Below are 46,195 nucleotides of genomic sequence, written 5' to 3'. Positions count from 1 at the left end.
GGGACGTGTTCGAACACGTCGAACAGGCTGACGGCGTCGAACCGTGCATCCCATTCGCCCCCGACCGTCTCGATCCAGTCAGCGATGATCTCGACCTGGTTGTCCCGGCGTGCTGCGTCGGCAGGTGGGCCAGGATTCTCGACCCCGAAGCGTCGCCACGCCTTGGGCAAGCCCGCGAGGAAGCGACCGGTATGGCAACCGACGTCGAGGACATTGGGTGATTCCACCGACACCAGACGCTTGACCAGCATGTTTCTCGCCAGTGCCCACGCGGCATTGTCCTCGTAGACGTAGGCCATTTCTTCCGGCATGGCATCGGCATACAACGCCGCGATGCCGGCCGCATCCGGAATGGGATGGCGTTGCCCCAGCGCGCAGTGCGGACACCGGTACAGGTGGGCCTGGGCGGAAGCCCGTTCGTCCTGACTTCCGGGTATCGGACCGAGGTCGACCAAGCCATCGCCACCGCAACTGCGACAGCGGACTTCATCCTCCATGCGCTTCCCGCACATCGAAAGCATCAAGCTCACGCAACGCGCCCCAGCGGTGCGGCGTGGCCACGAGGTAGCGGTTGGACGCCGGTGGCAAGCCGGATGCGAAGACGTCCCTGGGCACCACGTGCAATCGGCACACGGCATCGTCGCGCCAGACAAACTCGACGCCGGGAATGGCCAATCCCAGCCCGAGCAGGTACTCCCCCGCCGCGAGCGGAAATCGCTCGAAATCACAATCGATCACGTAGCGACCTTCCGACACCGAGAATGCCAGCTGTTGGTCGGGTGAGGTCGAGGTAAGCAGGAGCGGAACGCCGTCTGCCGTCGTGACCTGCAACACGGCGGAAAAACTCCGATAGAGGCGTGGCGTCGAGAATTCGATTCTGAATTTGAGCGCCTCGAACGTCGCGGCTGCCTGCAGTGGACGATCGCACATGTCCAACAGTTGCAGGGAGGTCACCCGGGCCTCGCTGCCGGCCTCCTCGCCATCATCGGATTGGTAAAGATAGCCAGGGCGCAATGACTCCCCTCTGTTCTCCCTGGGGCTGGACGCGCCGATATAGGCGCCGATGACCTCTTCGGATGCCCCGATCTGCGCCACCTGCCCGTCCCGCATCCACACCGCCCGCTGGCACAGCTTCTGCACTGCCGCCATGTTGTGGCTGACGAACAGCACGGTGCGTCCCTGGCTGGCCACTTCACCCATCTTGCCGAGGCAGCGCTTCTGGAAGTCGGCGTCGCCGACCGCCAGCACCTCGTCGATGATCAGCACGTCCGGTTCCAGGTGGGCGGCGACGGCGAAGGCCAGGCGGACGTACATGCCGGAGGAATAGCGCTTGACCGGGGTGTCGATGAATTTCTCGACGCCGGAAAAGGCCACGATCTCGTCGAACTTGCGCTGCACTTCGGCCTTGCGCATGCCCAGAATTGCGCCGTTGAGGAACACGTTCTCGCGCCCGGTCAACTCCGGGTGGAAGCCGGTGCCGACTTCCAGCAGGCTGGACAGGCGTCCCTTGACGCGGGCACGGCCCTCGGTCGGCGGGGTGATCCGCGACAGCACCTTGAGCAAAGTGGACTTGCCGGCGCCGTTGCCGCCGATGATGCCCAGCGCCTGGCCTTCCTCGGCTTCGAAATTGACGTCGCGCAGCGCCCAGAATTCCTCGCGCCCGGCGCTGCGCCGCAAGCCCCTGCCACGCAGCAGGTCGCCAACCCGGCTGGACAGGGTGTGCTCGATGCTTTCCCCCAGCAGGAAGCGCTTGCTCAGGCCTTCGACCTTGACGGCGGTACTCATCAGATGTTGTCCGCGAACTCGCGCTCGGTGCGGCGGAAGTACCAGAAGCCGCTGACCAGCAGCAGCACGACCATCGTGCAGGACAGCGCCATCGGGCCGAGCGCGGGGGCCGCCTTGCCCAGCAGCGCCCAGCGGAAGCCTTCGACCACGCCGGCGATGGGGTTCAGGTTGTACAGCCACAGCCATTTCGCCGGCACGATCTGGCTGGAATAGGCGATCGGCGAGGCGTACATCCAGATCTGGGTGAGGAACGGCACCAGCAGGCCGATGTCGCGGTACTTCACGTTGAGCGCCGTCAGCCACAGGCCGATGCCAAGCGCGGTGGCCAGCGCCAGCAGCACGAACAGCGGCAGCAGCAGCAGGCCGAGGCTGGGCGTCACCCGGTAGGCCAGCAGCAGCAGGATCAGCATCCCGAACGCCACCGCGAAATCGACCAGCCCTGAAACGGTCTTGCTGATCGGCAGCACCAGGCGCGGGAAATACACCTTGGTGATCATGCTGGAGGACGTGACGATGCTGGTGCTGGCGCCGCCGAGCGCGCGGGTGAAGAAGGTCCAGGGCACCATCGCGCACATGGTGTACAGGGCGTAGGGGTAGCCTTCCGACGGCAGCTTGGCGAACTTGCCGAACACCACGGTGAAGATGAGCGTGGTCAGCAGCGGCTGCAGCACCGCCCAGCCGATGCCGACCGCGCTTTGCTTGTAGCGGATGCTGACGTCGCGCTGGATCAGCAGCACCAGCAGGTCGCGGTAGGCCCACAGCTCGCGCAGCTCGGCGCGCAGCGAGTTGCCGGACGCGCTGATTTCGGTCAGGTGGGCGCGGTCGAACTGCGCGTCGCGGGCGTCGGGTGGATTCATGCAGGATCGGGGTGCCGGGACTGGTGCCAGCGCCAGGCGGTGCCGACGATGGCCGCAAGCTCAACGTGCTTCGGCGCCCAGCCAAGCTCGCTGCGGATGCGGCCGGCATCGCCCACCAGCACCGGCGGGTCGCCCGGGCGACGCGGACCGGGGGTTTCGGCGATCTGGCGACCGGTAACGCTGCGCGCGCAGTCGATCACTTCGCGCACCGAAAAGCCCCGGCCGTTGCCGAGGTTGTAGGCGGTGGTGCCGGCGCCGGCCAGCAGCGCGCGCAGCGCCAGCACGTGGGCCTCGGCGAGGTCGCTGACGTGGATGTAGTCGCGCACGCAGGTGCCGTCCGGCGTGGGATAGTCGCTGCCGTACACGGTGATGCCGGCGCGGCGGCCGGCGGCGGCGTCCAGCACCAGCGGGATCAGGTGGGTTTCCGGGTCGTGGCTTTCCCCCGTTTCGCCGTCGGGGTCCGCGCCGGCGGCGTTGAAGTAGCGCAGGCTGATCGAGCGCAGGCCGTGGGCGGCATCGAAATCAGCCAGCATGCGCTCGACCGCGAGCTTGGTCATGCCGTAGGGATTGATCGGATGTTGCGGGTGGTCTTCGGTCAGCGGCAGCCGCTGCGGCACGCCGTAGGTGGCGCAGGTGCTGGAGAACACGAAGGACCCGATGCCGTGGTCGCGCAGCGCTTCGAGCAGGGTCAGCGTGCCGGCGACGTTGTTGCGCCAGTACTTGCCGGGGTTTTCGACCGATTCGCCGACGTAGGCGTAGGCGGCGAAGTGCATCACCGCCGCCGGCCGCCACTGCGCGAGCACGGCGTCGAGGCGGGCGCGGTCACTGATGTCGCCCTGCTCCAGCGGCCCCCAGCGCACCGCATCGGCATGGCCGTGGACCAGGCTGTCGTAGGTGACGGGCGTGTAGCCGGCCCGCGCCAGCGCCTTGCAGGCGTGGGCACCGATGTAGCCGGCGCCGCCGGTGACGAGAACGGTGGTCATGCGTCCCTCAGGCTCCTCGAATCGGCGTCGGCAGCAGGTTGCCGTGCAACATCCGCCCGCAGTTCGGCGATTTCGCGCTCCAGACGCGCATATTCGGCCTGCCGCGCCATCAGGAAGCGAGCGGCGGTGGCCAGTTTGGCCTGCATTCCGCTCGGGGTCAGCACGTAGGCGTAGGCGCGCTTGTTGCCGCTGCTGCGGAAATTGTTGGCCTTGACCCAGCCGCGGGCGATCAGGGCGCGCAGGCTGTAATTGGTCTTGCCCAGCGACAGCCCCAATGCCTGCGCCAGCTCGCGCTGGCTCATCGCCGGCCGTTCGGCCAGCAGGCGCAGCAGCTTCAATCGGAGTTCGTCGTTCAACTTTGCGTCTTGCAAACGCCGCCTTCAGGCACGCTACCGCCCTGCGGTCGGGGGCACGCCGCGGGCCCGCTTGGCACGGATTGTCATTCCGCCACGGGCCGGAGGCCCGCGGTGGACGTGCAGCCAACCGCTACACGCGCAGCGCCAACTGCGCGCGCGGCAGCAGTACTTCGCGGGTGCTGCCCAGCAGGTCCAGCAGCAGGCGCACGCGCTGGTTGCCACTCTCGGCCATGAAGATGCCCTCGACGCCCGACAGCGGCCCCTGGCGCACCCGCACCCGATCGCCAGGCGCCAGTTCCGGGGTTTCCAGACGCACCAGCCCGTCGTCGGCGTCGATCCGCGCGCGGATGCGTTCGATCACACCCTCCGGCACCCGCGCCGGCTGGCCGCCGAAGCGCACCAGGCCGAGCGCGCCGCGGGTGGAGCGCACCGGCGCCAGCGATTCGCGCTCGGGGTCGGCGTGCAGGAACAGGTAGTTGGGAAACAGGCATTCGACCCGCTCGCGCATGCCACCCGGTCCGCGCAGCGCGCTTCGAACCCGTGGCCACAGGCAGGCATAGCCCTGACGCTGGAGATTTTCGAACGCCAGCCCTTCCGACCGGGGCTTGGTGGTCACGGCGAACCAGTACCGCACGCTGCGGGGCTCCATGCGTTCAAGACGTGAACGCATCCTAGCGGAGCGCGACCGCATTCACAAGATCGGAAATCCCGCCCGCAAGGCGGAAGGATCCTCTCTGCACCTGCCACCGTCAAACCGTCGGCTTGTCCAGCCGGCCCGCCAGCAGGTCGTCGAAATACCCGATGGTGCGCTGCAAGCCCTCCTCCAGCGCCACCTGCGGCTGCCAGCCGAGCTTCTCCTGCGCAAGGGCAATGTCCGGCTTGCGCTGCAGCGGATCGTCGGCCGGCAGCGGCTTGAACGCCAGCGTCGAGCCGGAGCCGGTCAGCGCGATCACCTTTTCCGCCAGCTCGCGGATGGTGAATTCGCCGGGATTGCCGAGGTTGACCGGGCCGGTGAAGCCAGGCTCGGTGTCCATCAGGCGCAGGAAGCCCTCCACCAGGTCGTCGACATAGCAGAACGAGCGCGTCTGCTGGCCCTCGCCGTAGATCGTGATCGGCTCGCCGCGCAGGGCCTGGACGATGAAGTTGGACACCACCCGGCCGTCGTTGGGGTGCATGCGCGGTCCGTAGGTGTTGAAGATGCGCGCGACCTTGATGTCCAGCCCGTGCTGGCGGTGGTAGTCGAAGAACAAGGTCTCGGCGCAGCGCTTGCCCTCGTCGTAGCAGGAGCGCACCCCGATCGGATTGACGTTGCCCCAGTAGGCCTCGGTCTGCGGATGCACCGACGGGTCGCCGTAGACCTCGCTGGTCGAAGCCTGGAAGATCCGGCAGCGCAGCCGCTTGGCCAGCCCGAGCATGTTGATCGCGCCGTGGACCGAGGTCTTGGTGGTTTGCACCGGGTCGTGCTGGTAGTGGATCGGCGAAGCCGGGCAGGCCAGGTTGAAGATCGCGTCGGCTTCGATGTAGAGCGGGAAGGTGACGTCGTGGCGGACGAACTCGAAGCGCGGATGGCCGTGCAGATGCTCGACGTTGCGCTTGCTGCCGGTGAACAGGTTGTCGACGCAGATCACCTCGTCGCCACGGTCCAGCAGGCGGTCGATCAGGTGCGAGCCGAGAAAACCCGCGCCCCCGGTCACCAGCACGCGCTTGCGCGCTTCGTAGTTGCGCATCCTTACAGTCTCCCGTCCACCGCTTCGCGCGGCAGCGCCGCCTTGACATCGAACACCACGCAATCGGGCTTGCCCAGCGCGCGCACCCCTGCCCCGCCCCAGTCCCGGAACTGCCGGTGGGCGACCGCGAGGATGATGGCATCGTACTGGCCCGGCTGCGGCCGCGCCAGCAACTCCAGCCCGTATTCGTGGCGGGCATCGCCCGCATCGGCCCACGGGTCGTGGATATCGACCTGCATGTTGTAGCCGCGCAGGGTGTCGACGATGTCGACCACGCGGGTGTTGCGCAGGTCCGGGCAGTCTTCCTTGAACGCCAGCCCGAGGACCAGCACGCGGGCGCCGATCGGATTGATGGACCTGGCCAGCATGAGCTGCAAGGTCCGATCGGCGACGAACGATCCCATGCCGTCATTGGTGCGGCGTCCGGCGAGGATGACCTGCGGGTGGTGCCCCACTTCCTGCGCCTTGTGGGTGAGGTAATACGGATCCACGCCGATGCAGTGGCCGCCGACCAGCCCGGGGCGGAACGGCAGGAAATTCCACTTGGTGCCGGCGGCTTCGAGCACGTCGTGGGTGTCGATGCCGAGCTTGTGGAACAGGATGGCGAGGTCGTTGACCAGTGCGATGTTGAGGTCGCGCTGGGTGTTCTCGATCACCTTGGCGGCTTCGGCCACCTTGATCGACGGCGCCTTGTGGGTGCCGGCGGCGATGATGCCGGCGTAGAGCGCATCGACGAAGTCGGCGGTGGCGGGCGTGGAGCCGGAGGTCACCTTCTTGATGGTGGTGACGCGGTGGGCCTTGTCGCCGGGGTTGATGCGCTCGGGGGAATAGCCGATGGCGAAGGTGCCTGCGGGAGGTTCGCGACCGGGGGCCGCATCCGCGGCCGCGACCCCAGCGAGGACGTCCGGCGCGCGATCCGAGGCCTCGTAGCGCAGTCCGGACACCCGCTCCAGGATCGGTACGCAGACTTCCTCGGTGCAGCCTGGATAGACGGTGGATTCGAAAACCACCGTATCGCCCGCGGCCAGCACGCGACCGAGTGCCTCGCTGGCCTTGACCAGCGGAGTGAGGTCGGGACGTCTCGCCGCGTCGATCGGAGTCGGCACGGTGACGATATAGACGTTGCGATCGCGCAGATCCTCGAGCTCGGCGCTGTAGCGCAGCCGCGTCGCGGCCGCCAGTTCCTCCGCGGAAACTTCCAGCGTGCGGTCGTGACCGCGCCGCAATGCCTCGATCCGCCCAGCATCGAGGTCGTAGCCCAACGTGTCATGGCGCTTGCCGAATTCGATGGCCAACGGCAGGCCGACGTAGCCGAGTCCGATGATGGCGATGCGGGGGTGTTCGGGAAATGGCATCGAGGGTTCCGGTGAATGAGTCGTTGCGTGGGGAACGGCTTTCGCCGTGCGGGCGTCGTTGGGGCAATCCGCGAATGGCGGCTGCGCATGGTATCGCGTCGCCGCGGCGTGCCCGCGAGTTCATCCTGACGCAGCGCGTTGCCTCGGCGCACGCTGCGGCTCCCTGTCGACCGCCAGCTCGTCCAGGCACGCGAACAGTACGCCCCCCAGCAGGGACACGGTGACGGCCAGTGCGGTGGTGCCCAGCGGGAAATCGACCCAGGAATGGGCCAATGCGGCGGCGACGGCCATCCAGCAGCCGGAGGCGAGCACCGCCATCGGACGCCTGCCGTGCAGCCGCAGCAGCCGCAGCCCCGCCAGCACGAACACCACCAGCCCGGCCGCGACGACGGCCATCGCCGGCAGGCCGCCGACCAGCCACCATTGGGCGAATTCGTTGTGGGCGTGATTGACGTACTGCGGAATCCACAGCGCCTTGGGCAGGTCGGTTTCGAATACCGGAGTGAAGCTGCCAGCACCGCTGCCCCAGGGCAGATAGGACAGCCCGAGACGGAAGGTCGAATCGGCAATCAGGAATCGCGGATCCTGCGCCCTGGCAACGGCCAGCCAACGCAGGAACACCCAGGCCATGGCGACAGCCAGCGCCGCCGCCGTCACCGCAAACGCCGGTCGCTTCAGGAGGCGGTCGAGGCGCAACAGTCCGGTGAGCACAAGCCCGCCAAGCAGCACCGGCGCCACCAGCGCGATACCGGCACGCGAGGCCGTCAAAGGCACCGCAGCCATGCAGATGGCCGCCAGACCGGCCAGGGCCAGGGCGTGCAACTCGTGCTTGCGGGTGCCGCGAACGCGCCGGCGCCAGGCGTCCACCGCCAGGCACAGCGCCAGCGTCATGGCGATCACCAGCGCGGTGGCGAAGTGGTTCTGGTTGATGAAGATTCCACCGAACATCGCCACGCCATCGATGACCGGATAGATGCGCAGGGGGCTGTTCTGCGGCAGGCCCGCCTGCTGGAATGCCAATCCCAGATTGGCCAGCGACAACAGCACGACGCACAGCAGCACGCCACGCCGGAACCCGCGCGCCAGAGCCAGCCCGGACAGAAACGCCGCCAGCGGCGGCAACATCCGCCACAGCGCGGCCTCGGTGCCATGCGGGGTCAGGGTCCAGTGCCACACGCTTGAGGGCACGCCTGCGGCGACAAGATCCCGGGCCAACTCGACGCGCGGCGCCGATGCCTTCCATAGCCCTTCCGGCAGCGGGACCAGTTGCAGGGCCACGGCCGCAAAGGCGGTCAGCATGACCGCCAGCGCCCCGCGGGCCAGTCGCGTTTGCGGCGGATTGCGCGCAAGCAAGAACACTGCCACGACCAGCGCCGGAAGCGCCAGCAGCTGCAGCCCTTCGTCGTGCCAACTGCTGTCGTGGGTGAGACCGCCCAGCAGCCACGATGCCAGCAACAGGAGAACGAGACAGCCGGCGGACAGCCAGGCCGCAATTCCGATGGAGCCGTCGCAGGCGGCGGACAGTCGATTCAAGCAAGCCACCCTTGGTACTGAGGGCCGGATGCGCGGAAGCGCCTTGCCTGCGCGCAGCGCAGTACGCATCCCGATCCGCCGCAGACAAGATCGATGGCGAGGGGAAATACCGCAAACGACGCGGGGCAGACCCTGCGATCCGCCCCGCTCTTCACGTCAGGTTGGCGCACGAGCGCCCGTTCGACTCACAGGCCGCCGTTGCTGACAGCCGTGTTGCTCGACGAACCCAGCTCGATCCCGAGGCCCGTGACCACGCCGGCCACGATCCACATGTTGACGCCACTGGAGTTGGCCTGCCACGCACCGGCCGGCTTGCAGTCGCCCGGCACCTCGTACACGCCCGCGGCCTTGAATTCGATGACGCAATCGTCGCTGGTGTCCGCGGTGCCGCGATCGTAGACCGCCTGTGCATGGGTGTCGGCGCTGACCGACAGTTTTTCGCCCTGGGAAAGCGCCTGACCGGACTGCGCCGTCATGAAATCGCCGCCGCTGCTGGTCATGACCGAGCCGTTCTTGATCCGCAGGGTGATGTTTTCCTGCGATTGCGCGCAGGCCACGCCCGCGAACAACAGGCTGGAGGCAGCAAGAAGAATCGCAAGTTTTTTCATGGAAATTCCCTTTGCACGGTTCGCAACGCAAAGACGCGTTGTGTCACTTTAGGGTTCTCCGGGAAGCGCTGTCAAGGCTGGCTGGCTGAAGTTGGCCGGCAGGCGACGGGATGGGCACGGTTCCGTCGGGCGCAGATGCCGTGGGCGGGCCTGGCTCGATGCGGACATCGTCAATCCAGATCTCGCCCGCCATCCGCTGGCCGTTCCGGGACTGGACCAGGCTGGTCAATTGCAGGGTCTGCCCTGGGCAGCCTTCCTTCGGAACCTGAAACCGCAGTTCCCTGCCGATCCAGTCGAAGCCGCCGTCCAGCGGGTCGCCGGCGGCGATCGTCCCTGCCTTGCCCGCGCACAGCACCTGCCAGACCGGAGCCCCATCGCCGCGCAAGCCACGGGCGCGCATTCGCAGTTGCAGGACATACTCTCCCGGCGCGAGGTGCAGCCTTTGCTGCAGCAGCGGGCCCCTGACCGGCTGATCGAAGAACCGCAGTCCCAGCGCGCGGCGGGTCGTTCGCGGCACCGACTGGAAGTCGCTCGCCATGCCGGGCGCCAGCCGCCAGTCGAATCCGATCCCGGACGGATCGCGGGAAAAATCGCCGTTGTAGAGCCCCGCACGAGCCTGCGCGGCGCCGGGGGCATGCGCAGCCCAACGCGTATGGGCAAGGTCCCAGTCGCCTGCGCGAATGAGACCATCGATCCAGCCGGCAAACTCGTCCTGACGCAGTGCGCCTTCTCGATCCAATTGGCCGTAGACGCGCTCGGCCGCCGTCGAATTGCCCCACAGCAGGCCCATCATCTGCGCGCGCCAGGGTGGATTGCCGCGAAGCGCGGCAACCATCGCATCGGCAAAGCGGCCATCGAGCGCCAGCGGCACCAGACGTGGCAGCACCCGCCCGCTGGCCGCGGCGCGGTCCGGAGAGGTGCGCAGGTAGAAATCGATCCAGCGCAACGCCGCCGCGTAGTCCTCGTGCTGCAAATCGCCCTGGACCAGTCCGGCAATGGCGAGCGGATCGCGCGGGGCGCGATGGGCTGCGATCGCATAGAGCGCATGAGCGCGCCGTTCGTGCCCGGCTTCGGCATCGATGCCCGCAAGCAGCCGGAAGGCGCGCCCCTGCAAGGGTTCCTTCGCAAGAAGCGTGCGGGCAGCGGACGCGGCACCGGCATGATCTCCACTTGCAAGTCGTTGCTCGGCCATGGCCCACAGGGCATCCGGATCCCCGGGATGCCAGCGCAGGGCGCGCTGCGGGTCGCTGCGGGCAAGGCGCTCGGCCTGCAGCAGGCCGACCACCCTGGATCCGGCAAGGATCGCGAAGGCCAGCACCGCCAGAACCACGGCCCAGCGCAGCGCCGGTTTCATGGCTCGGTTTCCAGTGCCACGGACGTCACCAGCCAGCGATCCTCGCGCCAGACGATCGCCGCCGTCAGGGTGCCCTGGACCACGCCGCCGACGCTGTAATCCGAGGACAGCGCGGCCGAGGTCTTTCCGATTCGCCACTGCGCCGTCCCAAGCCGGGGCGAACCGGCCCGCCGCAGGTCACGACGAAGTCCATCGGTGCGGTCGAGAATCGTCGGGTTGTCCCATATCGGCGGCGGCGTCCGGTTTTCCGACGCCAGATAGCGCAAGAGCAGTTGCCCCACCTGGCGCGCCTGCTGGATGCGGGCGAAAGCGACGTCTCCCTCCACGCCCAGTTCCGGCACGGCCCGGGCCTGCCCGCGCCGCCCGAACGCCTGACGCAGACGCCCGAACAGGCTGTCCTGGCTGGAAGCGGGTGCGGCTTCTATCGGCGGAGCAGGGACTGCGGCATTCACGATCTCCGGCCTCGTGGACGATTCCTGCTGCGGGGCTGCGCCTTCCCGACCCTGCGGCGCGAGGTTTCGCCCGCTCGGCGCGGTGGACGCGGCGACGGCTGGTGCCGCGAAAGGGAGTCCGGGCGCGGCTTTGTCGCGCCCTGGCTTGGCCTCGACAATCCTCGGGGCGCCGGTCGCACCCGGCGGTCGCACCGTGGGCGATGCCGTCGCTGCGGAAAGCGCAGGCACAGGCACCGGTGCAGGCCGCTCCGGCGCGACGGACGCTGCCACGGCCGGCGATGGCTCCGAGTGCGGGACAGGCTCCGGCCGTCCGACCGCCGATGCCGGCGGCGGTGCCGAAAGGCGAGCCGCATTGGCTTCGCCGGTCGCATGGCGTTCAGTGGGGCGCTCCACGGTCGAGGCGACCGCCGGCAGTTCCGGCACAGGCAGCGACCGATCCGCCCCACTCGCTGCGGCTGCAGTCAACGCCCACGGCTCGGGCGTGCGTTCGCTCTCGCGCACAACCAGCCCCCCCAGCAGCAGGCACGCGCCCAGCAGTCCGAACACCAGCAGCCGGTGGCGTCGGCGGCCCATCGCCGGCGCAGCGGCCGGAGGCTGCCAGAGCCCCCCCGGGGTCGCTGCCATGCCTGCAGCCTCGGGCACCCCGGGGGCAGCCGTGCGCGTCGATGCCCGCTCGGCATCGTAGGCCGCGCGCCGCTCGCTGCTGCGCAGATGGTTCCATGCGGTATTGATGCGCGCCGCGAACACCGAATCGTCGCCGCTCTGCTCCCGGTCCGGGTGCAACCACGCCTGCAGCAGGCGATGGTGAGCCTTGATTTCCGCCACCGTGGCGTCCGCCGCGACGCCCAGCGTGCGGTAGGCATCGGCCTCGGCGTGGAACAGCACTTCGCGGGCATAGAAACGCGCCGCCTCGCGCAGCGTCCCGGCCGATTCCCGCAATCGCACCGCCGCCGTTTCTGACTCTTCCGGCGCGACATTGGCGGCCACCGCCAACAGTTCGCCGACCCCGGGTGGCAACGGCCGCTGCCGCAGGCGGTAGCGCTCCGCCGGCGCGTGCAGCAACGCCAGAGCCCATTCCAGCGCGGTGCCGTTCGCACCGTCCATCCACTCAACCCTTCGTCAGTTTCAGCTTTCCTTCGCGGGCGCCACGTCCATAGTCGTAGTTGTAGCCGTACCCATAGCCGTAGCCATAGGCCGACTTCTGGATATCGTAGCGGGACAGCAAGGCCCCGACCACGCGCGCGCGCGCCGCCATCAGGCGCTTGAGCGCGACTTGCGCGGTGCGGATCTTGGTATGCCCGGCATCGATCAACAGCACGGTGCCATCGACCGAATTGGACAGGATGGGCGCGTCGGCCAGCCCCAGCACCGGCGGCCCGTCGACGATGACCTGGTCGAAGCGCTCGATGGCCACGGTCAACATCGAGACCAGCTTGGAGCCGGAAAGCAGTTCCGCCGGATTCGGCGGCAACGGCCCGGCCAGGATGATCTGCAATCCGTCCTCGCCGCTGGGCTGGATGACGCTGGTGAGCACGTCGGACCCGGACAGCAGGCCGCTCAATCCCGTCGCCGCGGCCTTCAGCCCCAGGGTGCGGTGCAAGGATGGATTGCGCAGGTCGCCTTCGACCAGCAGCACGCTCTTGCCCAACCGCGCGAAGTTGCGCGCCAGCGCCAGCGCCGCCGTGGATTTGCCTTCGCCGGGGCCGGGGCTGGTCACCAGCAGCGTGCGCGGCACCCCATGATCGGTGGAGAACTGCAGCGCCGCACGAACCGATCGGTAGGCCTCGGAGAAGCCCGAATGCGGATCCGAAGCGGCCTCGGCCACCCGTTGTCCGACCTTGACCTTGGGCACCACGCCCAGCACGGCAAGCTTGAGTTTCTGCTCGACGTCGTGCGGCGATTTCAGGGTATCATCAAGGTATTCGAGCAGGAAGGCGACCAGTACGCCCAGCAGCAGACCGAACATGACGCCCCGGGTCAGATCCTGCGTCACGTTCGGCTTGAAGCGCCCGGCGCCGTTTGCTGGATCGACGATGCTGATGTTGTTGGCCGCCGCCGCGCTGGTGGCGCCGATTTCCTTGTAACGCTGCAACAGTCCGTCGTAGAGCTGGCGGTTGGTGTCGACGTCGCGCTTGAGGATGTTGTATTCGATGCTGCTGCTGCTGGCCACGAAGGCCTGCGCCCGCAGTTGCTCGACCTGCTCGGACAACGCGGCCTCCTCCGCCGCCGCGGCATCGTATTCGGCCTTGACCGAGCCGCCGATGCGCCCGCGCTCGGCGGCAATCTGCTTGTCGATCTCGTCGATCTGCTGGCGCAATTGCACCATGTCCGGATAATCCGGCTTGAACGTCGCCAGCTTCTGCTGGTACTGCGACATCAGCACGGCGCGCTGCTGCTGCAGCGGCCCGATCGCCGAGGCGGTGAGCTGTTCGGTCGAGGTGGCGTTGTTGCGCCAGCGCGCCTGGGCGCGGATCCGCGCCTGCTGGGCCTGCGCCAGCGCCGTGCTCAGTTGGGTCAGGCTCTCCAGCGCCAGCGTGCGGCCTTCTTCGTCGGTAATCGTCAGCCCCTGCGAACGCGCGTATTCGACCAGCTTGCGCTCGGAGGCCTCGAGCTTGGCCTTGGTCGTCGCGAGCTGTTCTTCGAGGTAGCTCTTCGCATAGTTCGAACGCCCGGTGTTCTGATCCTGGTTCGAGGCGATGAACTCCTCAGCGACGGCATTGGCCACCTGTACAGCGAAATCCGGCACCGGGCTGTCATAGCGGATCCACACCAGCCGGGTGTTGTCGACCCGCGTCACGCTCAGCCCGCCGCGCACCACGTCGGCCACCGCATCGCGCAGACCTTGCGCCTGGGCCGCCGAAACGACCGTGGGTCGCGTCGGGGCGGGAGCAGTTGCAGAGACGGCCGAGCGTGGACGAATCAACCCAAGCAGGCGGGCTTCCCAACTGGCCCCTCCGAGGCGGCCCAGCGCCGCCTGATCGAGGTTCAACCGGCTCGCGACGCGCTCGGCCAGACTTCGGCTTTTCAGCAGTTCCAGCTGGGTCTGGAGGTATTCGTCGTCCCAGACATAGTCGGGGGCCATCTGCCCACCGCCGGCCGCCGCCGCCGTCAACTGCGCCGTCTTGTTGTCGATCTGCACCAGGGCGGAAGCGCTGTACATCGGCGTGGTCATCAACGTGTTGACCAGCGCCAGCGCGGTGACGGCAGCGGCAATGCTGATCACCAGCCAACGCCATTTCAGCAGGATGTGCCAGTACTTGCGAAGATCGAATTCGTTGGCTTCGTCCTCGGCCTGTTCCTCGAACAGGCTCAACGCGCCGCGGCCGTGCACAAGGGCCAGCGCCCGCTGATCGGCGGGTTCCTGGCGCGCTGGAAGCCGGTCACCACCTTGCGCCGGATCGACCGGCAGCTTGTCGTCTGTCATTTGAAGCGCGTCCTCGTAGGGGCGTCAGAACCAGCGGAACAAGCCGAGGATCGGCATGGTTTGGAGGAAGTTGCGCATCGCGGACTTGCTTCCCGATTCCTCGACCACGACGATGTCATCGGCATAAAGCTGCGGGTCTTCCATCGAACCATTGCGCAGCTGCCGCAGGTCGTAGGCCGCGGCCATCCGCCGCCCGTTGACCTGGCGCATGATCACGATTCCGCGCGGGTCGGCGATCTTCTCGTCGATGCCGCCAGCCAGTGCGATCGCCTGCAGCAGGGTGATCTTGCCGCTGATCGGGTACAGGCCGGGCTTGCCGATCGCCCCTTCCATGGTGATGCGCTGGCTGGCGAATTCCTTGACGAACACGCTGACCTGCGGGTTTTGCAGATAATTTTCAGAGTACCGGCGTTTGAGGTCGGCTTCGAGTTCCTGCGTCGTCATTCCCGCCGCGGTCACCGTGCCGATCAACGGCAGGGAGATCTGGCCCTTGGCGTTGACCCGGACGTCCTTGCTCAGCGCGTCCACGCCAAACACACCGATCGAAAGCAGATCCATGCCGCCGATCCGGTAATCGACGGCCTCGGCGAGCGCCACCTGCGCATTGCTGGTATCCGGCGGCGGCAGCGCCGCCGCACCCGCGCCGGCGCGCGGAACGCCACGCGCCCCGCCCCCGCTGGCACAGGCCGCCAGGAGCAGGGTCAAGATCAACAGCAAGCAGAGCGATGGCAGGCGCTGCATGGACGTTCCTTGTTCCGGGACTGGTGATTATGCCGAGCATTCGCGTCAGCGCAACCCATCCACCCGTTCATCGACTCCCCGCCCACCCTCTGCGAAGAGACGACAATCCGGGCGAGGAACAGCTTGCCGCACCGTTGCCCTCCACCTGCGATCCTGTAGAATGCGCGGCTCACCGGGCGGTTAGCTCAGCGGTAGAGCATTGCCTTCACACGGCAAGGGTCGCAGGTTCGATCCCTGCACCGCCCACCAAGAAAGTCACATGAACCCCTGTTTCTGCAGGGGTTTTTTGTTGTCTGCGTGATTGCGCAAATCCCCGGGAAAGACCACTTTTCGGGCGTTTCAACAATTTCGTTGCCACAAATTTGCCACGCACTTGCCGAAACCGACTGACCGGCAGGGACGGTCCCACGACTCTCCTCAAGACGCCTCCGCTTCACCGGCGACACGGTTGCGGCCACCATTCTTGGCGCGGTACAACGCCGCGTCGGCGCGGGCGAGCAAGGCTTCGGCGTCGTCGGAGTCCGGCACCGTGACGGCAACGCCAATGCTGACCGTGACATGGTCGCTGTCCGGATGGCCGTGGTGGGTGATGTTCAGTCCCGACACCGCCTGGCGCATCCGTTCGGCCACCCGCAGCGCCTCCTCCTGGCTGCAGTTCGGCAGGAGGACGACGAACTCCTCGCCGCCGTAGCGCGCGACATGCTCCCCTGGCTGGCGTGCGCAAGCGACCAGAGCCGTGGCAACCGCCTGCAGCGCGGCATCCCCCGCAGCGTGGCCATGGCGGTCGTTGTAGGCCTTGAAGTGGTCGACGTCGACCATCAGCGCCGCCAACGGTTTGCGTTCGCGCCGTGCGCGCGCCCAGGCTTCGGCGTAGCACTCGAGGATGCAGCGACGGTTGGCGATGCCGGTGAGCGCATCGGTCCGCGCCAGCGACTGCAACTGCTCGTTGGCGGCCGAAAGCGCCAAGGTGCGCGCGGCGACCTCGGCTTCAAGCTGCCGCTTTTGCGCGCGCAGGCGCGCGAAACGCAGCCGCAGCGCCAGCGCGGTGAGCAGGGCGACCAGCAGGACCGACGCGAGCACGAAACCAGCCCGGGCCAATCGGGTCTCGTGCCAACGCGGCAGGATGCTGAAGGCGAACCGGGCGGGCGGCAGGGCGACTGCGTCCGGAACCAGCGCCTGCACCTCGAACACGTATTCGCCCGGCGCAAGCAGGCCATAACCCTGGCTGCGTTCGGCCGTGGGTGCGCTCCATGCCTGTTCGATCGGCAGCAGGCGATACCGGAACCGCAGGCCCGTCGGGTCGCGCAGGCCTGGCGCGGTGAAGCGGAACGACAGCGGCTGCTGTTCCGGAGAGAAGCGGTGGCCCGATGCCACGCTGCCAGCGCCGGGGGACTGCACGCCGAGGATCTGCGCTGCCACGGGCACTGCCGCGCGCGGTGCCTGCGCCAGCAGGCCGATGCGCAGCTTGCCGTAGCCGACATAGGCGACGCGGCCCTCCGGCAAGGTCGTCGCAGAGGGCGAACCGACCAGGTTCGGGCGCAGGCCGCCGTGACCGTCGCTGTCCCCGAAGCGCACGCCGGCCGGGGGTGGTTGTCCGTCACGCAGGGCTTGCCGCAGCGCCGCCCGATCCAGGCGCAGCGCTCCGCTGGATCCGATCTGCCAGAGTCCGTCGCGGGCGTCCTACAGCAGCAGCCAGGCCCCGGGAAAAGCGGTGGCCACGTGCTTTGCGCCGTCCCGATCGCGCAGGATCAGGTGTTGGCCGTGCAGGTACCAGACGCCCTGCCCGGGATCGGCCAGCAGCGAGATGACCTGCGGCTGCGTTTCCAGGACGGTTTCCCGGCCAGCGCCATCGACTCGCGACAGGCCACGGTCACTGGCCAGCCAAAGCCCGTTCGGGCCCTGGTCCAGGAGTTGCAGCGGCACGCGCGGCTCGATGGCACGCTGCGATTGCCGCCGCCCGCCCAGCCAGCGTTCGAGGCTGCTCTGGCCCTGCACCCAGAAGCCGCCGCCGATCGCCGGCGCCAAGGCCAGCGCCGGCCCGTCCTCATGCCGGATCTCGCGGCCATCGACGCGCCATTCGCACAGGCCTTGCTCGCTGGCGATCCACAGCGACCGCGGTGCTTCGAACAGCAGCCCCAGCACGGCGCTGCCGCAAGCGCTGGTGAACGTCCGGCTGCGGCCATCCGGCGCGATCTCGACAATGCCGCGACCGTAGCTGCCGACCCAGATCCGGCCATCGGGTGCGGCGGCCACCGAGGACAACAAGCGGCTTGGCAGCGTGGGATTGGATTCGATCGTGCCCATCGGCGCCAGCGCGAAGCGGTGCAATCCACCTTGGGTGCCGACCCAGACGTTGCGTTCGCGGTCCTCGAAAATGGCCGTGACCATTTCGCCCCGCAGCTGCGGGGGCGACGTCAGCCAACGCCCGTCGGCGCCAAGCCGATACAGGCCATCGGCGTGGGTGCCGACCCAGAGTTCGCCATTGCTCAACAGGCGCATGACGCGGACCTGGGGCACGCGCTCCTGCGAATCCTCGGTGGCGGTGCCGCCGAGGCCCTGCAGGCGCCGCAGCGTGTGTCCCCCCAGCCACAGCGTGCCGTCGGGCGTTTCGGCCATCTGCGTGATGAGGCCCTTGGTGCCCGCCTGGGCACCGACGGGGCGCAGATCCCCCTCTGCGATCCGGAAATCGCCATCTCATGGCTTGACGATCCCCGCTTTGACGGTCGGTCGATGGTTTCGAATCACACGGGAGGGAGAATGGAGTCGCTGGAGCCCTGGTGGGGCCCTGAAGCGTCGGGATCATCCCCCTCCGCGTTCAGGCGACCACACGGTAGCAAGGCCGGTAGTCGCCGGAGATCTTCATGCGGCGCTGGGCGACGAAGGCGCACAGGAGCGCGTCGAGGGCCCGCATGATGTCGGGATCGCCGTTGATCTCGAACGGGCCGCGGGCCTCGATCTGCTGCATGGCCGATTCCTTGACGTTGCCGGCGACGATGCCGGAAAACGCGCGGCGCAGGTCGGCGGCCAGTTCGTGCGACTTGCGGCCGTGGTGCAGGTCGAGCGCGGCCATGCGCTCGTGAGTCGGCGCGAACGGCTGCTGGAACTCCAGCGGCACCTGCAGCGCCCAGTTGAAGAAGAACGAATCCTTCTGGGCGATGCGCTGCTCGCGCACCTGCTGGATGCCGGCGCGCATGCGCGAGGCCACCCGCGGCGGGTCGGCCACGATCACCTCGTAGCGTTCGGCGGCGGCATCGCCCAGCGTCAGGCGGATGAAGCGGTCGATCTGCTCGAAATACGGCGCCGCGCCGGTCGGGCCGGTGAGGATCAGCGGGAAACGCAGGTGGGCGTTTTCCTCGCGCAGCAGGATGCCCAGCAGGTAGAGGATTTCCTCGGCGGTGCCGACGCCGCCGGGAAAGACGATGATGCCGTGACCCATGCGAACGAACGCTTCGAGGCGTTTTTCGATGTCCGGCATGACGACCAGGTGGTTGACGATGGGATTGGGCGATTCCGCCGCGATGATCCCCGGCTCGGTGATGCCGATGTAGCGGGTGCGCCGACGGCGCTGCTTGGCATGGGCGATCGTGGCGCCCTTCATCGGCCCCTTCATCGCGCCCGGGCCGCAGCCGGTGCAGATGTCCAGACCGCGCAGGCCCAGCTCGTAGCCCACCTGCTTGGTGTACTTGTATTCCTCCTGCCCGATCGAATGGCCGCCCCAGCACACCACCAGGTTCGGATCGGTCGGAAACAGCACCCGCGCGTTGCGCAGCAGGCGGAACACGGCGTCGGTGATGCCGCCCGTGGTGTCCGGCTCGGAGGCGCTGTCGGGATCGATCGCGGAGAAGGCCAGGTCGCGCACGACCGCGAACAGCAGTTCGGCCACGCCGCGGATGATCTGGCCATCGACGAAGGCCATCGCCGGCGCGTTGCGCAACTCCAGCCGCACGCCGCGGTCCTGCTGTTTCACCTCGATGTCGAAGTGCGGGTACAGCTCCTGGGCGGCGCGCGGATCGTCGTTGGCGCTGCCGGAGGTGAGCACCGCCAGCGCGCAGCGGCGCAGCAGGTCGTGCAGTCCGGCGCCGGACGCATCGCGCAGGCGCGCGACCTCCTCGCGCGAAAGCACGTCGAGCGCGCCGCGCGGATAGATGTGGGTGGAAACAGTGGGGAGGGTGGAGCCGGCTGCGCTCTGCGGCATGTTCGGGTTGTGGTCATCCATAGGACGGAGAGTCTAACCCAGGGCATAAAGCACGATGCATCCGGTCCAATGGCCGGGAAAGAAAGCTCGCGGTGGCGCAAAGAAAACGCCCGGGAAAACCCGGGCGTTTGTCTGAAGCCGACACTCCGCGAATCAGAACTTGTAGCGGATCGTCAGCAGCGCCTGCCAGCGCGAAATCACGCGCGCGGGGTTGGCGTAGGTGTCATAGGTGCCAAACTGCTGCCAACTGGGGCTGGTCGGCGACCCAAGGTCATAGACGTACTGGCCACCCGTCACATCGGCCACGTTGGCCAGACGACGGGTCCCGAAGAAGCCGACGCCATCCTGCTGGCCCCAGTCCTTGTCCAGCATGTTCAAGAAGTTGTAGATGTCGAGCCGTACCACGATCTTGTTGCCGTTGAAGAAACCGGGGAACTCCTGCTGGAATCCGATATCCAGTTGCTGCACCCACGGCTGGTGCGCGGCGTTACGGCGGGCGATCTGGCCCCGGTGGGAGCGCAGGTAGGCATCGCCTTCGATGAAGTCCTGGAACGCCTGGATCTGGGCGGCCGTCGTTCCGGGCTTGTAGGTGACGATCGGATCGTTGACCAGCGGGATGTAGGCCAGGTCCACGTTGGCGACGCCATCGCCGTTGACGTCGGTGCCGAAGGTCCAGCTGTAGGGCTGGCCGGAATGCGCGTTGAAATACAGCGAGACCGAGGTCTTGTTGTCGCCCCAGAACGCGCGCTCCCAGTTCAACGAAGCCTTGAACGACAGCGGGATCTCGAAACGCGAAGCGGCCTCCACCGAATCGTTGGGATTGACGCGGGCAACATAGTTGTAATTGGAATACGCCTGCGACGAGGTTCCCGGATTGACTTCGGTGCTGTTGGTCCAGGTGATGCTGGCATTGCCGCTGAAACCGTTCGACATGGCCCGGCTCACGGACATCGTGAACACATCGGTGTGGCCGCCGCTGGTATTCGTCAGCAGCGTCGAACGGGTGTTGATTTCAGGGAACTTGCCGTTGTTGGTGCCGCTGCCGATCTGGGTCGGGCTCGGGTTCGGATACGTCACCCAGTAGGAATCGCGGCCGTCGGGCAGCTTGCCCTTGGGCACGCCCACGTTCGGGATCAGGTAATCGATGGCATCACGCGCCTTGATCCGCTGATATTCCAGGGTGCCCACCAGGCCCCAGGGCAGTTCGACGTCGTAGCCCAGGCTGAATTTCCAGGCCGTCGGCAGCTTGAAGTCCGGGTCAAGCACGTCGATCTGGCAGGTCGCGTTGGTCGCGCACTGTCCTGCGGCAGCAGCCGTCGGGCCGGGCTGGTTGTTCGGATCCGGGCTGAATGGATCGGCGGCCGGATTCGAGCTCGTGTACTGCTTGGTCGAGGTGACACCATTGTTGGTATAAGGGTTGGTCAGCCAGACGTAGGGCGGCACGGTCTGGAACAGGCCGATGCCACCACGAAGCTGCATGTGACGCTGGGTGTCGAAGGTGTAATTGAAGGCAAAACGCGGTTCCCAGACGCGATTCTTCGAGCCCAGGGTCGTCCCGCTGGTATAGCCGAAGCGGCTTTCCCAGACCGGCGAACCCGGCGTCGTGCCCGGCGGAGGATTGGTCGTGCTCTCAATGGCCACCGGCGGGGCGTGATCGGCCCGCGGGGAGTTGAGGCGCAGGCCGAACATGAGCGAGAGGTTGTCGTTGACCTGCCAGGTGTCCTGGATGAACGGGCTGATCTGGGTGTACTTCCAGGTGCCCGCGATATCGCCCAGGGTGACGCCGGTCGGCAGGTAATTCTTGACGAACGTGTTGTAATTGCCCGCGAGGATCTCGTCCACCGGCGTGCCATTGCCGTTCTTGTCGATGAACCCGTAGGAGCCGTTCAACAGCTGGCCGAAGACGTTGGCGACGCGGTTGCTCAGGAAATCCACGCCCGCCTTGATCACGTGATCGCCGGCGTAATAGGTGCCGATCAGGCTGCCGGTGACCCGGGTGCTGTCGATCGAATTTTCATGACGATAGCGATCCTCACCGCCGATGACCCACGGCGCCGAAGAGTTCGGGGCATAGTTGGCGCACTGCGAAGCGACCGCCGTGAAGCACGCAAAGACTTCCGGCTGGTTGACCGCAGCACCGTTGTTTCCGAGGAATCGCTGGTAGCCGATCTTCAGCTCGGTGCTGAAGTTTTCCGTCCAGTCGCTGAACAACTGGACCGAGTAGTTGTTGGTGGTGGTCGAGACGGTGTACCAGTTGCTGGGCAGGATGGCGCTGGTGGCGCGCGCATAGCTGGCGTACGGCGTCGGCTTGGTTTCCTCGGTGCGCTGGTAGGTGAAACTGGCGCGATGGTTATCGTTGATGTTCCAGTCCAACTTGGCCAGATAACGCCGGTTCTGCAGGGCGACGGACGTCGCGGCACCGTAGGTCCCGGCCTTGATGCCGATGGCATCGAATGCCGCGGCAACTTCATTGACCTGCTGCGCGGTCAGGATGCCGTTGCTGACGGCATCGGCGCCGACCCCGGATATGCCGTCGATCTTCTGATCCTCGACACTCAGGTAGAAGTACAGGGTGTCCTTGACGATCGGCCCGCCCAAGGTGACGCCCCAGGTGCGATTCTGGTCGAACCCGCGATAGCGCGGACCGCCGAGGCGACCCACCATGCTCCCGGCATCGGTCAAGGTGTAGTACAGGGAGCCGTGGAACTCGTTGGTGCCCGAACGCGTGACCGCATTGATGTTCGCGCCGACGGAATCGGTGCCGACGTCGAACTCGGAAATCTTGATGTCGTAGGCGGCGATGGTGTCCGCCGAGATCGGCGATCCGGTGAAGCCCAGGCCATTCGAATTCAGGCCGAACGGATCGTTGACGGACAAACCGTCCACGCTGATGTTGTTGTAGCGGTTGTTCTGGCCTGCGACTGAAATCGAACCGTCGTTCTGGTCGGTGACGGTGATCCGCGGATCCAGTCGCGCGATGTCGTCGAGCGAGCGATTGCCGCTGACCGCGGTCTCGAGCTGGCGCCCGCTGACCGAAGTCCCGGTGCCCTTGTTGTTCTGGTCGAAGACATTGCCCGCATTCCCGAGTACCACCACCGTCCCCAGCTCAGTGGCGCCAGCCGTACCGAAGGTCGCATTGACGGTGGACACCTGGTTCAGGTCGAGGTAGACGTTCTCCTCGGTCTTGGTCCCCTCACCTTCCTTGGTGACGGTGATCGTGTACGGACCGCCGACGCGCAGGCCGCGGGCGTTGTAGCGACCGCTGGCGTCAGTGACGGCACGGCTGACCGTGCCGGACTCGACATGGGTGATCGTCACCTGGGCACCCGCCACAGGCTGGCCGTTGGCGCCCGTCACCAAACCACCGACGCCGGACGAGGTGCTTTGCGCGAACACGGGGGCCGCGGCGAGCGCGACGATCAGACCCAGCGAGAGCTTCGACAGCCGGACGCGATTCTTGCGATTCATTGTGTGGTCTCTGGAGATGGACGGAATAAAGAGCCCGACACGCCCCGCACGCTGCACTGGTACCGCCGACAGGCATCGTGGGACGAAATCGGATGCAACCCCTACGCCGTACGCACGGGTACGCCGTTACGGAAGTTTAACACGGCCTGAAGCCCGCGAACGTGCCCTGGATCATGTATCCGGCTTGCCGCACGGCCTCACGCGAGGCGTACGCAGGGATGCTGACCGGCTGAAATGACGGGAATATGAGGGTCCATGTGGAGGCACATCGTTGGAGCCATCGTGCCTCGCGCAGCCGGCGAGTACTGGGCCTGAGTCCTTTGGAACCGGCTCCCGGCTTCCGGCTGTCTCAGCCCGGCGGATGCAGATAGCTGGCCACGCCGTCGAGGAACATCTGCACCGACAGCGCAACGATCACCATGCCCATCAGCCGTTCGACGGCGGTCAGGGCGCGGTTGCCCAGCAGTTTCTGCAGCCAGGGCGCGCACAGCAGGATGAGCGCGGTCGCACCCCAGGCCAGGGCCAGGGCCAGCATCCACTCGCCCATCCGCGCCGGGTGCTGGCTGCCCAGCAGCATCACCGCGGCCATGCCCGAGGGGCCGGCGATCATCGGGATGGCCACCGGGACGATGAAGGGTTCCCCGCCGGGCACGTCGCCCATCACGCCTTCGGCGGTCGGGAAGATCATCCGCAGGCCGATCAGGAACAGCACGATGCCGCCGGCGATCGACACCGATTCCTGGCGCAGGTGCATCAGCGACAGGACGTGCTGGCCGCCCCACAGGAACAGCATCAGCACCACCAGCGCGATCACCAGCTCGCGCGCGAGGATGCGGCGCTGGCGCGCGGCCGGAATCCCCTTGAACAGGCCGAGGAGGACCGGGATGTTGCCCAGCGGATCGAGGATGAAGAACAGCAGCAGCGCGGCCGAGGTGATGGTCATGCCGGATCGGCCACTGCGAGCGGCTCCTGAAGATCGCGGATCTTCCCGCGCCACGCGGCGCCGGTGGCGGCCAGCAGTTCCACGCAGGCCGGGGCGTAGTCGGCGGCGGGGCGCGCTTCGGGATCGACGTTGAGCTGGTAGGCGGCGGCGCGCAGTCCCGTGCGCATCGGGCCGGGGCGCAGGCCGGAGATGCGCGGTCCGGAGGCGCCCAGTTCGGCCTGCAGCATCGGCACCAGCGCCGCCTGCGCGCTTTGCGCCAGGCCATAGCCGCCCCAGAAGGCGCCGGCGGCCCCGGGCTTGCCGCGCCTTTCCGGCGTGTCGAGCACGAACACCGCGGCGCCGGCGTCGGATTTCGCCAGCAGCGGCAGGCAGGCCTGGGTGAGCCACCAGCGCGCGGTCAGGTCGACGTGGATGGCGCGTGCGAAGTCAGCCGGATCGGTGTGCGCCAGCGGGGTCAGCGCGCGGAATTCGGCGGCGCAGTGCAGCAGGCCGTCGAGGCGACCGAATTCGCCGTCGATGGCCTGCGCAAGCTGATCGAAATCGTCCGGCACGGCGCCTTCCAGATCCATCGGATAGAGCATGGGATCGGGACCGGCCGCCTTGACCGATTCGTACACCTTGTTGAGCGCGCGCACCTTGCGCCCGAGCAGGATCACGCTGGCGCCGGCCGCAGCGCAGGCCACGGCAGCAGCGGAACCGAGACCGCCGGCCGCGCCGGCGATCAGGACGACGCGATCCTTCAGGCTGTCTTGCGCACTCACGGCTTGCGCACGTCCGCGAGCATGCGCGCCAGGTCGCCGGATTCGGCCAGTTCGACGATGATGTCGCAGCCGCCGATCAGCTCGCCCTGCACGTACAGCTGCGGGAAGGTGGGCCAGTCGGAGAAGCGCGGCAGGTTGGCGCGGATTTCCGGGTCTTCCAGCACGTTGAACGTGTGCAGTTCCTCGGCGCCCGCGCCCTGCAGCGCCTGCACGGCGCGGCTCGAATAGCCGCACATCGGGTACTCGGGCGTTCCCTTCATGAACAGCACGACGGGATGGCTGTCGATTTCGGCGCGAATGCGCTCGCTCACGGTCGGCACCACTGGACTCCTGCAGGTTCGCGGCATGGCCGCTTCACGGGGCGACCACGGCATCGCCCGCTACAATCCGTCATTGTAATGCGTCGCGCGGCCACGGCCGCCCTTCCCACCCATGCAAATGGAGAATCCGCCCATGGCCATCGAACTGCCTGCCCTGCCCTATGCCCACAACGCGCTGGAACCGCACATTTCCGCGGAAACAATCGACTTCCACTACGGCAAGCACCATCAGGGCTACGTCACCAACCTCAACAAGATGATCGAGGGCACCGAGTTCGCCGATCTCGATCTGGTCGCGATCATCCGCAAGGCGCAGGGCGGGATGTTCAACAACGCCGCGCAGGTGTGGAACCACAGCTTCTACTGGAACTGCCTGAAGCCGAACGGCGGCGGCGAGCCGACCGGCAAGCTGCTTGAGGCCATCGATGCCGCCTTCGGCAGCTTCGCCAAGTTCAAGGAAGAGTTCACCAAGACCGCCGTCGGCACCTTCGGCTCCGGCTGGGCCTGGCTGGTGCAGCGTCCCGACGGCACGCTGGCGCTGGCGAGCACGCCCAACGCCGCCACGCCGGTGACCGGGCAGGACACGCCACTGCTGACCTGCGACGTGTGGGAACACGCCTACTACATCGACTACCGCAACGCCCGCCCGAAGTACCTCGAAGCGTTCTGGAATCTGGTCAACTGGGACTTTGCCGCGTCGCAGATGAAGTGAGGATCGCGGCCATGGGCCGCTCCTGCACTTGGAACGCTGCTAGGTTTTCCGCCCGCGCTGCGCCTTGGCGCGGGCGGCGCGCAGCGCGTCGAGTTTTTCCTTGAGCTTGATTTCCAGCCCGCGCGCCACCGGGTGGTAGTAGGCGCGTTCGCCCATGGATTCAGGGAAGGCGGTCTGATCCAGCGCCACTCCGCCGGCGACGTCGTGGTCGTACTGGTAGCCGTCGCCGTAGCCGAGTTCCTTCATCAGCTTGGTCGGCGCGTTGCGCAGGTGCATGGGCACCGGCTGGGTGCCGAATTCGCGCAGGTCGCGACGCGCGGCGCCCAGCGCCTTGTAGCCGGCATTCGATTTGGCGGTGCTGGCCAGATAGATCACGGCTTGCGCCAGCGCCAGTTCGCCTTCGGGGCTGCCGAGCCGCTCGTAAGCGTCCCATGCCTCCAGCGCCATCTGCAGCGCGCGCGGATCGGCCAGACCGACGTCTTCCACCGCCATCCGGGTCATGCGCCGCGCGAGGTAGGCCGGGTCGGCGCCGCCGTCGAGCATCCGCACCAGCCAGTACAGCGCCGCGTCCGGATGGCTGCTGCGCACCGATTTGTGCAGGGCCGAAATCTGGTCGTAGAACTGCTCGCCGCCCTTGTCGAACCGGCGAGTGCGGTCGGCCAGCACCTGGTGCAAGGTGGCTGTGGTGACCTCCCCGCCCTCCTGCTGGGCGATGTCTGCGGCGATTTCCAGCAGCGTCAGGCCACGGCGCACGTCGCCGTCGGCGGCGGCGGCGATTTCGGCCAGCGCCGCATCGGAAACTTTGAGATCAAGTCCACCCAGTCCGCGCTCGTGATCCTCAAGGGCACGGCGCAGCGCCATGGCGATGTCCTCGGCGGATACCGCATCAAGCACGTGCACGCGGCAGCGCGAGAGCAACGCCGAATTCAGTTCGAATGAGGGGTTTTCGGTGGTGGCGCCGACGAACAGGATGGTGCCGCGTTCGATGTGCGGCAGGAAGGCGTCCTGCTGGATCTTGTTGAACCGGTGCACCTCATCGACGAACAGCAGCGTGCGCTCGCCGGCCTCGAAGCGTGCCTGCGCCCGCGCCAGCACCTCGCGCACCTGCGGCAGGCCGGAGAGCACCGCAGAAATCGCGACGAACTCGGCCTCGGCGTGACGGGCCAGCAGCAGGGCCAGCGTGGTCTTGCCGCAGCCCGGCGGCCCCCACAGCACCATCGAGTGCAGCCGTCCGGCTTCGATGGCCTTGCGCAGCGCCGACCCCGGCGCCAGCAGGCGCGGCTGGCCGACCATTTCATCCAGCGTGCGCGGCCGCATCCGCTCGGCCAGCGGCCGCAGCGCCTCGGCGTCGGCAGCGCCGATCGGCAGATCCAGCGAACCGGATGATTTGCGCGAAACGCCCATCCAGGCATTGTACGGGCGCGGCGTCGCAGGCGGTGCGACGCGCCTGCCTTCGCCACGACGGCCATGACGACAAACCCGCCTTTCGGCGGGTTTGTCGTGGAATTGCCGCATCCGGCCGGGGTTACCAGCAGCCGCTCGTGGACGGGCTCTTGGTTCCCGCCTGGTCGAGGCTCAGGGTTCCGCAGGAATCGCCAGCCTGCGGCCCTATCGGCGACGCCGTCAGGGTATAGGCCCGGACCGTAGGCGTAGGCAGAACGACGTTGTAGAACTCGTTCGTGACTTTCTGATCGCACGCCCCGAAATCCGGCGCGAACCCGACATAGGTCATGTTGGTCGTGTACCAGCGTTCCAGCTGCTGGGCCACGGCGGAGAGACAGGCCTCCGCCGCCACCCTGCGGGTCCGGCGGACGTGATCCACGTAGGACGGATAGGCGATCGACGCAAGGACGCCAATGATCGCCACCACCACCAGCAGCTCGATCAGGGTGAAACCCGCGCTGTGCCTCTGGGCCGGACGTTGCTTGGTCATGTCCATCAATCCTTCCTGAATTCGCGCCACGACACCGTGCGCCAGATGCTGCGGTGGGTGCGGGTGGTCGCCAGACTGCCGGCCGAGCCCGTGACGATCATCTGCCCGTCGATGAAGATCGGCAGCGTCGGCATGCCCACGCCCACGTCCACGGATCCAACCGCAACCCCGCCGACATTGTTGTCGGTCGTGCTGCCGTCATTGTTGAGATCGAACAGCGAGGTTCCGAGGCTGGTGCCGGTGAACGCATCCACGGCGTTGATGTAGCCGGTACCCGTGGCATCGCAGACGTTGCTCTCCGGGATCATGCTGGCCGTCACCAGTGCATTGGCCAGAAGCTGCGCATCCTGGATGATGCGTTCACCGCCGGCAGGCAACGTCACATACCAGCCCTTGGCTCCCGGGTTGAGATCCGCCTTGGGTTCGAAGGTCCGCACCGGATAGCCGCTCTGGGTGGCGCCGGTATTGATCATGGTGCGCTTGACCAGATCCGAATACTGCAACTGGGCATCGGTATCTTCAAACCCGTAGATCCCCTGCATCAGCGGCGCCTTGTCGTTGGTATCCGACACCGTCATGAACCGGCCGGTACCGAAGAAGACCCAGCGCTTGTATGTCACCGGATTGGTGGCAATCGTCACGCCGCCGGTAATCGGCTGCGGGACACCCGTACCATCGGCGGACTTCGCCTGGAACAACAGCTTGGCCGTCCAGCTCGAGGGATTGGATGCAGTCAGGTCGAATTTCCACACGTTGCCGAGCAGATCGCCCGCATACACATAGTCGACCGACTTGCCATCAGTGCCCAGGATCGCCGTCGGGGCAGACAGCCCGTTGGGCTGGGACGCGCTGCCCGCGCCGGTATTGATCTCACGGATCACCGCACCGGTTTGGACATTGACAACCAGCAGCACCGCCTTGTTGTTGGTGCTGTTGACGCCGTTGCCGACGATGGCCGCCGCCGTCTTGGCCGTGGGCGAGGTGTTGACCAGTGCCAGCGCCGGGCGCCCGGTCACCATGCCCATGTTGTTTCCGGCCGTTTCGGCAAGCTCCCATCTGACGTCGGCGTTGCCGAAGGACGCGGGATTGGTGACATTCAGCCCATACATTCCCTTGCCGCCACGCCCCAGCGAGCCTACGAGATAGTTGGCACTTGGCGTCAGCTTGCGATCCGTCACTGCAATCGGGCCATCCACGTACCAACGGTGGGAGTTTTCGTAATCGCCGCGGCTGAGCATGGAAAGATCGGCCATCTTGATCAGTCCCGGCACATAGGCGAACAGCTCCTTGCCGTCGGCCACGTTGAACGCGTGCATCATGCCGTCGTTGGCGCCGACGTAGAGGGTCTGGGTGTCATCCACGTAGAACGGCGAGGAGTTGACGATATCGCCCAGTGAATTGTTGGGACGGTCGCGCAGCAGGCCGCCGTTGCGCTTCTCCTGACTGGCATCACCCTTGAGGTAATTGGCGTTGTTCACGCCGGTCACCTGGAAGTTGACCGGGCCGCCGGTACGGGTCAGGGCCGCGATTTGGGTGGGTGTCGGGAAAGTCTGGCCGACATTGCTCTCGCGGGTGAACACCTTGCGCACGTTGTAGTTCGGCACCGAACTGGCCCAGGCGAGCGAGGACGGCGTGTTGTTGGCATCCAGATTCCAGGCGTTGATGGTGCCCGTCCACTTGCCGGCGATGTAGGCGGCATTGAAGACCTTGCCGCCGGAGCGGATCTGGAAGGCGCTGGTGGCGACGTTGGACGCCGCGCTGGTGCGCTGCGCGATCGTGGCCAGCGCCGACTGCAGGCCCTGGGTGAACTCGTCGGGGCTGGTGGCGGCCACGAAGGTGCCGTGCCCGTTGACCGCCGCGTGCAGCAGGTCGTCGATGCGGTCGTTGTCTTCGGTGTCGTTCGGGTTTCTCCAGGACATGTTCTGCGGCACGTCATCCACCGAGCCAATCCCGGAAGTCCCCGACAGACCGATGGAAATCCCGAAGGTCACCATGTGCTGCCAGAACGCCGGGTCCCCCAGCTTCGGGTGGCTGTCGTCGGTGGTGCTGGTCGGCACGTTGTTGGTCAGATCCGTGCGCAGGTCGCGCTTCCAGAAATACATGGCCACGTCGGCCAGGGTATTGCCGTCGCTGCTGCTGTACGGCGTCTTCGGCGTGTAGGTGTAGCTCTTGCCGCCCGGCCCGGTGATGGTCGAGCCGTTGTTGTCGTCCTGCTCATTGACGGCCGTATAGCCGCTGTCGTTGTTCCAGTAGCCGTCGGTGGTCAGGATGGTGAAGTTCTGCCGGCAGCTGATTTGGTCGGCTTGCGGCTCGGGGCCGTAAGGTCCGGTGGCCGTCTGGTTCTCGAAATACTTGCCGGCCTGGTAGAGCCCCCCTTTCAGCGGGGTGCCGTTGTAGCCGATGATCGAGAACAGGGACGCATACCAGTCGTTGCGGTTGGTGGAGCCGCCGTCGTTGGCAAACCGCCCTTCATCCTTGGTGACCGGAATCGGGTTGGAATGGTTGGGACCGCGCCCCCAGATGGTGCGGAAACCGACGCGCACGTCACGCGTCAGCGGCGAGAACGCGGCGCTGGCGCCGGCCTTGGCCGCCTTGATGCGGGTGCGGTGGTAGGAAAACCACGTCGCGTAGTTGGTGCGCTCATCGGCTTCGCTGCGCCCGGTCGGGGTCACCTGGGTGCATTCGCGCCATTGGTTGCCCGTATTCGTGCTGCAACCGCGGCCGGACAAGCCCCGGTTGTAATTGGGGCTGGAGCCACTGCGGGCCCCATACCAGCTGCGTACGATCACGCCGTCGGCATGGATCTGATAGCGGTAGTAGTTGTAGCCATTGCTCAAATACGTTTCCGAAGTGTCCGTCAGATCCTTCGGCACATAGAAGGTCTGCACGCCGCCGCAGACATTCGTGCCAACGCCCTCATCCGTCGTGGAATTGCTGTTGTAGTTGAACTGCCTGCAACTGCTGGTATTGGACAAGTCAATCGTGCTGCCGCCCACCAGATTGAAGCTGCCATAGGCGGCGTAGTAGCTGGTGCCCCCGGTCATCCGGTTGCCGTCGGCCCTGGTCCACGGCAGGTAGTCGATGTTCGGGTTGTAGGACAGCGAATTGCGGGTATAGGCCAGTCTATTGCTGATGACGCTGAGTGGCGGCACGCTGTCGGGCATGTAGTTGAAGGCCATCGACCCCGAGTCGTCCAGCACGAACAGGATATTCGGCGGCACGCGCGCGCCGGCGGTCAGCGGATCGCCCGGGATGGGCACCGCGAAGGTCGCCGCGGTCACCGGCATCGACAGCAGGGTGGCCAGGCAGGCCAGCGGCAGGCTCCACCAGGAGCGGCGACTGCAGACATTGATACGGGCCATGTTCTTGGTCTTCATGACGGGCTCACAGGCGTGGCATGCTGTAGATGACATCGGTTTGACGCGTGACGGCGGCACGTTCCGGCTGGTTGTGGTGCCTTTGCGCGGTGATCCGGAACAGCGGGCCGGTCTGCTGGCTGCCCGGGTTGGGGACCACGCCACCGCTTTCCTGGAATGCCTGATTCCGACCCAGATACTGGATCCAGTATTCCGTCCTGACGCCATTCAATGTAGGTCCGTTGATCCAGGCCGAACTGCCCACGGCTGGCGTCTGTGCAAGTGGGCCACAGATGATATTGGATCCGGAGATCGGGCAATCGGTGGAAGTTTCGGGCGGGTCGTTCGTCACGCCATTCATAGGATCGGTCTCCAGCGAGTTCATGGCGAACGCCAGCGCGTTTTCGACCGCCTGCGTGGTCAGGCTGCGGTCGCGCAGGTTGGCCGCCATGCGTTCCTGCATGACCGAACTGCGCATGACGGCAATGCCGAGCACGGACATCACCACCAGCAGGATCAGCACGACCAGCAGGGAGACACCGCGTTGGGATTGGGACGATCTGTTCATGGCATACCTGCGCGACTAGGGCACACGGTTGCGGATGGCAACCGTGGCGGCGAGATTCCGATTCACCTGGTTGGATTCCCCCGGCGCGTTCCCGGGGATGATGGCGCGAATGGGGATGAGCATGTTCACGGCATCCACGTTCTGGTAGTTGAACGAGGCCCCCGTTGCCGGCGCGTACACGTTCGGATTGCCGCCCTGCGTCTGGTGGAAAAGCAGCGTCCACGGCTGGATGCCGACCGCGGCTTCCTGGTTGCCGGCGCCATCGTTGAGATCCACGTACAGCGAGCTTCCGGTCGGGCCGCCGTTGGGCGCCACCGACCAGGTGGTCGTACGCAGGCGGCCAATCGAGATGCTGGCCCGAGAGGCCCCCACGGTATCGACCGGGTTGAACGCCAGCGGAGTGGTGAAATTGATCTGCTGCCCGCTGATGGAATTGACGGTGGCGAAACCGGTCATGGAGCCGTTGCAGATCATCAGAACGTCGTTGACGTTGAAGATGTCCGAAGCTGCGGGCGTGGCATCCAGCAGGGTGACGTGGCTGGCATCGCTGTTGTTCGGATCGACGCGGTAGGCCATCTCGTCGACCCCGACCATCGTGAGGCTGCTGGAGGTCCCGTCCAGCGGCGAGCGGAACGCATCGCTGTTGCTGTCCGTTCCGCGCACCGAGGACTCCCTGGTGCAGGCCGTGGTTCCCGTGGAACGCACGTCGGCCGCCAGCATTTCATAGGCCACCCGCGCGTTTTCCTGCACGCGGTTCTGCCCGTCGTTGGAATTGAACGTCCGCAGGTTCCCCACGAACAGGACAAACGCCGCGCCAAGGACGATCAGACCCAGCAGCAGGGCGATCATCATTTCAATCAGACTGAAGCCCTGCGCCGAATGCCGGACATGAAGCCGCTTCATAGGGTGGCCCTCGTGGTCAGACGCCGGGTCTGGCCGCCGCCGGCGCGCCGGTCGTCCCACTGGACGGTGATTTCATAGACACCGCCGCCCACCTGGGCGATGCTTCCACAGGTGCCCGTATCCGCGGGATCGTTGCCGATGGCGGTCTTCAGCTGCACCGTCCATTGGTGGATATCCCAGGTCGCCAGCGACAACCCAGCCGCCGGAACCGAAGCGCAGTTGACGGTGCCATCGAAAACGTAGCTGGCGGCATTGGCGCGGTTGGCGCGCATGGCCTCGATGATGGAATTGGCGGCCATGACCGCCTGCGAGGATTCCAGCGAACTCTGACCGCCGCGCAGCGCCAGCGCCTGCATCGCCGCCATGCCCATCAGCCCGAGGGCGAGCACCAGCACGGAAATCAGCACTTCGATCATGCTCAGGCCGCGCTGCGCGCGCGGGAATGAAATCGGTCGGTTCATGGGCAGCTCCCTCCGCCGTTCACGGCTGTACTCGTGGACGCGCCCCCCAGGGCCACGCTGATCTCCCGCTGGTTCTCGCCGAGGGCGGCATCGGGAATGCAGACCACGAAGACGCGATCCGCTGCGGGCAGGCTCGGGTCGATCCGTCCGGTGGAGCGGAACACGAGGCCCGCCGCCGGCCCGCTGAGCTGCACGTCTGCGGGCATGGTCACCTCGCGCACGATGGCATTGTTCGAATCGAAGACGACGAAACGCTGCGCACCCGTGCTGCAGGTGATTCCGCCGGCGGACGCGCAGGCGGTGACCCGCGCGTTGGTGCGAATCGCTTCCGAACGCGCCAATTGCAGGGTGCCCATCACGTCTTCGGCCTGGCTCTTGAGACGGTTGCGCTTGATGATCGTGCTCATGTTGGGAACCGCAACCGCCGCGATCACCGCGATCACCGCCACCGTCACCATCAGCTCCACCAGGGTGAAGCCGCGCGATGCGTGACGCCCTGGCACAGGGTTTGGCGTCCCCTCCGGATGTTTATTGCGTTGCAGCATATCGCCCCCGTTTCAGGCACTAGGCACATTAGCCGCGAGTATGCACCAATGCCACGGATCGGCGACAGGCGGGCGGTTCGTGGGGTCAAGCGGTTGACCGGGGCGTTCCGGGAGGAGAAGAACCCAAGTCCAAGGACGTTGATGTTCGATGGGTCAACGTCCATGGATCCCCGCCCCCGCCTTCGCGGGGATGACGAGCAAAAAGGTTCAAGCGGCCCGGGCGATGGCGAGGAAGTCGTCGGCCACCAGCGCGGCGCCACCGATCAGGCCGCCGTCGATATCGGGCTGGGCGAACAGGCTGGCGGCGTTGTCGGGCTTGACGCTGCCGCCGTACAGGATCGGCAATGTGGCAGCGATGGCGGCATCGCGGGCGGCCACCTGCGCGCGGATGAAGGCGTGGACGGCCTGCGCCTGTTCGGGGCTGGCGGTGCGGCCGGTACCGATCGCCCAGACCGGTTCGTAGGCCACCACGGCGGTGGCGAACGCCGCCGCGCCGGCCAGTTCCAGCACCGGTTGCAGCTGGCTGGCGATGACGTCTTCGGTGTGTCCGGCCTCCCGTGCGTCGAGGCTTTCACCCACGCACAGGATCGGAACAAGCCCGGCCGCCTGCGCCGCGACAAACTTGCGCGCCACCAGTTCACTGCTTTCCGCGTGGTATTGGCGCCGTTCGGAATGTCCGACCAGGGTATGGCGCGCGCCGAGGTCGGCCAGCATCGCCGCCGACACCTCGCCGGTGAATGCGCCTTTGTCGTGACAGCTCACGTCCTGTGCGCCGAACGCCAGCCCGGTGCCGGCAAAGCGGGCGACCAGTTCGCCCAGATACGGGTATGGCGGCAGCACCACCAGTTCGACGCCCTGCGGGATCGCGGTGGCGATCGCCGTCACCAGCGCATCGGCGAAGGCGCGGGTTCCGTGCAGTTTCCAGTTTCCGGCGACGATCCTGCGGCGCATGGGCGCTTCCTGATGCGAAAGCGTACAGTTTAAGGCAACCCTGAAAAAGTTCACCCCGAACTTTTCCGGCCCTGCCGAGTCCGACCCATGCCGATTCGATCGGGTTCTTCAGATGATCGAATTAAACCCGAACAAACCGAGTCATTCCGCGATGAACCGTCCCACGCCAATGCTGCGCACCCTGCCCTATCGCAAGCCCACCGAGGGGCGCGATTACTGGGTGTTCGATGACATTCTTCCGGATGCCGCGCAAGTGCGCGCGCGCTGTCTGGACAAGCAGGACTGGGCGCTGGGCTTCCCGCATACCGGCGAAAGCTGGCCGGGGCGGCGCGCGATCCCGGCGCTGGAGGGTGACGAACTTGCGCTGGTGGAAGAACGCGTTCGCCAGGCCACTGGCGCGCGCAAGCTGTGGGTGCAGTCCACGCCCGAAGGCAAGACCTTGAACCACAACTGCGTGCAGGTGGTGGGCGCCAGGGAAGCCGGGGCGCGCCCGCATACGGATTCGCGCGCGCTGTGCCGCTATGCGGCGGTGCTCTATCTCACGCCGGAGGCTCCCGAGCACTGCGGCACCAGCTTCTTCCGCCAGCGGATGCCGACAGGTCAGCTGGGCGGCAACACCGTCACCGCGCCACACAACAATCTGGTGGAAGCGCTGGGCACGCGCTTCGTCCCGCCCGGCTCGTTCGTCGAGGACTTGCGGGTGCCCAATCGCTTCAACCGGCTGCTGCTCTACAGCGCGGCGATGATCCACAGCGCCACCGCCTACTTCGGCAATGTGCTGGCGGATGAGCGGATGGCTGCGGTGTTCTTCTGGATGGGGTGAGTCCGGGAATCCGAGCGGCACCGGCACGCGAACGCTGATCTGCCACCGAAGCCGGCTGGACTACGCCAAAGCCGACCGCCTTGCGGCGTCCCGGTTGGCTCACATCAGCTTGATCTCGCGCAGGCGTTCTTCCAGATAGCCCTGTGCGGTGATCGGCTCGGGATAGCGACTGGGGTTATCCGGCGTGACGCACGACGGCAGCACGTCGATCAGGAATTCCGGGTTCGGGTGCAGGAAGAACGGCACCGAGTAGCGTGGCTGGCGCGCGTTCGGCCCCGGCGGGTTGACCACGCGGTGGGTCGTCGATGGATAGACGTGGTTGGTCAGGCGCTGGAGCATGTCGCCGATGTTGACGACGATGGTGTCGGCGTCCGCGGTGAACGGCACCCATTCGCCCTTGCGCGAGAGCACCTGCAGTCCCTCGGCGCTGGCGCCGACCAGCAGGGTGATCAGGTTGATGTCCTCGTGCGCGCCGGAGCGGATGTTGGGGATGTCGCCCTCGGGGATCGGCGGATAGTGCAGCGGGCGCAGGATCGAGTTGCCGTGGTCGGTCTTGTCGGCGAAGTAATCGGCCGGCAGACCGATGTGCAGCGCCAGCGCCGAGAGCACCTGCGAACCCAGCGCGTCGAGCGCCTGATACAGCCCGTACCCGGCGGAACGGAATTCCGGCACCTCCGCGGGCCACAGGTTGGGCGGCATCACGTCGCGCTGCGGCGCATCGTCGGGCAGCTCGCGGCCGATATGCCAGAACTCCTTGAGGTCGAAGAACTGCGAGCCTTTCGCGGTTTCGATCCCGAACGGGGTGTAGCCGCGCGCGCCGCCGCCGCCGGGGACGTGGTAGCGCATCTTGGCGTCCTTCGGCAGCGCGAAGAACGCCCGGAACGCGGCATAGGCGGCGTCGATCTGCGCCTGCGGAATGCCGTGGTTGCGGATGCCGGCAAAGCCCCACTCGCGGTAGGCGGCGCCGAGGTCGTCGACGAAGGCCTGACGTTCGGCGGCATCGCCGGGATGGGTGAAGCGCCGGATGTCGAAGGTGGGGATCTGCGAAGTCATGCGCGTGTCCTTCAGCGGCGGCGACAGTGGCCGCCCGATCGCGCATTGTGAACCCGGCAGCAGCGGCAGGGGAAGCCGGATCGAATGCTTGCGAACAAGGCTTCGGCGCAGGCGGGTTGCGGCTCAGGCCACGGCGCGGACGGCATCAGCCAGCGTGGCCAGCGTGGCATCGACCAGGGCCGCATCGTCGGCCTCGACCGTGACCCGCACCACCGGCTCGGTGCCGGAGGGCCGCAGGAAGGCGCGGCCGCGACCGACCACCGCCTGCTGCGCCTGTGCCAGCGCCGCCTGCACCTCAGCAGTCGATACTGCTGCAGAAGCGCCCGCGCAGCGGACGTTGACGGTTTTCTGCGGCACCTTGTGCAGGTCGGCGAGCGCCTCGGACAGCGTCAGACCGCGCCGCTGCAGCACCTCCAGCACCTGCAGCGCGCTGACGATGCCGTCGCCGGTATTGGCGCGGTCCAGGCACAGGATGTGGCCGCTGGCCTCGCCGCCGAGCATGCCGTCGTTCGCCAGCAGCATCTGGTGGACGTGGCGGTCGCCGACGTTGGCGCGCAGGAACGGGATCCCCCGCGCCGCCAGCGCCTGTTCGAAACCGAAATTCGACATCAGCGTGCCGACCACCGGCCCGCGCAGCCGCCCGCTGTCCTGCCAGTCGCAGGCCAGCAGATAGAGGATGCCGTCGCCATCGCGCACCTGGCCCTTGTCATCGACGAACAGGACGCGATCGCCGTCGCCGTCGAAGGCGATGCCGAGATCGGCGCCGGTTTCGAGCACGCGTCGGGCGAGGCCTTCCGGATGGGTCGAGCCGACGCCGTCGTTGATGTTCAGCCCGTTCGGTTCGATCCCGATCGCATCGACGCGCGCGCCCAGTTCGCGCAGCACCAGCGGCGCCAGCTGATAAGTGGCCCCGTTCGCGCAGTCCACGACGACCCGCAGGCCGTTGAGGTGGAAGCCCTTGGGCACCGAATTCTTGCAGGCCTCGACGTAGCGGCCGACGGCATCGCGTGTGCGCACCGCCCGCCCCAGCGCGACCGATTCCACGGTGCGGAACGGCTGGTCAAGGGCGGCTTCGATGGCCAGTTCGGTCGCATCGTCGAGCTTTTCGCCCAGCGCCGAGAAAAACTTGATGCCGTTGTCGAAGTGCGGGTTGTGGGATGCGGAAATCACGATGCCGCCATCGGCGCGCATCGAGTGGGTCAGGTGCGCCACCGCCGGGGTCGGCATCGGCCCCATCAGCTGCACGTCGACGCCGGCCGCGACCAGCCCGGCTTCCAGCGCCGCTTCGAACATGTAGTTGGAAATGCGGGTGTCCTTGCCGATCACCACCATCGGCTTGCGCCATTCCTGGCGCGCGCGCGCGGCATCGGCCAGCGCGTGACCGTAGGCGTTGCCCAGGCGCAGCACGAAATCGGCGGAAATCGGACCCTCGCCGACCCGGCCGCGGATGCCGTCGGTGCCGAAATACCTGCGCTGGATCATGCCGCGACTCCGCCGGCTGCGGGGGGCGGCTGCCGCATCAGCAGCGCCAGCAGGCGCGCCAGCCGGGTACGCAGTTCACGCCTATCGACGATCTGGTCGACGGTGCCGTGCTGGAGCAGGAATTCGCTGCGCTGGAAGCCTTCCGGCAGTTTTTCGCGCACGGTCTGCTCGATCACGCGCTGGCCGGCAAACCCGATCAGGGCGCCGGGTTCGGCGAGGTTCAGATCGCCCAGCATGGCGAAGCTGGCCGACACGCCGCCGGTGGTGGGATGGGTGAGCACCACGATGTAGGGCAGCCCGGCCGCGCGCAGGCGCCCGAGCGCGGCCGAGGTCTTGGCCATCTGCATCAGCGAGAACAGGCTTTCCTGCATGCGCGCGCCGCCGCTGGCGGTGAAACACACGAACGGGCAGCGCAGTTCCAGAGCGCGCTCGGCGCCGAGGGTGAAGCGCTCGCCGACCACCGAGCCCATCGAGCCGCCCATGAAGGCGAAATCGAACGCGGCAGCGACCAGCGCCTGTCCGGCCAGTTTCCCTTCAAGGACAACCAGTGCGTCGCGCTCGCCGGTTTTCTTCTGCGCGGCCTTGATGCGATCGGAATATTTTTTCTGATCCTTGAAATTGAGCACGTCGGTCGGGCCGAGGTTGGCCCCGATCTCGGCCGTCGCCGCGCCATCGTCCAGCAGCGCCGCCAGCCGCACGCGGGCGCGGATCGGCATGTGGAAGCCGCATTTCGGGCAGACTTCGAGGTTTTCCTCGAGTTCGGGACGGTACAGCGCGCTGTTGCAGTTGGCGCACTTTTCCCAGACGCCCTCGGGCACGCTGCGCTTGCGCTCGCTGCCGCCTTCGGTGCGGATGCCCGTGCCGGGCATCAGTTTCTTCAGCCAACTCATCGGATTCGATCCATCCTCTGTTTGCGGTCGGCGCGCGGAAGTCTAGCGCGGGGCGGCGTCCAACGCCGCCCGCAGGGGACGAAGGAACGCCGACGCCTGTGCCGCAGCCTCCGGCCCCGACGCGTTCGTCAGACCAGAAACAAGGGCGCTGCCGACGACGACGCCATCGGCATGCCGGGCCACCGCGGCCGCGCTGGCGGCGTCACGGATGCCGAACCCCGCGAACACCGGCACCCGCGCCTGCCTGCGCAGATCGCCCAGGCGGCGACCGACGTCGGCCGCATCCAGCTGCGCAGCGCCGGTGACGCCGGCATAGCTCACGTAATAAAGATAACCCTGCGCCTGTTCGCACAGCCGCGCCATGCGCGCCTGCGGCGTGGTCGGAGCGGCCAGCGACACCAGCGCCAGGCCGTGCCCGGAAAACGCGCGGCGGTAGTCGTCCGCTTCTTCCGGCGGCAGGTCGACCAGCAGCACTCCGTCCACCCCGGCCCTGGCGGCGTCGGCCGCAAAGGCCTCCACGCCGTGGATTTCGACCGGGTTGAGATAGCCCATCAGCACGACCGGCGTGTCGGCGTCGCTTTGGCGGAATTCGCGCACGCAGCCGAGCACGTAGCCGAGCCCGGCGCCGCGCGCCAGCGCACGTTCGGAACTGCGCTGGATCACCGGCCCATCGGCCATCGGATCGGAAAACGGCACGCCCAGTTCGATCACGTCGGCGCCGGCCTGCACGAGCGCGCGCATGACCGGCACGGTCGCTTCGAGCGAGGGGTCGCCGGCCGTGATGAACGGGACCAGCGCCTTGCGGCCGGCCGCGCGCAGCGCGTCCAGCCGCTGATCCAGCCGGGTCATTACGCTTGGCTGGCCGGCGGGGTCGGCTGGGCGGCGGCGACGTAGCCTTCGGCCGGGGTCTGGGCGGCATCTTTCATGCGACCGATCTTGACGCCGGCGGCAAGATAGTCATCCACCAGCTCGGAATCGCCAACGTCAATGCCGCGCTCTTCGCCGATGCCGTCCAGATGCTGGTTGAGCATCTTGCGGAACGTCTCGGTCGACTGGTCGAGGAAGTTCTTGCGCTCCTGCGCCGCGTACATCGGCTTGACCGCCATCAGGAAATGATGGGAGTTGAAGCGCGCGGCGGCGAACATGATCGCCATGGCCGGACCGCCCGGGCCTACTTTCTGGGTCTGCTTGTCGGCAACGGCCAGATAGTCGTTCACGGCTTCCACGAACGCCGGATCGAGTTGGTTCGACTGCTGGTCAGCCTGCGTTGCGTCGTTGAGTTGGGATTGGGTTTCTTCGGCCATAGCCGACTCCTGAATGAAAGTACGCGGGACAATCGTGCATTGTCGCGCAAATCCGCGCGACCACCAAATCCGTGGAACCGGCGTCCTGTGGGAGCGCGCCCTGCGCGCGACAGCCACATCCCAGCCCCGGCCAGGAACCCACGGGATTACAAGGTCAGGCCTTCCCGCGCCGCGATCGTGTGCATGTCCTTGTCGCCGCGACCCGACAGATTGCACAGCACCAGCGCGTCCTGCGGCAGTTCGCTGGCCAGCTTGATCGCCTGCGCCACCGCGTGGCTGGACTCCAGCGCCGGCAGGATGCCCTCGCTGCGGGTCAGCCGGTGGAAAGCTTTCAGCGCCTCGTCATCGGTGACGCCGACGTACTCGGCGCGGCCCGTGTCCTTCAAGAAGGCGTGTTCGGGGCCGACGCCGGGGTAGTCCAGGCCGGCGGAAATCGAGTGGGTTTCGACGATCTGGCCGTCATCATCGCAAATTACGTAGGTGCGGTTGCCGTGCAGCACCCCCACCCGCCCCGCCGCCAGCGACGCGGCGTGGCGGCCGGTCTCGATGCCGTCCCCGGCGGCCTCGGCGCCGACGATGCGCACCGACGGGTCGTTGAGGAAGGCGTGGAACAGGCCGATGGCGTTGCTGCCGCCGCCGACGCAGGCGGTGATGGCATCGGGCAGCCGCCCGTATTCGGCCAGCATCTGCGCGCGCGCCTCGCGGCCGACCACGGCATTGAAGTCGCGCACCATGCGCGGATACGGGTCGGGGCCGGCGACGGTGCCGATGATGTAGAAGGTGTCGGCGATGTTGGTCACCCAGTCGCGCATGGCCTCGTTGAGCGCGTCCTTCAGCGTCGCCGAACCGGAGGTCACCGGCACCACGGTGGCGCCGAGCAGCTTCATGCGGTGGACATTGCTCCTCTGCCGCTCGATGTCGGTGGCGCCCATGTAGACCACGCACTCCAGCCCCAGCCGGGTGGCCACGGTGGCGCTGGCCACGCCGTGCTGCCCGGCGCCGGTTTCGGCGATGATCCGCGTCTTGCCCATGCGCGCCGCCAGCAGCGCCTGGCCGATGGTGTTGTTGATCTTGTGCGCGCCGGTGTGGTTCAGGTCCTCGCGCTTGAGCAGGATCTGCGCACCGCCGATCTCGCGGCTGAGGCGCCGGGCGTGGTAGATCGGGCTGGGGCGGCCGACGTAGTGCGCCAGGTCAGCGTCGAAGGCGGTCTGGAAGGCCGGATCGACGCGCGCCGCGTCGTAGGCCGCGGCCAGTTCCTGCAGCGGGCCGATCAGGGTTTCGGCGACGAAGCGGCCGCCGTGGCGGCCGAAATGGCCGCTGGCGTCGGGGAAGGCGTGGAAATCGAGGGTCGCGGCACTGGCCGGACTGGCTGCGGAATTCATCGAAGGAGACTCCAGGGATTCGACGTTCGCCGCGCGGAGCATGCGCAGACGAGAACAGGGAGGAAACGGGTGCTCTCTGGGAAACGCGCAGTCATCGCGCGATCGGCACTTGTTGCGCCGACGGACCGCTATCTGACCGCCGCCGCGGGCACGCGCCGCCAGCGCCGCAGCGAGCGGCCGAAGGGCGCGGGGTGGCGATTCGAAGGAGGCATCGCGGGCAAGATTAACCGATTGCATCCGAGGCCGCGCGCGCAGCCTCCACGAACCGACGCATCGCCTCGGGATGCTTGCGCCCGGGGGCGGTTTCAATCCCGCTGGAGACATCGACGCCCCATGGCCGCACCGCCTGGATGGCCTCGGCCACGTTGCCCGGCCCCAGGCCGCCGGCCAGCAGGATCGGCCGGTCGCAGGCGTGCGGCAGGCGCGACCAGTCGAAGCGATGCCCGCTGCCGCCGGCCTGTCCCGCACCGTGGCCGTCGAGCACGAAGCCGAAGGCCGAAGGGAATCGCGCCATCTCGACCAGCGGGTCGGCGCCATCGCCCATCGCAATGGCTTTCAGGAACGGCAGGCCGAAGCGGGCGCAGAAGGCATCGTCCTCGGCGCCGTGGAACTGCAGCAGGTCGGGCCGGATCGCATCCACGCCACGCTGCACTTTCTCGCCCGGGTTGTCCATCAGCAGCAGGACTGCCGCGCTGCGGTCCGCGACCAGGCTTCGCAGTTCGGCCGCCTGCGCCATGCCAAGCCGACGCGGGCTGCGTGGCGCGAGGATCAACCCGACGTAATCCACGCCCAGTTCCACCGCGAGCCGCACGTCTTCGGCTCGGGTCATGCCGCAGAACTTGATCCGCACGGATCCACGCGCGGCGACGGCACCGTCAGTCATCGAGGCAGGCCTCCTCCGGCAGGCCCCAGCGGCGCGGATAGAGCGGACCGAGAAAGAGCAGACCCGCCGATGGCGCGGTCGGGCCGGCCCGGGTGCGATCGCGCCTTTCCAGCAGTTCGGCAATCCATTCGGGCGGACGCTCGCCGCAACCCACCAGCAGCAGCGAGCCGACGATGTTGCGCACCATGTGGTGCAGGAAGGCGTTGCCCTGCACCTCCACCACCACCTCGTCGCCGCTGCGGCGCACGCCGATGTCGTGCAGGTTGCGGCGGGCGTGACTGGCCTGGCACTGGGCGCTGCGGAAACTGGAAAAATCGCGCTCGCCCAGCAGCGCCTGCGCTGCGACGTGCATCTTTTCCGCGTCCAGCGGGCGGTAATCCCAGCCGAGGTACTGGCGCTCCAGCCCGGGACGGGCGCTGCGGTTGAGGATGCGGTAGCGGTAGCGACGCGCACGGGCGGAAAACCGCGCGCTGAAATCCGGATCCACCGGCACGCACCAGCGCACCGCCAGCGCCGGCGGCAGATTGGCCGTGGTGCCCAGGATCCAGCCACGGAGATCGCGCACGCTGTCGGTGTCGAAGTGGACGACCTGGCAGCGCGCATGCACGCCGGCATCGGTGCGTCCGGCGCACACGGTCGCCACCGGCGCATCGGCCACCCGCGACAGCGCGGTCTCCAGCGCCGCCTGCAGGCTGGCGTCGGGATCCGTCGTCCCGGGCTGGCTCAACCGCTGCCAGCCGGAAAATCCGCTGCCGTCGTATTCGATCCCCAGCGCGAAGCGCATGCCTGCCGCTTCGCAATCAGCCCATGATGCGGGCCAGCATCTTGCCAGCCTTCTCGCTCACCGCATCGTCTTCATCGTTGAGCAACTCGGCAAGCAATTGCTGGGCGGACGTGCGATCGCCCATGTCGATGAAGGCATCGACCAGCTTGAAGCGCTGCTCGGCGCTGGCGCGGGCGGGCGGCTCGTTGTCGGCAGAATCGCCCGCCGGTGCCGCCGGTTGCGCAGGCTCGTGCGCGGTTGCCGGCGCCGCATCCGAATCCGGCGCTCCCGAACGTGACACGGAACCCTTCACCACCCAGCCCGAGTGCCAAGCCGGAGTCTCGCCACGCGGGCTGGCAGGAGGAGGCGTTTCCTCCGCCGGAGCCGGTGCCGGTGCCGGTGCCGCTTCGGAATCGGATTTCTGGCCACTGCGCTGGCGATCCAGCCGTTGCATGCTCGCCGCCAGGGCGTCGTGGTCGAAACGGCGGCGCGGCTTGGCCTCGACCTCGGGCCGGTTGCGCTTGCTGAGGAACCAGACCAGCAAACCCAGCAGCAGGACCCCCAGGCCGCCGCCGATGTAATACAGGTTGTAATTCGAATGGGTCGCGGCGGGCGCCTGTTCCGCGCTGGCCGCCGCAGGCTGGGCCGCAACCTGGTTGGCTTCGGCCAGACGGTGCTGCGCGGAGGCCAGTTCGGTGTCCTTCATGGACAACAGGCGATTCTGCTCGTCGCGAATCCGCTCAAGTTCGGCCACGCGCTCCTTGAGGTCTCCGATTTCCGCAGTCTTCGCTGAAATTTCTTCGTCGCGCTGCGCCAACTCCTGTTGCAACATGCTTCCCCCACCCCGATTGCCGGTTCCGGTATTTGCCCCCGCCGCGGGCGTGGCGCCCGTGGGTGGAATGATCTGCAGACGCGCTTCGGAACGGCGCGGGCCGGCACTGGCCGCCGCGACGGTGGACGGCATGGCCGCCACGTTGGGACGCATGGCCGTGGAGCCCGCATCAGGTCGCAGCGCGCGCGCGTTCCCGTTGTTTGCCGTATTGGCCGCCGTATCGGCCGTGGACTGCGGCTGCAGCACCGGCCGCTGCGACTGGCGCCAGGCCTGCATCTGCTGGCGCACCACCGCACCGGCTTCGGACGCGTCGATTTGCCCCACTTCGCCGCTGTCGGGAACCCGCAGCACGGCGCCCTGGCGCAACCGGTTGATGTTGTCGCCGAGGAAGGCATCGGGGTTGGCTCGCAGCAGAGCCAGCATGGTCTGGTCGAGGCTGAAGGTGCTGCGCAGCCCCAGACCGCCGGCGATCGCGGACAGGGTTTCACCGCGCTTGACCGGGCCATATTGCCCCGAGTCCTCGGCGGAGGCCGTTGCCGCGGGTGCAGGCGACATCGCCGCCACTTCAGGCGCCGGCGGCGCGCTTGCCACCGGCGGCGGCGTGGCGACATCAACATCCGTCTCCGGCACCTGGGATTCCGCGGCGACCGGTGCGGGTGCGGGTGCGGGCGCAGCCGGCGCGGCGGCTTCGGGCACAGGCGGCAACGGTTCGACAGTCGCTACCGACGGCTCCGGACGCTGGACGAGGTTCGGCGCCTCCGCCGACGGCATCTGCACGTCCGCCTGCGCAACCGGCGCGCTGGCGGTGTTGGGCGCATCCACCAGCGCCGAGTATTCGCGGACCAGCTTGCCCTCGCCCCAATCGACTTCGATCAGGAAATTGACCACCGCCTGATCGATCGGCCGGATGCTGGTGACACGAATCACCGGACGGCCGCGCGCATCGCTGCCAAGGCTGAACTGGAGATCCGCCGCGGCCCCGGTGGGCGGAGGCAGGCCGATCCGCCGGAACGTCTCGGGCGAAGCCAGCCGAGCGCGCAATGCCGCAAGTTCGCCTGGCGTGGTCGAGATGATCGGGATTTCAGCCAGCAAAGGCTGGTTGGGCCCGGACTTGACCTTGATCTGGCCAAGACCCAAAGCCCAGGCGTTGCCGGCGGCCAGCAACAGCGCGGCGATCGCTGCTTTGCGCAAGAATCCGATCACGAAGGCTCCATCATCCACTGCGGCTGCGCGCCGACTCTAGCAGATTGTCGCGGTTTTCCGACAGCCCAACCGCTCGACGCTGCAACGGCCATCACGATTCCCGAGAGTATGGATCCACCGCCTGCCACCGCCCCGGCCCGGCAGTTCAAGCCGTTCGGGTTTTGGGCTCCAGTCCCTCCACCACCAGCAGTTCGGCGATCTGCACCGCGTTGAGCGCGGCGCCCTTGCGGATGTTGTCGGCCACCACCCACAGGTTCAGCCCGCGCGGGTGCGAGAAATCCTCGCGAATGCGGCCGACGAACACGGGATCCTTGCCCGAGGCGTGGGTGACCGGCGTCGGATAGCCGCCTGCCCGCTGTTCGTCCACCACCTCGACACCCGGCGCCGCGCGCAGCAACTCGCGCGCCTGCTCCGGGGTGATCTTGCGCCGGGTCTCGACGTTGACCGCCTCGGAATGGCCGTAGAACACCGGCACCCGCACCGCGGTCGGGTTCACCTGGATGGAGGCGTCGCCCAGGATCTTCTGCGTTTCCCAGACCAGCTTCATTTCTTCCTTGGTGTAGCCGTTGGGCTGGAACTCGTCGATTTGCGGAATCAGGTTGAAGGCGATCTGCACCGGGAATTTCGCCGGCTGGATGTCCTGGAAATTCAGCAGCTGCGCGGTCTGCCGGCCCAGTTCCTCCATCGCGCTGCGCCCGCCCCCCGAGACGGACTGGTAGGTGGCGACGTTGACGCGCTCGATGCCGTACTCGCGGTGGATCGGCGCCAGCACCGGCATCAGCTGCATGGTCGAGCAGTTGGGGTTGGCGATGATCCCGCGCGGGCGGTTCCTGGCCGCTTCGGGGTTCACCTCGCTGACCACCAGCGGCACGTCGTCGTCGTAGCGGAAGGCGGAAGAATTGTCGATCACCACCGCGCCGGCTTCGGCGAACTTCGGCGCGTATTCCTTGCTGATGCTGCCTCCCGCCGAGAACAGGGCGATATCGATTCCGGCCGGATCGAAGGTCGCCAGATCCTGGACCACCAGCGCGTCGTCGCCGAACGCGACCTGCATTCCCGCAGAACGCTCGCTGGCGATCGCCACCACGGCGCCGGCCGGGAACTGGCGCTCGGCCAGGATCGCCAGCATGGTTTCGCCCACCGCGCCGGTCGCGCCGACCACGGCCACTTTGTATCGGTTGTTGCCCATACGTCCTCGAGGATCAGGTGGAACGCGACGGCATGACCGGCGGGCGGTTCGCGAAACGGCCTTCGCGGCCGCGTTGCGAGCGCCCGGCGGCAGTCGCCGG

Annotated in this window: 41 protein-coding genes and 1 tRNA gene; 3 read left to right on the top strand and 39 right to left on the bottom strand. The window is 67.2% G+C overall.

Going from position 1 to position 46,195, the window contains the following annotated elements:
• From Q0X16_RS04640 to Q0X16_RS04575, 14 genes are all read right to left on the bottom strand, one after another.
• Positions 1-497, bottom strand: a 497-nt coding sequence (locus Q0X16_RS04640; protein ID WP_297831182.1) for a methyltransferase domain-containing protein, incomplete at its 3' end; no start/stop codon positions are given.
• Positions 487-1,785 (bottom strand): ABC transporter ATP-binding protein, encoded by a 1,299-nt coding sequence (locus Q0X16_RS04635; protein ID WP_297831179.1) that lies wholly within the window; start codon positions 1,783-1,785, stop codon positions 487-489. The genes Q0X16_RS04640 and Q0X16_RS04635, both read right to left, overlap by 11 nt.
• Positions 1,785-2,642: an ABC transporter permease gene (locus Q0X16_RS04630; RefSeq protein WP_297831177.1), complete on the bottom strand. Its 858-nt coding sequence runs from the start codon at positions 2,640-2,642 to the stop codon at positions 1,785-1,787. Before Q0X16_RS04630 ends, Q0X16_RS04635 begins: the two co-directional genes overlap by 1 nt.
• Complete coding sequence (gene galE / locus Q0X16_RS04625; RefSeq protein WP_297831174.1) at positions 2,639-3,625, bottom strand: UDP-glucose 4-epimerase GalE; 987 nt, start codon at positions 3,623-3,625, stop codon at positions 2,639-2,641. Before galE ends, Q0X16_RS04630 begins: the two co-directional genes overlap by 4 nt.
• Positions 3,622-3,981, bottom strand: a complete 360-nt coding sequence (locus Q0X16_RS04620) for a MarR family EPS-associated transcriptional regulator (RefSeq protein ID WP_297831171.1) — start codon at positions 3,979-3,981, stop codon at positions 3,622-3,624. The genes galE and Q0X16_RS04620 overlap by 4 nt, the downstream gene beginning before the upstream one ends.
• Before the next feature lie 130 nt (positions 3,982-4,111).
• On the bottom strand, positions 4,112-4,597 hold the full coding sequence (locus Q0X16_RS04615; protein WP_297831169.1) for a transcription termination/antitermination NusG family protein: 486 nt from the start codon (positions 4,595-4,597) through the stop codon (positions 4,112-4,114).
• A gap of 133 nt (positions 4,598-4,730) precedes the next feature.
• Complete coding sequence (locus tag Q0X16_RS04610) at positions 4,731-5,708, bottom strand: UDP-glucuronic acid decarboxylase family protein (protein WP_297831166.1); 978 nt, start codon at positions 5,706-5,708, stop codon at positions 4,731-4,733.
• A 2-nt stretch (positions 5,709-5,710) separates the two neighbouring features.
• Positions 5,711-7,063, bottom strand: a complete 1,353-nt coding sequence (locus Q0X16_RS04605; protein WP_297831163.1) for a nucleotide sugar dehydrogenase — start codon at positions 7,061-7,063, stop codon at positions 5,711-5,713.
• Between the two features lie 120 nt (positions 7,064-7,183).
• Positions 7,184-8,596: an O-antigen ligase family protein gene (locus Q0X16_RS04600; protein ID WP_297831160.1), complete on the bottom strand. Its 1,413-nt coding sequence runs from the start codon at positions 8,594-8,596 to the stop codon at positions 7,184-7,186.
• A gap of 185 nt (positions 8,597-8,781) precedes the next feature.
• The gene (locus Q0X16_RS04595) at positions 8,782-9,204 is read right to left on the bottom strand and encodes a hypothetical protein (protein WP_297831157.1); all 423 of its coding nucleotides are present in this window, start codon (positions 9,202-9,204) and stop codon (positions 8,782-8,784) included.
• A 43-nt stretch (positions 9,205-9,247) separates the two neighbouring features.
• A complete protein-coding gene (locus Q0X16_RS04590) occupies positions 9,248-10,558 on the bottom strand; it encodes a hypothetical protein (protein ID WP_297831154.1) in 1,311 nt (436 codons plus the stop codon).
• Positions 10,555-12,114 carry a DnaJ domain-containing protein gene (locus tag Q0X16_RS04585; protein ID WP_297831152.1) on the bottom strand — a complete coding sequence of 520 codons (1,560 nt, stop codon included), beginning with the start codon at positions 12,112-12,114 and terminating at the stop codon, positions 10,555-10,557. Before Q0X16_RS04585 ends, Q0X16_RS04590 begins: the two co-directional genes overlap by 4 nt.
• A gap of 4 nt (positions 12,115-12,118) precedes the next feature.
• Positions 12,119-14,434: a polysaccharide biosynthesis tyrosine autokinase gene (locus tag Q0X16_RS04580; protein WP_297831149.1), complete on the bottom strand. Its 2,316-nt coding sequence runs from the start codon at positions 14,432-14,434 to the stop codon at positions 12,119-12,121.
• Positions 14,435-14,458: 24 nt separating this feature from the next.
• Positions 14,459-15,175, bottom strand: a complete 717-nt coding sequence (locus tag Q0X16_RS04575) for a polysaccharide biosynthesis/export family protein (protein WP_297831146.1) — start codon at positions 15,173-15,175, stop codon at positions 14,459-14,461.
• A gap of 174 nt (positions 15,176-15,349) precedes the next feature.
• Here Q0X16_RS04575 and Q0X16_RS04570 point away from each other — a divergent pair.
• Positions 15,350-15,424, top strand: a tRNA-Val gene (locus Q0X16_RS04570).
• Between the two features lie 168 nt (positions 15,425-15,592).
• Here Q0X16_RS04570 and Q0X16_RS04565 read toward each other — a convergent pair.
• From Q0X16_RS04565 to grxD, 7 genes are all read right to left on the bottom strand, one after another.
• Entirely contained in the window at positions 15,593-16,750 is a 1,158-nt protein-coding gene (locus Q0X16_RS04565) for a GGDEF domain-containing protein (RefSeq protein WP_297831143.1), read from the bottom strand.
• Positions 16,751-16,855: 105 nt separating this feature from the next.
• Positions 16,856-17,791 (bottom strand): two-component regulator propeller domain-containing protein, encoded by a 936-nt coding sequence (locus tag Q0X16_RS04560; RefSeq protein ID WP_297831140.1) that lies wholly within the window; start codon positions 17,789-17,791, stop codon positions 16,856-16,858.
• 199 nt (positions 17,792-17,990) lie between these two features.
• A complete protein-coding gene (ppnN, locus tag Q0X16_RS04555) occupies positions 17,991-19,370 on the bottom strand; it encodes a nucleotide 5'-monophosphate nucleosidase PpnN (protein ID WP_297831137.1) in 1,380 nt (459 codons plus the stop codon).
• A gap of 153 nt (positions 19,371-19,523) precedes the next feature.
• The gene (locus tag Q0X16_RS04550) at positions 19,524-22,838 is read right to left on the bottom strand and encodes a carboxypeptidase regulatory-like domain-containing protein (RefSeq protein WP_297831134.1); all 3,315 of its coding nucleotides are present in this window, start codon (positions 22,836-22,838) and stop codon (positions 19,524-19,526) included.
• A gap of 349 nt (positions 22,839-23,187) precedes the next feature.
• Entirely contained in the window at positions 23,188-23,781 is a 594-nt protein-coding gene (locus tag Q0X16_RS04545; RefSeq protein WP_297831131.1) for a YhgN family NAAT transporter, read from the bottom strand.
• Positions 23,778-24,542: an SDR family NAD(P)-dependent oxidoreductase gene (locus Q0X16_RS04540; protein WP_297831129.1), complete on the bottom strand. Its 765-nt coding sequence runs from the start codon at positions 24,540-24,542 to the stop codon at positions 23,778-23,780. Before Q0X16_RS04540 ends, Q0X16_RS04545 begins: the two co-directional genes overlap by 4 nt.
• The gene (gene grxD, locus Q0X16_RS04535; protein ID WP_297831126.1) at positions 24,539-24,889 is read right to left on the bottom strand and encodes a Grx4 family monothiol glutaredoxin; all 351 of its coding nucleotides are present in this window, start codon (positions 24,887-24,889) and stop codon (positions 24,539-24,541) included. The genes Q0X16_RS04540 and grxD overlap by 4 nt, the downstream gene beginning before the upstream one ends.
• A gap of 106 nt (positions 24,890-24,995) precedes the next feature.
• On the opposite strand from grxD, the gene Q0X16_RS04530 reads away from it, so the two are divergent.
• On the top strand, positions 24,996-25,574 hold the full coding sequence (locus tag Q0X16_RS04530) for a Fe-Mn family superoxide dismutase (RefSeq protein WP_297831124.1): 579 nt from the start codon (positions 24,996-24,998) through the stop codon (positions 25,572-25,574).
• Between the two features lie 39 nt (positions 25,575-25,613).
• Here Q0X16_RS04530 and Q0X16_RS04525 read toward each other — a convergent pair whose 3' ends face one another.
• The 8 genes from Q0X16_RS04525 to tpiA all read right to left on the bottom strand — a co-directional run bounded on the left by Q0X16_RS04525 (position 25,614) and on the right by tpiA (position 34,291).
• A complete protein-coding gene (locus Q0X16_RS04525) occupies positions 25,614-26,978 on the bottom strand; it encodes a replication-associated recombination protein A (protein ID WP_297831121.1) in 1,365 nt (454 codons plus the stop codon).
• Between the two features lie 121 nt (positions 26,979-27,099).
• Positions 27,100-27,513, bottom strand: a complete 414-nt coding sequence (locus Q0X16_RS04520) for a type IV pilin protein (RefSeq protein WP_297831118.1) — start codon at positions 27,511-27,513, stop codon at positions 27,100-27,102.
• Positions 27,513-30,884, bottom strand: a complete 3,372-nt coding sequence (locus Q0X16_RS04515) for a PilC/PilY family type IV pilus protein (RefSeq protein ID WP_297831116.1) — start codon at positions 30,882-30,884, stop codon at positions 27,513-27,515. Before Q0X16_RS04515 ends, Q0X16_RS04520 begins: the two co-directional genes overlap by 1 nt.
• 7 nt (positions 30,885-30,891) lie before the next feature.
• Complete coding sequence (locus Q0X16_RS04510; protein WP_297831113.1) at positions 30,892-31,431, bottom strand: PilX N-terminal domain-containing pilus assembly protein; 540 nt, start codon at positions 31,429-31,431, stop codon at positions 30,892-30,894.
• A 15-nt stretch (positions 31,432-31,446) separates the two neighbouring features.
• Positions 31,447-32,334, bottom strand: coding sequence for a prepilin-type N-terminal cleavage/methylation domain-containing protein (locus Q0X16_RS04505; RefSeq protein ID WP_297831110.1), 888 nt, complete (start codon positions 32,332-32,334; stop codon positions 31,447-31,449).
• Positions 32,331-32,795, bottom strand: a complete 465-nt coding sequence (gene pilV, locus Q0X16_RS04500) for a type IV pilus modification protein PilV (RefSeq protein ID WP_297831107.1) — start codon at positions 32,793-32,795, stop codon at positions 32,331-32,333. Before pilV ends, Q0X16_RS04505 begins: the two co-directional genes overlap by 4 nt.
• Entirely contained in the window at positions 32,792-33,298 is a 507-nt protein-coding gene (locus tag Q0X16_RS04495; protein ID WP_297831104.1) for a GspH/FimT family pseudopilin, read from the bottom strand. Before Q0X16_RS04495 ends, pilV begins: the two co-directional genes overlap by 4 nt.
• A gap of 249 nt (positions 33,299-33,547) precedes the next feature.
• Entirely contained in the window at positions 33,548-34,291 is a 744-nt protein-coding gene (tpiA, locus tag Q0X16_RS04490) for a triose-phosphate isomerase (protein WP_297831101.1), read from the bottom strand.
• Between the two features lie 151 nt (positions 34,292-34,442).
• On the opposite strand from tpiA, the gene Q0X16_RS04485 reads away from it, so the two are divergent.
• Positions 34,443-35,114: a DUF6445 family protein gene (locus Q0X16_RS04485; RefSeq protein ID WP_297831099.1), complete on the top strand. Its 672-nt coding sequence runs from the start codon at positions 34,443-34,445 to the stop codon at positions 35,112-35,114.
• Positions 35,115-35,213: 99 nt separating this feature from the next.
• Here the strand turns inward: Q0X16_RS04485 and Q0X16_RS04480 are convergent, their stop codons facing one another.
• The 10 genes from Q0X16_RS04480 to Q0X16_RS04435 all read right to left on the bottom strand — a co-directional run bounded on the left by Q0X16_RS04480 (position 35,214) and on the right by Q0X16_RS04435 (position 46,095).
• Positions 35,214-36,167 (bottom strand): 2-oxoglutarate and iron-dependent oxygenase domain-containing protein, encoded by a 954-nt coding sequence (locus Q0X16_RS04480; protein ID WP_297831096.1) that lies wholly within the window; start codon positions 36,165-36,167, stop codon positions 35,214-35,216.
• Positions 36,168-36,290: 123 nt separating this feature from the next.
• Positions 36,291-37,649, bottom strand: coding sequence for a phosphoglucosamine mutase (glmM, locus tag Q0X16_RS04475; protein WP_297831093.1), 1,359 nt, complete (start codon positions 37,647-37,649; stop codon positions 36,291-36,293).
• Positions 37,646-38,539 carry an acetyl-CoA carboxylase, carboxyltransferase subunit beta gene (gene accD, locus Q0X16_RS04470; RefSeq protein WP_297831090.1) on the bottom strand — a complete coding sequence of 298 codons (894 nt, stop codon included), beginning with the start codon at positions 38,537-38,539 and terminating at the stop codon, positions 37,646-37,648. Before accD ends, glmM begins: the two co-directional genes overlap by 4 nt.
• Before the next feature lie 42 nt (positions 38,540-38,581).
• Positions 38,582-39,388: a tryptophan synthase subunit alpha gene (trpA, locus tag Q0X16_RS04465; protein WP_297831087.1), complete on the bottom strand. Its 807-nt coding sequence runs from the start codon at positions 39,386-39,388 to the stop codon at positions 38,582-38,584.
• Complete coding sequence (locus Q0X16_RS04460; RefSeq protein ID WP_297831085.1) at positions 39,388-39,843, bottom strand: DUF3144 domain-containing protein; 456 nt, start codon at positions 39,841-39,843, stop codon at positions 39,388-39,390. The genes trpA and Q0X16_RS04460 overlap by 1 nt, the downstream gene beginning before the upstream one ends.
• Positions 39,844-39,989: 146 nt before the next feature.
• Positions 39,990-41,225: a tryptophan synthase subunit beta gene (gene trpB, locus Q0X16_RS04455; RefSeq protein ID WP_297831082.1), complete on the bottom strand. Its 1,236-nt coding sequence runs from the start codon at positions 41,223-41,225 to the stop codon at positions 39,990-39,992.
• Between the two features lie 223 nt (positions 41,226-41,448).
• Positions 41,449-42,108 carry a phosphoribosylanthranilate isomerase gene (locus Q0X16_RS04450; protein WP_297831079.1) on the bottom strand — a complete coding sequence of 220 codons (660 nt, stop codon included), beginning with the start codon at positions 42,106-42,108 and terminating at the stop codon, positions 41,449-41,451.
• Entirely contained in the window at positions 42,101-42,892 is a 792-nt protein-coding gene (gene truA, locus Q0X16_RS04445) for a tRNA pseudouridine(38-40) synthase TruA (protein ID WP_297831076.1), read from the bottom strand. The genes Q0X16_RS04450 and truA overlap by 8 nt, the downstream gene beginning before the upstream one ends.
• 16 nt (positions 42,893-42,908) lie before the next feature.
• Complete coding sequence (locus Q0X16_RS04440; RefSeq protein ID WP_297831073.1) at positions 42,909-44,906, bottom strand: FimV/HubP family polar landmark protein; 1,998 nt, start codon at positions 44,904-44,906, stop codon at positions 42,909-42,911.
• Positions 44,907-45,051: 145 nt separating this feature from the next.
• Complete coding sequence (locus Q0X16_RS04435) at positions 45,052-46,095, bottom strand: aspartate-semialdehyde dehydrogenase (protein ID WP_297831070.1); 1,044 nt, start codon at positions 46,093-46,095, stop codon at positions 45,052-45,054.
• Positions 46,096-46,195 lie beyond the last annotated feature (100 nt).

This window comes from Thermomonas sp. (genome assembly GCF_025993755.1).
Classification (GTDB): domain Bacteria; phylum Pseudomonadota; class Gammaproteobacteria; order Xanthomonadales; family Xanthomonadaceae; genus Thermomonas.
This window is presented reverse-complemented; position numbering and strand designations above follow the sequence as displayed.

What these genes read in the sequence shown, in the direction of transcription:
- ppnN (WP_297831137.1), bottom strand. Translation starts at nt 19,370, where the DNA reads ATGCCGCAGAGCGCAGCCGGCTCCACCCTCCCCACTGTTTCCACCCAC.
- Q0X16_RS04560 (WP_297831140.1), bottom strand. Translation starts at nt 17,791, where the DNA reads ATGGCCGAAACGCCCGACGGCACGCTGTGGCTGGGGGGACACACGCTG.
- Q0X16_RS04530 (WP_297831124.1), top strand. Translation starts at nt 24,996, where the DNA reads ATGGCCATCGAACTGCCTGCCCTGCCCTATGCCCACAACGCGCTGGAA.
- Q0X16_RS04575 (WP_297831146.1), bottom strand. Translation starts at nt 15,175, where the DNA reads ATGCAGCGCCTGCCATCGCTCTGCTTGCTGTTGATCTTGACCCTGCTC.
- trpA (WP_297831087.1), bottom strand. Translation starts at nt 39,388, where the DNA reads ATGACCCGGCTGGATCAGCGGCTGGACGCGCTGCGCGCGGCCGGCCGC.
- Q0X16_RS04585 (WP_297831152.1), bottom strand. Translation starts at nt 12,114, where the DNA reads ATGGACGGTGCGAACGGCACCGCGCTGGAATGGGCTCTGGCGTTGCTG.
- Q0X16_RS04595 (WP_297831157.1), bottom strand. Translation starts at nt 9,204, where the DNA reads ATGAAAAAACTTGCGATTCTTCTTGCTGCCTCCAGCCTGTTGTTCGCG.
- Q0X16_RS04525 (WP_297831121.1), bottom strand. Translation starts at nt 26,978, where the DNA reads ATGGGCGTTTCGCGCAAATCATCCGGTTCGCTGGATCTGCCGATCGGC.
- galE (WP_297831174.1), bottom strand. Translation starts at nt 3,625, where the DNA reads ATGACCACCGTTCTCGTCACCGGCGGCGCCGGCTACATCGGTGCCCAC.
- glmM (WP_297831093.1), bottom strand. Translation starts at nt 37,649, where the DNA reads ATGATCCAGCGCAGGTATTTCGGCACCGACGGCATCCGCGGCCGGGTC.
- Q0X16_RS04605 (WP_297831163.1), bottom strand. Translation starts at nt 7,063, where the DNA reads ATGCCATTTCCCGAACACCCCCGCATCGCCATCATCGGACTCGGCTAC.
- Q0X16_RS04480 (WP_297831096.1), bottom strand. Translation starts at nt 36,167, where the DNA reads ATGACTTCGCAGATCCCCACCTTCGACATCCGGCGCTTCACCCATCCC.
- tpiA (WP_297831101.1), bottom strand. Translation starts at nt 34,291, where the DNA reads ATGCGCCGCAGGATCGTCGCCGGAAACTGGAAACTGCACGGAACCCGC.
- Q0X16_RS04435 (WP_297831070.1), bottom strand. Translation starts at nt 46,095, where the DNA reads ATGGGCAACAACCGATACAAAGTGGCCGTGGTCGGCGCGACCGGCGCG.
- trpB (WP_297831082.1), bottom strand. Translation starts at nt 41,225, where the DNA reads ATGAATTCCGCAGCCAGTCCGGCCAGTGCCGCGACCCTCGATTTCCAC.
- Q0X16_RS04590 (WP_297831154.1), bottom strand. Translation starts at nt 10,558, where the DNA reads ATGAAACCGGCGCTGCGCTGGGCCGTGGTTCTGGCGGTGCTGGCCTTC.
- Q0X16_RS04510 (WP_297831113.1), bottom strand. Translation starts at nt 31,431, where the DNA reads ATGAACAGATCGTCCCAATCCCAACGCGGTGTCTCCCTGCTGGTCGTG.
- Q0X16_RS04630 (WP_297831177.1), bottom strand. Translation starts at nt 2,642, where the DNA reads ATGAATCCACCCGACGCCCGCGACGCGCAGTTCGACCGCGCCCACCTG.
- Q0X16_RS04580 (WP_297831149.1), bottom strand. Translation starts at nt 14,434, where the DNA reads ATGACAGACGACAAGCTGCCGGTCGATCCGGCGCAAGGTGGTGACCGG.
- Q0X16_RS04515 (WP_297831116.1), bottom strand. Translation starts at nt 30,884, where the DNA reads ATGAAGACCAAGAACATGGCCCGTATCAATGTCTGCAGTCGCCGCTCC.
- Q0X16_RS04485 (WP_297831099.1), top strand. Translation starts at nt 34,443, where the DNA reads ATGAACCGTCCCACGCCAATGCTGCGCACCCTGCCCTATCGCAAGCCC.
- Q0X16_RS04610 (WP_297831166.1), bottom strand. Translation starts at nt 5,708, where the DNA reads ATGCGCAACTACGAAGCGCGCAAGCGCGTGCTGGTGACCGGGGGCGCG.
- truA (WP_297831076.1), bottom strand. Translation starts at nt 42,892, where the DNA reads ATGCGCTTCGCGCTGGGGATCGAATACGACGGCAGCGGATTTTCCGGC.
- Q0X16_RS04505 (WP_297831110.1), bottom strand. Translation starts at nt 32,334, where the DNA reads ATGAAGCGGCTTCATGTCCGGCATTCGGCGCAGGGCTTCAGTCTGATT.
- Q0X16_RS04545 (WP_297831131.1), bottom strand. Translation starts at nt 23,781, where the DNA reads ATGACCATCACCTCGGCCGCGCTGCTGCTGTTCTTCATCCTCGATCCG.
- accD (WP_297831090.1), bottom strand. Translation starts at nt 38,539, where the DNA reads ATGAGTTGGCTGAAGAAACTGATGCCCGGCACGGGCATCCGCACCGAA.
- Q0X16_RS04520 (WP_297831118.1), bottom strand. Translation starts at nt 27,513, where the DNA reads ATGGACATGACCAAGCAACGTCCGGCCCAGAGGCACAGCGCGGGTTTC.
- pilV (WP_297831107.1), bottom strand. Translation starts at nt 32,795, where the DNA reads ATGAACCGACCGATTTCATTCCCGCGCGCGCAGCGCGGCCTGAGCATG.
- Q0X16_RS04460 (WP_297831085.1), bottom strand. Translation starts at nt 39,843, where the DNA reads ATGGCCGAAGAAACCCAATCCCAACTCAACGACGCAACGCAGGCTGAC.
- Q0X16_RS04450 (WP_297831079.1), bottom strand. Translation starts at nt 42,108, where the DNA reads ATGACTGACGGTGCCGTCGCCGCGCGTGGATCCGTGCGGATCAAGTTC.
- Q0X16_RS04550 (WP_297831134.1), bottom strand. Translation starts at nt 22,838, where the DNA reads ATGAATCGCAAGAATCGCGTCCGGCTGTCGAAGCTCTCGCTGGGTCTG.
- Q0X16_RS04635 (WP_297831179.1), bottom strand. Translation starts at nt 1,785, where the DNA reads ATGAGTACCGCCGTCAAGGTCGAAGGCCTGAGCAAGCGCTTCCTGCTG.
- grxD (WP_297831126.1), bottom strand. Translation starts at nt 24,889, where the DNA reads ATGCCGCGAACCTGCAGGAGTCCAGTGGTGCCGACCGTGAGCGAGCGC.